A 43142-nucleotide genomic window follows, 5' to 3' on the forward strand; every position below is an offset into this window, starting at 1 on the left:
TTATTGCTTAATCTATATTTACATATATTGGCATTTCCATGCCTACCTACTTATTAAACACCTGTTACACCATCTCATGTCTAAAGTAACCCTATTTCTCTAAGCCGTTGTTGTAGGTAATCTTTGGCAGTAATCCCTTTAGATAATATGACATCAGAACGTGGATGCAAAAACAAAGGCATTGAGTATCGAGATTTTAAGGCTGCCTCTCCTACAGGATTGACGACACGGTGGGTGGTTGAAGGATAGTAGCCCTGACTGGCTAGTTGCAACATATCGCCAATATTCACAATCAGATCGCCTGCATGGCAAGGGACTGCCTGCCAGTTTCCCTGCCGATCGCAGATTTCTAGACCTGTAGCCGTCGCCGCAGGCAATAAAGTAATTAGATTGATATCTTCATGGGCAGCCGCCCGCACAGAGCCTTCTGGAGCAAACGTTAAAGGGGGATAGTGCAAAATCCGCAAAACGGTTGCTTGACTGTCGGCAATCATTTGGTGAAGGGGAACAACTTGCTCAGAACCTTGCAAAATCGGTGGTGAAGCGGCTTCAATCCAGCCTAATAACTCTGTGGCTAGCTCAACCAGCAAGTGAAATAACTGCCAGGTGCGATCGCTCATGCCTTCGGGCAACTGACTCCAGCCATAAAGGTGGTAAAACTCTTTGAGATCGGGGCGATCGCATCCTTTGGCTTGTTCTGAGCGAAAGGGGAAATAGCCAGACTGCACATTCGGCTCGAATGTATAGAGGTGTTTATCAGGTGTATTAAAAAAATGCGCCCATTCTTGATAGGTTTCAAAGATCGTATCGGCAGCGATCGAATGGTTGGTCAACACAGCAAACCCTGACTGATGTAAAGTCTCAGTAAACAGGGTAGAAGCTTGAGCATCTTGATAGTTAACTTTCAGAAAATCCATCACAAACAGACGATAAATTAGTGCGTATTTTTCGGTATCATAAGCTTCAGTAAGCAATTTAGAAAATTTTAATAAAGGGCAAATAGGCTGTGACTATTAGGGTAGCGATTAATGGATTTGGACGGATTGGGCGCAACTTCTTGAGATGTTGGGCAGGACGCAAGGAAACTGGTCTAGAAGTCGTTGGTATCAATGACACCTCAGATCCTCGTACCAACGCCCACTTGCTAAGATATGACTCCATGCTGGGCCGATTTGATGCTGACATCAGTGCTGATGACGACTCAATCACAGTCAATGGCCACAAAATTAAGACTGTTTCAGATCGCAATCCAGAAAACCTTCCTTGGAAGGACTGGGGCATCGATCTAATTATCGAAGCAACGGGTGTATTTATCGATCACGTCGGTGCTTCTAAGCATGTGAAAGCAGGTGCTAAGAAAGTTTTAATTACGGCTCCTGGCAAAAATGAAGATGGTACGTTCGTCATGGGTGTCAACCACGAACAATACGAACATAACAAACACCACATCATTAGTAATGCCAGTTGTACGACCAACTGCCTAGCCCCTGTTGCAAAAGTTCTGCACGAATCTTTTGGCATCGTCAAGGGTGTAATGACTACGACGCACAGTTATACAGGCGACCAACGTCTCCTTGATGCGAGTCACCGCGATCTGCGCCGTGCTAGAGCTGCTGCCCTCAATATTGTGCCAACCTCCACAGGTGCTGCAAAAGCGGTAGCTCTGGTTTTGCCCGATCTTGCTGGCAAGTTAAACGGGATTGCACTACGCGTCCCTACACCCAACGTTTCAGTTGTGGACTTTGTGTTCGAATCGGCAAAACCAACGATCGCTCAAGAAGTCAACGAAGCACTCAAAACAGCATCTGAGGGTACTTTAAAAGGCATTCTTGACTATAACGACTTGCCCTTAGTATCGGTTGACTATCGCGGTACTGACGCCTCTTCTATTGTGGACGCTCCTTTAACGATGGTCATGGGCGGCAACTTGGTTAAGGTTATCGCTTGGTATGACAACGAGTGGGGTTATAGCCAACGGGTTGTCGATTTAGCAGAACTCGTTGCTAAGAAATGGCAGTAAGATTTCGCTTGAATTCTGAAAACAGCCTATTGTTTTGAATTTCATATTGAATTCATATTGAATTAAGAGGGTCAAGGGCAAATATGCTAATGGCTCTCTTTTGTTTTGTGCTTTGTTTTTTTGGGGGGCTCCCGAGGTTTGCGCTATTTAGCCGTTGTCCTAGCGATCGCTTATATGTCAGCGTAACTCTTAGAGGCATTCCATACAATCGAGTTCAAATACTTCTCTTGCACTATGAAAATACATAAACATCTGCGCGGTTTAGGTAGTTTCTGCAAGCGGCACCATCAACATCTGGTCGGTACTCTAATTACATTTTCAGTGGCTTTGGGTGTGGTGGGGCTGCGAGGCATCGGCAGTTTTGAGCAGATCGAGCTAAAAACCTACGACTATCTGCTGCGATCGCGATCGCCCGAACCACCCGATAAACGGGTCGCGATCGTGGAAATTAGCGAAGATGATATCCAACGTAAAGGGGCTTGGCCATGGTCAGATCAAATGTTTGCCGATCTAATTTCCAGAATTGCGGCAGCAAAACCCGCAGCGATCGGCATTGATAAATACTTTGATATTCCCGTAGGGGATGCCAGTACGAGAGAGAAGGGTCGGCAAAGCCTGATCGCCGCGATGAAATCCGCAGGTAATGTCGTCAATGTCACCTATGTGTCAGTTAAGGAGGGGGCTAGGGGAGTTAATCTACCCGAAGATTTAGCCAAGGTCAGTGGGGCAGGGTTTGCCAATATTCCTACGGATGAGGGATCCATCGTGCGTCGAGCCCAGATTGCGGGTGATTATGGTTCTCTCGCCCTCGAACTTGCGAGTATTTTTCTAGAAAAAACTCCCGATAAACAGATCAAGTTCGATCCCAGTAAAAAACAGTTTTCGGCTGGCAATCAAGTTATTCCCCGCATCACGGACAACTATGGCGGCTATCGTCATGAAGGCAGTGGCGGTTATGAAACCCTAATCAATTTCAGAGGCAAAGAAAGATCGTTCGAGCACATCTCCGCTGTAGATGTTTTAGATGGTAAGGTCAACCCCGATCGCCTACGCGATCGCGTGATCTTAGTGGGAATTACATCGATCGCGCAAAAAGATAGCTTTCCTACTCCCTTTAGCACGGGTAAAGAAGAACTGATGTATGGGGTGGAAGTCCACGCCAATATCGTCAGTCAACTCCTCAGTGCAGCTCTCGATGGTAGACCGTTTTTGCGCGCCTTGCCCAATGATGCCGAATCGCTGTGGATTGTGTTCTGGACGCTTGTGGGCGGTACGCTCGCCACCTATGTGTTAAATGTGGGTAAAAATTTAACTGTACTGATAGTCATGGCGGCAGGACTATCAGGAGCAGTCTACTGGGCATTTTTACAAGCATTGTGGTTACCCTTCTTTCCTGCGTTCTTGGGTTTACTAACTGCAAATATCTTGGTAATTGCCTATCAGCTTGCGATTCAGCAATCGGAACGCAAAGTTTTAATGGGGATTTTCTCGCGCCATGTCTCTAAGGAACTCGTAAATATCATTTGGGAAAATCGCGAAAAGTTTCTGCAAGAAGGACGGATTACAGGTCAGGAAGTCTATGTGACCGTTCTCTTTACGGATATGCGGAACTTTAGCAGTGCCGCAGAGGCACAAAAACCGGGGGAAACCCTCGACTGGCTGAATGAATATCTCGGTGCGATCGCCAACGAAGTTCTAGCCCATGGCGGTATGGTGGATAAATATATTGGCGATGCTGTGATGGCTGTGTTTGGTGTGCCCATTCCCCATGGCAGTGAAGTAGAACGCGATCGCGATGCTCAAAATGCGGTGGCGGCGGCGATCGCGATCGCCCAAAAAGTAATCAAAATGAGTAATGACTGGGTTGAACAGGGTATCCCTCCAGTGGTGACGGGGATTGGCATTAACTCAGGTATTGTGATTGCAGGGAGCTTGGGTAGTGCAGAGCGTTTAGAGTATTCGGTTCTGGGAGATACGGTGAATGTTGCCTCGCGCTTGGAAAGTTTTAACAAAGAAGTTGATGGCGGCGAGTACCACATTCTGATCAGCGAAGATACGCACAAACGCCTTGACAACAAATTTAAAACCGAGTTTGTCTGTAACTACGCGCTCAAAGGACGACAGAAAGAAACCGAAATCCATCGCGTTGTTGGCTTCAATCAAGGGCAGGAAGATACCAAATCTTGAATTGTCTTCCATCGATTCGCTCCCCCTACCCGATAGGACTGCCAAAGGGAAATGTGTTCTCCCCCTTTTTGCAAGGGGGGCTGGGGGGGATCCTTGGGATGTATAGCGTTTCAGGTTTTCTTTTTCCAAACAGATGTTACGGGAGGTTCCAAATCCCAAATCTGTCGCAGTGTTGATTGAGTTGTTTAGATATTGAGAAGTCGTTATGCAGTACGTGTTGATTATTCATGAGGTTGAGAATTATGCAGCTTGGAAGAAAATCTTTGATGCGGCTTCAGGCATCAGAAAGCAGGCTGGCGAGCGTTCTTATCAGGTTTTGAAATATGAGAACGAACCCAATAAAATTGTCCATTTCTCGGAATGGACATCCATTGCGGCAGCAAAGGCATTTTTTGAGTCGCCCGAACTGGTTAAAATCAGAGCAGAGGCTGGTGTGAAGGCTCCTGAATTCGTTTATTTAGAGCAACTTGAGTCGGGTGTGTTGTGAAATTCTATAAATCAAATTTGAGTGGTGTGTTGTGCTTTGGGACTACAGACCCACACCTGTCGCCATCTAAAACTTAAGCGAAAAATTGTGTTCTATTGAGGGCGTAAGCGTGATAGATTTTGAGATGTGAGACATATTGCTCTAGGAGGATCGTGCGATGCGCTCTCGTCTGAAATTAATTGGTGTTAATGCGATCGCGTTATCCCTCTCCTTCTGCCAAGTCTCTACCCTCTATCCTCTAGAGCCTGCTTCTGCCCAGACGGCACAAGATCGCAAAGCGGAAGCAGATCGGCTGTTACAGCAGGGGATTCAGCAATATCGAACTAGCCAGTTTGAGGCAGCATTACAGTCATCTCAACAAGCATTACAAATTTACCGAGTGATCGGCAACCGTCAAGGGGAGGGACATGCGCTGGGAAACCTGGGAATCGCTTACAATGCTCTCGCTATGTATGACAAAGCAATTGAGTACCAAGAGCAAAGCTTATTAATCGCGCGGGAAATTAAAGACAGACTGGGCGAGGGCGCAGCGCTGGGAAATCTTGGAATTACTTACGATTCCCTCAGCAAGTACGACAAAGCAATTGAGTACCAAGAGCAAAGATTGGCAATCGTGCGGGAAATCAAAGACAGACTGGGCGAAGGCGAAACGCTGGGAAATCTGGGAAAAGCTTACTATTACCTCGGCAAATACGACAAAGCGATCCAGTACGACTTGCAATGGTTAGCGATCTCACGGGAAATCAAAGACAGACATGGTGAAGGCTATGCTCTGGTAAGTCTGGGAATCAATTACCGCGAACTTAGCAAGTACAACAAAGCGATCGAGTACTACTTGCAAAGCTTATTAATCGCGCGGGAAATTAAAGACAGACTGGGCGAGGGCGCAGCACTGAGAAATCTGGGAATTACTTACGATTCCCTCGGCAAGTACGACAAAGCAATTGAGTACCAAGAGCAATGGTTAGCGATCTCACGGGAAATCAAAGACAGACTGGGTGAAAGTCATGCGCTGGTAAATCTGGGAGACTCTTACTATTACCTCGGCAAGTACGACAAAGCAATCGAGTACGACTTGCAATGGTTAGCGATCTCACGGGAAATCAAAGACAGAGAGGGCGAAGGCGAAGCGCTCAACATTATCGGATTTGTGCTGGAAACTCAGAAACAACCAGATCTCGCCATTCTCTACTACAAACAATCCGTCAAGGTGACTGAGTCCATCCGCAAAGATATACGCAAACTCGATAAAGATATTCGAAAATCCTATTTAGATGCCGTCTCTTATCGCTATAAAAACCTTGCCAATCACCTCCTCAAACAAGGGCGAGTTACCGAAGCATTACAAGTCCTCGATTTGCTCAAAATCCAAGAACTCGAAGACTATCTCAAAAATGTCAAAGGTAACGATCGCACGGCAAAGGGAGTCGAACTTTTAGCGCCAGAGAGAGCTATCAGCGGTCAGCTATCAGCTCTCAGCTATGACAAAATCCCAGAACTCAACCGCCAACTAGCCAGCCAGATCCAGCAACTGCCAAAATCGGAAATCAACAAGGTTCCCGACTACCTGCAAAAGCTACCCAAAGGAGCTGTCCTACTCTATCCCCTGATTCTCGATGACCGTTTGGAACTGATCTTTTTCTCCGCCAATACTCTCCCCATCAACCGAACCATCCCCATCAAAAAAGCCGATCTAGAAAAGCTCGTTACAGATGTTCGCGCTGACATGCGAGACTACACTTCCCTAGACATCAAAAACTCTAGCCCGAAACTCTACGGCGTTCTGATCAAACCCATCGAAGCAGATCTCAAACAAGCCAACGCTACCACCATTCTCTACGCACCCGACGGCATCTTGCGCTACATTCCCCTTTCTGCACTTTACGATGGTAAACAATGGTTGGTAGAGAAATATCGCGTTAATAACCTAATTGCTTACAGTCTCTTCGATCCAGATAGCAAACCTCAATCCAACATTCGCATCTTTGCTGGTGCATTTGGTGGTAAAAAAGGAGAAAACCGATTTGGAGCGAACGGATTGCCTGCAACCATTCCCGAAGTCGAAAATATTCAAACTTCATTTCCAAATACGACAAAGCTTGTCGATCAAGACTTTACAGCCCAAGCCAGTAAAGCAAAAGTTTCTGGGAATGCGATCGTCCATTTCGCCACCCATGCCAAGTTTATATCGGGCAGTCCGTTAGATTCCTACGTGTTGTTTGGCGATGGCAGCAAAGTCACCCTAGCCGAGATTAACGAATGGCAGCTCAAAGATGCCGATTTAGTCGTTCTCAGTGCCTGTGAGACGGGTGTAGGCAGTTTGGGCAATGGTGCAGAAATCCTCGGGTTTGGCTATCAGGTGCAACGTGCGGGGGCAAAGGCTTCGATCGCCTCCCTCTGGACGGTATCTGATGGTGGCACGCAGTTGTTAATGGAAGCGCTGTATGGCAATTTGCAAAAGGGAAATACCAGCATGTCCACTTCGCTCAGAGAAGCACAGCTCAGCATGATTCGCAGATCGGTAAAGCAGGGAGAGATTAATTTCAACCATCCCTATTACTGGTCTGCTTTCGTCCTGATTGGGAATGGATTGTAGCTACCGTAACGGCAGTTCGGGGCCGAAAAACCTGAAACGCTTACATCCCAAGGATCCCCCCCACCCCCCCTTGAAAATAGAGGGGAGAATTCACTTGTCCCCTTTTGTAAGGGGGATGCCCGATAGGGCAGGGGGATCAAACCTCTCGGTTCCAGCAAGTCGGCTTGATTTGTATGGCTCCATCCTTTGTCTTCCACTTGCCAAGTAGGCGATCGCTCACTGAAGTACAGGAAGCAAGCAATACTATCAAAACCAAAGCAATAAAAAATTTTTCACGAAGAATCTTTGAAAAAGTAATAATCCCAATTTTAAGAGGAAATGCAAAAGGGCAGATTACAAAATTTTGAGGTGACTTTGAGCAATCAGCTCATTAGAGAAGAATTAAATGCAAACCACGATAAGCCTGTTTTCGCGAAGTGAGATAGCATTCATCTCTGTGTTCGGGCAATCGTCGCAGTCATCTTTGTTGCCGAACAAACTCAGATATCTCGGCAACGAGCCAGTCTAATTCCTTTTGATCGAGTAACTCGGAATCTAGGCGATGTTCTTGGGTTCCTTCCCAAATCGAACAATTGGTGGCTTTGCCATTTTCAGAGGACTCTTGGGTTTTGTTTGTAATCGCTGTGATATCAGCCACATAGCCTTGAGATTGGGTAAACTTGATGCCGAGAAAATATTTTTTGATGTGGAATGTATTCCGATCGATCGCGATATGTACCTTGCCAAAAATGGAGAAAAGCAACATGATCGGAGCGACAATCGCCATCAAAAACAGGGGTGAAGTTACAACACCAAGCAGAATCTTTAACCACCATTCGCCCGTCGAAAACCAAGGTAAAATCCATGTAAATAGAGCGAAGTAAACTAAGCCACCAAAAAAACCTGCTCCCCAAAGCGTATCGCTCTTAAGTTGAGGTGGAATATCAATGGTCAGGCGATCGCTGCTTTTCTCTAAGACAACGCGACTGTCTAGAGGTTTACGCGGTTTCGCGATCGCTGCGTCTAGAAGATTTTGTGGAGCGATGGAGCTGAGTGGCGATCGCTGGGATGATTCTACGTTACCTTCTTTACGCAAGGCAGCAAGGGCTACTTGGGCGGTCTGACATCGATCTTCGAGTACTGGTTCCAACAGGCGATCGAGCCAATTGGCGAATTGAGGTGATAATTGCAATTGGGAACGAAAATCGATCTTCATGCGCACTTGAGGTAGTTCGGCAGGCGATCGATGGGTCAGCAAGAAAGCAAGGGTTGCACCTAGGCTGTACAGATCAGAGGCACAGGTGGTCTGACCTTGAAATTGCTCAGGTGGCATATACCCATAGGTTCCAACAAAGGTTCCACTGCGAGTTGCTGTATTCCAGACATCTTGAACTGCACCAAAATCCACCAGAAACACCTGCCCATCGGGCCGACGAATAATATTTTGCGGCTTAAGATCGCGATGAATTACTGGAGGTAAAAGACCATGCAAGTAGCTGAGAACTTCTAAAATCTGTTCGGCAATTTGCTTGACTTCTGCTTCGGTGGCATGCCAGCCCTTTTGAACGAGTGCTGCTAGCGAGTCCCCTTCAATTAACTGCTGTACTAGATAAAAACGGCGATCGCTTTCCGTATCAATTTGAAAATAGTCTAGATATTTAGGAATGGCAGGATGATCGAGATTTGCCAGCACCTTTGCCTCTCGCTCAAACAGCTCCATGACTTTCCAGTCAGAGATTTGGCGCAGGGAGAGAACCTTGATCGCAATTTTTTGCTGGCTCAGAATATCCGTGGCAGCATAGGTGGTTCCCATGCCACCCTGTCCCAATAGATCGACGATTTGATACTGTTCCCGAAGAATGTCACCCAGTTGATGTAATGATTCCATACTGTTTCTATCCTTGGGTTTTGCAGAGACTCCTTTTGCGTGGAACCTTTAGCGCCGCAACCACAAAATCAAGGCATAAATAGCAACGGGGAGCGTAATTGCCGCGATCGCAATCCCATTCATCATGGATGTTGGCAGATCGTGGGCTGCGATCGATGAGAAAGCGGGAAGTAGAGGTAGCCCAAATTTAACGGCAGCACTGGCGATCGCCGAGAGTACCATTACTTTGAGGATAAGCGCGAACTGGGAGGTGAAAGGCGATCGCATGACTTACTAGGTTTTGAATTAGTTTACTGAAATTAGAAATTTGATAAGCCGTTGAGCTTCTCTGTTAGTTCTTTTTCCCGTCGGTTTTCGTATCTGTTTTACGATCTGGCTTCACGTCATTTTTGCGATCGGTTTTCGTATCCGTTTTACTGTCAGCGGGAATTTCACTCGGTACGGGGAACTGCTCGATTGGAACCCCAGCCATCGCTTTTTCCATAAATTGTCGCCAAATCGGTGCTACGTAGACACCGCCCGTAACACCATGAGCCATTGCAGAATAGTCATCATTACCGATCCAGATTGCCACTGCCAATTGCGGTACGTAACCCACAAACCAAGCATCGCGGAAATCAGAAGTTGTGCCCGTTTTGCCTGCGACGGGGCGACCATCGCTCAATTGGGCTTCCGTACCCGTACCATTCGTCACCACGCCTCTCAAAACGTCAGTAAGTTCTGACACAGCGATCGGATCGAGAATGAGTTCGGGCTTGGGTGTGTTATCCCAAATCACGTTGCCGTTGCGATCGGTAACTCTGGCGATCATTGTGGTTTTCGACTTATAACCACCGCTGGCAAATACAGCATAGGCTCCTGCAACTTCTAGGGGGGTGACATCGGCTGCCCCCAATGGCAAAGAAATTACGGGCAACATGGGACTGGTAATCCCCAACTTGCGGCATAGCGCCACCACATTGTCCATGCCAACATGCAAGCCCAGTCTGATTGCGGGAATGTTGCGCGATACCGCCACTGCCTGACGAATGGTAATCACACCTGAAAACTTGTTGTCATAGTTACGGGGTTGATAATTTTCGTCGCCATCGGGGATACTCATCGGCGTATCCTCAATGCTAGAGTCAGGTGCATAGTCGCCTGTGGCAAAGGCAGCATAGTAGACAAAAGGCTTAAAGGACGAACCAAGTTGTCGTCTTGCTAGCACCGCTCGATTGTATTGGTTTTTATCAAAAGGTCCAACTCCACCTACTAAAGCCTTGACAAAGCCCGTGCGGGGATCGACGGCAACCAAAGCTAACTGATTGGCATAGGCACCGCGATCGTTCAGATCTTTATGCGCTTGTTCGGCGACCTCTTCAGCAATGCGTTGTAGCCTTAAGTCAATGGTGGTCTGTACGCGCAGTCCCCCTTTAAGCACGACATCTTTGCCAAATTTTTCTTCTAGCTCTACGGTCACCGCTTGCGTGACATAGGGCACGCGGCTGGCTTCGTAGGAAATACCTTTGCCTAATTTAATTGGTTGTGCCTTGGCGGCTTTGACTTCGGCGGGAGTTGCCCAACCAATTTCCTGCATCCGATCTAGTACGAGTGCCTGTCGATGTTTTGCAGTTTTGTAATCATCTACAGGATTAAATGCCGAGGGTGCTTGAATTACCCCTGCCATCATTGCGGCTTCGGCGAGGGTCAGGTCGGCGGCGGATTTACCAAAATAGTTTTGTGCCGCAGTTTCAGCCCCATTCGTGTTTTGTCCCCAAAATACTTGGTTGAGGTACATTTCTAAAATTTGATCTTTGGTGAAAACCTGCTCGACGCGCATGGCTAACACAGCTTCAGCCACCTTACGGTTGATGCTTTTTTCGGAGGACAGGAATAAATTTTTCACCAATTGCTGCGTTAGGGTAGAGCCACCCTCTAGGGTGCTACCCGCATTAAAGTTGACCACGATCGCTCGGGCAACACCACTCGGATCGACTCCTTTATGGGTGTAAAAGTAGGCATCTTCGATCGCCAGTACAGCGCGTTTGAGGTGCGGAGAGATGCGATCGAGCGGTACGACCTCGCGGTTAATGTCGCCGTGCAGTCGGGCGATTAGTTCGCCGTTGATGTCGTATATATAAGTTGTCTCAGCAGGAACATACCCTTTTAAAACTCTAACATCGGGTAGATCGCGAAATGAGAGTGCTAAGCCTACCAAGCCACCTGCGACTCCGGCTCCGCCAATCATGACCACAGCAAGCAGTGTACCGCCAACAGCTTTGAGGGTTCCTCTCAAAATGCTGCCTGCTAAAGAACCAGACTGCTTTAAACTATTAGATGCCACAGTAGTTTGCCTTTTCAACGTTTGTTATTTGTTGTAGGAATGCCAGAAAGTTTAACCGACACCACCCCAAACTTGCCACAGTCTCATACAAATTTTTTGCTAGCGCGTGGCGTAGTTGAGATTTTTCCAGACAGCAGTTCTGAGAACTTGCTCAACAGGATAACAGAAGCTAACCGACCCCTGCGGATCAAGTTAGGCATCGATCCCACTCGCCCAGACTTACACCTCGGACATACGGTAGCCCTTCGCAAGTTGCGCCAGTTTCAGGATGCAGGTCATGTAGCAGTATTAATCATAGGTGATTTTACTGCACAGATTGGCGATCCCACAGGCAAATCTGAGGCACGTCCTCGTCTGACAGCGGTGGAAGTGCTGCACAATGCCGAAACCTATCTCGATCAAGCCCGTAAGATTTTGGACTTTCGCAGCGATCGCTTAGAGTTGCGCCACAACAGTGAATGGCTAGGTAAGTTAGACCTCCAAGAAATTATCGGCTTAATGGCAAGCATGACCGTAGGTCAAATGTTAGCCAAAGAGGGATTTTCGGGCAGATATGAGAAAGGTACGCCGATCTATCTGCATGAATTTCTCTATCCGCTGTTACAGGGCTATGACTCTGTAGCCATTCAATCGGATGTAGAGCTGGGCGGCACAGATCAAAAATTTAATATTTTGGTCGGGCGCGATCTGCAAATTCATCTCAATCAAACGGGCAAGGATAAGGTGGGGCAATTTGGTCTGTTGCTGCCCTTGCTCGTGGGCTTAGATGGCGTCCAAAAAATGTCTAAGTCGCTCGACAACTATGTGGGCTTGACCGAAGATCCGCTCTCGATGTACTCCAAACTAGAGAAAGTCCCCGATTCTCTGGTAAATCAATATTTTGAGCTACTTACAGATATTGACATTACCGCGTTACCCGAAAATCCTAGAGAAAGGCAAAAACAACTGGCAAGAGCGATCGTGGGGCAATATCACGGTGGGGACGCTGCCCTCCAAGCCCAACAAGATGCTGAAAAAATTGTGTTGTCGGGCGTCACTTCTGATTTAGGACAAATTCCTGAGTTTGCGCTTTCTGCGATCGCTTTTCCGACACCGCTTTACTACCTACTTAAGGCAAGTGGGTTATGCAAGAGCAACAACGAAGCCCAAAGTCAGATCAATAATGGGGCAGTGCGGATCGATGGCGAGAAAGTGCAAGATTTAACCTTTGCTACGGCAGACGAACTGACGGGTAAGGTGCTTCAGGTTGGCAAAAAGAAATTTTTGAGACTAATTTAACCTTAGGCAGGGGATCTGCTTTTGGGGGCGATCGGTGCGAATTCCCAATAGCCTATACAGACCGCAGAACCCAACTAGACCTGTTAAAAAGGCAACGCCTCCAAAAATGAGGAACCCAGTTCCCAGCGTTGAGTTGTTAAAGGGAACAAGCCCTAAATACAAAAAGATGGAAGATAGTAGTAAGCGGATCAGGCGATCGCTCACGCCTACATTTGTTTTCATCGTCCTAATCTCTTTTTTAATGCTTCTGTGTTGTGTCAAGCGCATATATTTACGATTGCGTTATCTTTATTATTATATTCCTATATAGTAATATTATCAAACTCAAAACTGCCAGTTCATACCAATTTCTCTTAAATTTGCAACAGAGCAAAACTGGTATAGGGTAATTTCTTAGGAAGATATAGACTGTCCGTTCAGTTTATCGGCGTAATACTTCCAATTGCTGAATTTGTTGAAGTTGCTGAGATTGTTCTTGCAAACGAGTTTCCAAGCTTTGACACACAAGTTCGCACAAATCAAAGATCAACGGGTCGGTAATGGCATAGTAAACGCTAACTCCCCGAGGTTGCCGCGTTACAATACCCGCTTGGGCGAGAATTTTCAGATGCTTGGAAACATTCGCTTGACCGAGTCCTGTAGCCTCCATAATTTCAGAGACATTTTTGGTTCCAAATTTGATGGCGCACAATACTTGCAGCCGACTGAGTTCCGACAGCACTTTGAAATATTCAGCCACTTGGGCAAGCGCAGAAACAGAAAGTTGGGACATAACACTCGATCGCTTCAAGACTAATTTGAATCAATGGTAATTGGTTTAATCATATTACTATATAGCAATATAGGATCCAAGCCTGAGGTGCAATATAAACTGGCATCTGTTGCGATCGCAGCCACCCTGAGGAATTCTTTAGCATTTTAATGAACCTTCAGAAGTTAGACCTCACAAAATCGGCAACTAACCTTGTCGATAGCGCGCAATTAAGTTGGGCAGGTGGTCAAAACCATCGACCCCGATTTGGGCAATCAATGGCGATCGCATCTGTTGTAAGAGATTAAAGAAATTCTCTGCACCCAGTTTGCCTTGCAAAATCACGATCAAAGCCGCAGATTGCTGCCATGCTTTACTATGCCGCTGCTCTAAAAGATACATTCCCAAACAGGCGTGATAAACTGCGTCCTCCAGTTGATGGAGCTGATAGAGTGCCTCGCCGAGGTAGGCATGACTGAGTGCCTGTAAATCGCGATCGCCGATCTGAAGGGTTAAAGCCAATCCTTGCTCCAGAGCCAACTGCGCTTGGCTTGGCTGCTGGAGTGCAACATAGGCAGTGCCGAGTCCAACCCAACAAAGTGCCTGATTTTGCCGATCGTTGAGCTTCTCAGAGAGTTTTTGTCCCCGCTCCAAATGACCGATCGCGGTTTCTAGGTCTTCGGGTGTTACGGATTCCTGTTGCCGCGCGAGCGTGACTTCGCTATAGCCCAAGTTGGCAAGAGCATTCGCTTCGCCTTGGCGATCGCCTGTTTGTCTCGCCAAAATCACGGCTCTCTGCGCGTGAGATTCACTCATATTGAAATCTTTTTGATACAGACAGATTCGGCTGAGATGATTGAGGTTAGCGATTTCACAGCGAAGATCGCCGACTTCACGCGCTAGATTCACTGCTTCTTGATGGAGCGAAATCGCTCGTTCGCGATCGCCCATCCAAGCTTGCGAATAGCCTAAAACAGTAAGAATTCTTGCTTTTTCCTGCGTGTTCTCAGATTCTTTGAGAGGGCGATCGAGGTAGTTGATCGTTTCTCGGAAGCTCTCGCCCGAAAAGGAAGCGAACACGCCACCATAGAGCGGAAAATTTTCGCGTTGGGCAAAGGTTCGCAAAATCTGTAGGCTAATTCGGAAACAAATTTTGGAGAGGGTTTGGCGATCGCGGGTAGATAGCTGCTGTGCCTGTTGGAAGCCTTGATTGAGTTCGCCCCAGATCATGGCAAAAGCAACGAAGGTTACACCCGCCATATGTAGACCGATCTGAGCGTTATAGGGCTGTCGATCGAACCATCGTACCAAACCATTTTGTAAGTATTGCAGGAGGATTAAAAGTTCAACCCAAGCACTGACATCGATACTCGGTTGTGCTTGGGCGATCGCTGCCGCTGATTGGTTGTTCGCCTGTCCCGCAAAGAGTTCTCTAGGCAGAGGGCTCGTAACCTGTTGCGACCAAGTCTGCCAAGGCCCAACAACTTTAGTCGGTTCAAACCCAACCTGTGCGGGAGCGCCATACAGCCAAGTTACGAGGGAACCTTCTAAGCGATCGAAGTCAGCCAAGCCACGGGTTAAACCTTGGGCAAACTGTCGCAGTTCAAAGGCTTCGGACTGTTCTGGTAAGGTTTCGGCTGATTTTTGCAACAATTGTGCCAGCAGTTGAAGATGTTGGCGTTCAAAGACTGGCGTATGATTGGGGTCGAGAACTTGAATTAACGTAGATAGACGTTCTTGAGGTTCTGCTTTAAGAATTGTCTGTAAACCTCTGACACAGGTATCTTGAACTTGATAGTTTTTTTGCCACAGCGACCAAGCATCTTTGAGGATTTTGAGAGCGCGAAGTTTGTGATTGACCTTGGCTTGCTTGACTTCATCAGTTTGAGCAGCCAACTGCGCCTGCAGCACATTTGTTTGTTCTTCAAGCGCACGCTCAAAGATTTCACCTGTTCCAGATTCTAGGCGATCGCTGAGAATGCGATAGACATGTTCCTTGGACAGCAATTTGCCCGTATTAATGTCGGTAATGGTTTGCTCGATAAAGGCAATGTAGCGATCGCGTGTTGTCGGTATTGGCGCATCATTTACAGAATCTGACATATTCGTTGTATCAGTGGAACTAGTGGGAATGGAATCGAGGAGTGGATATTCTAATTTTTGAAGGAGTGCCGTTGATGGCTTGTCCGATCGAACAACTATTCAGGATTTGAGAATATTCGCTGGGAAGTTGTCATGAAAGTTTTGACTGCCGCGATCGCGCTCTTTCTGCATTTTTAAGAACGGCTTCTACCAATTATGCTTAACTACTATATCGGAGTGGTAAGGTAACATGGCTGGCTTGATGGACTAAAGGAAAGCGATCTTGCCAGTTTGTGACAATGTTGAAGTAATTGGTTGCGTCTTCTAAACAATACTCATAAATATTGTTTAAGACCTGTTCGTGACCGATTTCTTTGCGCAAGACCTTAATGCCATTGCGATAGACATATTCCCCTTTAATCTTTTTATTAATTTGAATTCCTAAATGTTCAAATAAACTATTGAGCCCTTGATGCAGGTCTTTTTTTCTACTCTTTGTTTGCAAATCGAGGATTTTAATTTCTCTTACATGTAGGGGTAATCGCATATCAAATATTCTCTTTCTAAGGCAACTAATATCGCTGGTTGATATGCCATATCCTACAAAATATTTTCTCTGTAATAACTGAATATCGGCAAGAATATCTTCTAGAATTTGTTTCTCTTGTTGTCGCGATTCAATAAACTGAATTTTTATATATTGTTCGCTGCTACCTTCTAAAATTCGCGTGATGGTATAGCCAAAGATCATGTTATTCACTAACCCTTCTTTGCGGAAATCTCGACACCATTCCAAGTCCAAAAACACTAGATCGTGAATGGAGCCATCATAAAAATTGTTGATATAGTTTGTAGTAACTTGAAATTCTTGCTTATACATTCATCATTTATTGCATCATTTATTATTTATTTGATGATTTGTTCAGTGGTTTCGCCATCAGATTTTTCATCGTTTGGCTATTTTTAACCACTCAAAAACTTGCTCGGCTGTCAATTCTAAAGTAATTCCCTCCAATATTTGAAGCTGATGATTTCCTCTACAAACCTTAGGTTCTTGTTGTGGCGCAAAAATCAAAACAGAATAATCATCTGGATCGATCATCCATCCCAATTGACAACCATGCTTAATACAATGCAAGAGATTGTCAATTACACGACTTGCTTTTCGATCGGGTGAAAGGATTTCGATTGACCAGTCGGGTGCTTCAAGAAAATTATCCTCTGGCTCTCCTGCTTCATTGACTTGAATTCGATCCCAAGCAATGACTGCAACATCAGGAACAACCGATCTGCCAGCAAAAGTACATCGCAGTTCAGGTAAAGCTGTATAGGTTTCGCTATGACGATCGATCGCAGCCAATAATCGTTTCTGTAAAATAGCGTGTCGAGTTTTGGGCATTGGCTTTTGAGTCACAACCCCATCTGCATATTCCCACGCTGGGGATTCCTCTATGTATGATTGTTTGAGGAATTCTGCGATCGTAAGAATTTTGGGTAGAGGGGCTATCATAATTGATTGTCAGCGATTTACATCCACAGTGGGAACTAAATTCGGTCGGATGGAACAGCTTTATTGTAATGACGAAGTCACTAAAGCTTAATACACTTCGTCATGGCTGCCAATATCTACAAACACAGCCTTTTCATCTTCCGTAAAGTAAAACAAAACCCTCTCATCATAATCTACACTAAAACTCCAAAACTCCTTGAGTTTGCCCGATAGTTTGTGCGTTTTCAAACTTGGATCGAATGGGTCTAAGGTAAACTGCTCTAATTTCTGCCAAAATCTTGACTCTAAATCTAGGCTACCTTTGATGCGTTTTTTGAAAGCACGTTTAAATGAGGGGCTAAAACTGACTTCCACGATCAATCCTCTAGCTGTAACCTAAGTTCTTGGATATTAGAGGAAAATTTTAGCTCATCTCTTTGATGTGCGATTCTCGCTGCGCTGAAGTTTTCATATATCTCATCTCGACGTTCTTCACGGAGGTATTGCTTCAACAACAATTGAATTTCGTGCTTTTCCTCTGCAGAGAGTGTTTTGATCGCCTCAACTACATCACAAAAAGTCATTGCTTGCAATGCCTCGCTTTACTTACTAAACCAATATAACACGTTGCCGATTTCCCAGACACAAGCCATATTTAGCAGGACTTTAAAGCGAAACCACGATTTCGGAATTAGTCTTAGCGATCACCATTATTCTCTATCTCAAACTAAAAGCTGGGCTCTTGCGAGCTTTTAACTGCAATGACTAACGAACAAGACTTTGGATTGACCCACCACTCATTTCCATGGCAATCGAAGTGGTGGTGATAGCCAAACCATGTAGCATCATCAAAGTCAAACCAATCTGCAAAAATCTCTAACTTCTCTCATGTGTTTCAAGTTTCAACTTTTCGCGACTAATTTCCATTGAGTCTCTACTACATTTGACTGGTTAGCCAACCGAACGATTTCAATTTATTGCCGCTTCAAGTTTTTGGCGAATTGCAGCTTGAACTTTCTCATCAAAATTAGGATCGCTAGGACTTGTAATAATTCTAAGCGATCGCTGATTGAGTCTGTCTAAGTGTGCTTGAAATGCAGCGAGATCGCCGCGATGTTTGAGGAAATATTGTTTTAGCTCGGCATCAGACATGGCGTTGTAATTAACTTTGCTCATAAACAAACTCCCAATTGGGTAAGATTTGAAATTCAATCTCTTCGTCAGACTTCTTCCGAATCTATAGCTCAAATACTTTTGCGGTTGCTATATTGCCACATTGCTTGTTGGACAAAGTGTTTGACACTTTGCCTGTCTTGCACAGAAAGATGGTTATCATGTCCCCCACCTTGAACTACGATCAATTTTTTAAATTTAGGTGCAGCATTGTATAAATGCTCTCCCATTTCAATTGGAATTTGTAAATCCTCAGTACCAGTAACGATTAGGACAGGCATTCTGACAGATTTCATTTTCTCTAATGATTCAAATCGTTGTCTGAGTATTAATTCAACGGGAAGTAACCAATATAAACCAAAGCGCTTTGTCATATCTCGCATACTGGTAAACGAGCTTTGTACAATTAATGCTGCGGCTTCTGGATGCCTGGCAGCCAAGTCAATTGCGATCGCACCTCCAATTGAGTGACCGTAAATGACAATCTGATTTGGTAAGATTTTGCGCTCTTGGGTCAGGTAATTCCAAACTGCTTGAGCATCCTCATATACTTGAACTTCTGTGGGAAATGCCCCCTGACTCTGACCAAACCCCCGATAGTCAAATAAAAAGATTGAATATCCGAGTTGGTGGAACTGAAGTGCTTGACTTACGTTCGCGCCAATATTGATTGCATTGTGGTGAAAATACAGTATGACAGGCGCATTTGGCTGTTGAGCAGGAATCCACCAACCATGTAGTTTTTCAGTTCGTTCTCCTTGCGAAATAGAGATCCAAACGTCTTGATATTCCAGTTGATACAAAGAAGGAGTATGTTCGAGCGTACGACTAGGAAAAAACATCAGTCGCTCTTGCAGGGTGAAGAGAGCAAGGCAAACTAAACTGTAGCCAATTCCCAACCCTATTAAAATGCGCTGCCATCGGTTCCAAGCAAATTTCTTGTCAATCATAGCAGCAGCAATGCCTATCCTACTTTCTTAATAATTGATACGCATAGTGATAAAAGTCCTTGCTTTGAATATATCCAAGTGATTCGTAGAGAGATTGCGCCGCAAGATTAGAAACTTGAGTGGATAGAATGATGCGAATTGCGCCTGTTTCCCTTGCAAAATTCTCTGCTGCACTCATCAGTAACTTCGCAACTCCCTGCTTTCGATATGCTTCTTCCACAAATAAATCGTTCAAAATCCAAATACGTTTCATCGATACCGAGGAAAAGCTTGGATAAAGCTGAGTAAACCCAGCCATACGATCGCGATCGTATGCCACAAACACAGTAGAATCCATTTTCTGCAAACGATCTTTGAGAAACGCTCTGGCAGATTCTAGATCTGATGACTGGTTGTAGAACATACGATAGTGATCGAATAACTTCGATATTTCCTCAAGGTGTTCAAAATTAGCTAGAACGACTTCCATTCATTAAATCTGGAATTCAGTTTTAGCTTCTTCGATCGCCATGGCATGCATGATCTTGGCTAGTTCTGCGGCAACCTCGGGGCGAGAAAACTCAGGGGGAGGGCTTTCGCCACGTCGCAGCATTTCGCGAACCTTTGTGCCTGAGAGATGCACGCGTTCCTCTGGCAAACTGGGGCTGGTTTTGGTCGTCGCCATCGTCTTTGTGCGCAGACAGAAAAAGGCGTGCTCAAACATCAAAGGAATAATGCCGAGTTCGTGCGCCTCAAATTCTTCAAAAATATACTGGGCATCGTAGGTGCCGTAGTAATCACCAACGCCAGCATGATCGCGCCCCACAATAAAGTGAGTACAACCATAGTTTTTACGTAGCAATGCATGGAAAATTGCCTCGCGGGGGCCTGCATAGCGCATAGAAGCTGGATTAATCGCCAAAATTACCCGATCTTGAGGATAGTAATGTTCGAGCATGATCTCGTAGCATCGCATCCGCACATCAGCAGGCACATCATCGCTTTTGGTAGCTCCGACTAGAGGGTGCAAGAACAAACCATCAACAATTTCTAAGGCGCATTTTTGGATGTACTCATGGGCGCGGTGGATGGGGTTGCGGGTCTGAAAACCTACCACGGTGCGCCAGCCCTTTTGCAAAAATAATTCTCTTGACTCGGCTGGGTCAATTTGGTAGGTAGGAAAAAGACCGTGAGGGCGACGCTCTAACAGCCATACATCCCCAGCTAGATAAACATTTCCCTGCTGGTAGACCACCTTGACCCCTGGATGGCGATCTTCGTTGGTACGGTAAACATGTAAAGCCTCTTTGAGTTTGTCGTAGGTGTACTTCTCACTCAGCTCTAGTACGCCAATAAATTCGCCATTGGGGTCGTCTAGCCTTACCAATGTGCCAATATTCAAGGGCTCTGCAACGGCTTCAGTAACGGGCAATGTAATTGGAATTGACCAAGGCAGCCCATTGTCTAGGCGCATATTTAAGACTACCGACTGATAGTCTGCCTTGCCCATAAAACCTGTTAGGGGACTAAACCCACCGATCGCAATTAGTTCTAAATCTGACAGCGATCGCTCAGACAGTCTTACCTTGGGTAAAAAATCGGCCTTGCTGAGAAATTCTTCCCGTTGCCGATCTGATACGATGCGATTGACTAGTGTGCCGCCGTGAGGTGCGATTTGCTTAATTTGCCGGCTCATTAACGTTTATTTTTCCTGTTATACCAGTGCTTTTAAGGTAACTGAAGCAGAGCGGGTTACTGGCAATTCCCTGTTCGGTTTAGGGTGAGATCGCACATTCTGCATGAGTACCTTTACATAATGTTAAGGCTTTATTGCCCCTAGACGATGTTAGATATTAAGAAAATCTAAGTTGATCATGACTGCTATTCTTGCGACCGTCCCATCTGGAGCTTTACTCATTGAGGAGGTTTCTGCCCATTCTGTGCAGGAGCATTGCTATTTCTCACTGGTCATTCCTACGTTTAATGAAAGCAAGAATATTGAAAATATTGTCAGGATTTTAACGGACTTACTCGATCGCTTCATTCCCAATACCTACGAACTGATCGTGGTAGACGACAATAGCCCCGACCTCACTTGGAAGATTGCCCAGGAGCTTATCTCTGAGTTTCCGCATTTGCGGGTAATGCGCCGCGAACAGGAAAAAGGGCTTTCTACCGCTGTGATTCGGGGCTGGCAAATTGCGCGAGGGGATGTCTTGGGTGTGATTGATGGCGATTTGCAACATCCTCCTGAGATCTTGCAGAAGTTATTACAAGCGATCGAGCAAGGGGCAGATCTGGCAGTGGCAAGTCGGCATGTAGAAGGCGGTGGTGTCAGCGATTGGGGCTTTGTGCGCCGTCTGCTCTCGCGTGGGGCGCAGTTGTTGGGGTTAATTATTTTGCCGAGGGTGATTGGGCGCGTCTCTGACCCCATGAGTGGCTACTTTATGGTGCGTCGCAGTGCGATCGCAGGCTGTGAGATGAATCCCTTTGGTTACAAGATTTTGATTGAGGTGTTAGGGCGCGGTAAGGTTGGCGAAATTGCCGAAGTTGGCTATGTGTTTCAAGAACGCCAAGCGGGTGAGAGCAAAGTCACTTGGAAGCAATATGTGGAATATATTTTGCATTTATTGAAGCTGCGATCGCGCGGGCGAGTTACAAGATTTAGACAAAAATATGGCTTGCCCATCCAGCGTTTTTTGCGGTTTGGCTTGGTGGGTTTTAGCGGTGTGTTTGTCGATATGGCAATTTTTTATCTGCTCAGCGATCCAACCACATTGCATTGGGGCTTAACGCGTAGCAAAGTGATTGCGGCTGAGTTTGCGATTCTCAATAACTTTCTCTGGAATGACCTTTGGACGTTTCGAGATATTTCTAGCCATCAGACTGGCTGGAGTAAACGCCTCAAGCGCTTTATCAAATTTAACTTAGTCTGTCTTTTAGGCGTATTTCTAAATGTCGTAATCTTGAACTTTCTTTATAACTACCTCAAGATCAATCAATATTTGGCAAATCTGCTCGCGATCGCTCTGGTGACGATTTGGAATTTTTGGATTAATCTCAAACTTAGTTGGCGCGTTACACAAACGAAATAGAGCTAAGGAATCATTCAGCCTTTGCCGATTCCCGATGTATAGGTATAGGTAATTTGCTCAAATTCACAGCCTTTACCGTTAGATTGCCAGGGTGCGGGTAGAGCGGGAACCTCAATCCAGTCTTGAGGCGCTATCTCCGTTAGTTTAGGCAGTACCGAGCAAGCGATCGCCAAAAAACCACCCTTAATTAAGGCTGATTGACATAGGATGATGGGCACTTCAGGCATTTCAGGACAAATATGATGACCAAATAAAACTGGCACGATTAGGTCTTTATATTGCGTGATGCTATTGTTTTTTTGCTTTGTGACAGAAGCTTTTAGTAATACTTCTTGCACTCGGTTCACCGAAAAAGCTAGACAGAGGTTATCAGACTGAACTAACACCAGTTTTGCTGTGGCGTTCTCTGTAGCGGTGGTAGGTGGTGTATCTAAAGATTGAGACATTGGTTGTAACTTGAGGTCAGTAATTTCAAAATGACAGCGTTACAAGCTCACAATTACATTGACTAGCATGACATATTCAAGGGGGATTTGACATCTTCTCCTTTGCAAAATGCGACTAAAAATTCATGATTTAGGCATTAAACTTTTATAAACTCTGTGAAAAAGCATTACTACGCGTGCATAGGTAATTTTGCTAAAGTGTTCAGAACACCTATGCTATGTTGCATGGGTGCAATAAAGTTCGTGCACTTGCTTCGGAGGAAAAACATTTGACTGGTCGCTTCTTGTTTACATCGGAGTCTGTAACAGAAGGTCACCCTGATAAAATTTGTGACCAAATTTCAGACACTATTTTAGATGCCTTGCTAACTGCCGATCCTCGATCGCGTGTGGCAGCTGAGGTTGTTGTTAACACAGGTTTGGTTCTGATTACGGGTGAAATCACCAGTAAAGCCCATGTGAACTTTGTGGAGTTGGCACGTAAAAAGATTGCTGAAATTGGCTATACCCATGCCGAAAATGGATTCTCAGCCAATAGTTGTACGGTTTTACTTGCGATTGACGAGCAGTCCCCTGATATCGCCCAAGGGGTTAATGAAGCCATGGAAAAACGTGAGGGGCTGGATGATGATGCGGCTCTAGAAGCGATCGGTGCAGGTGACCAAGGTCTAATGTTTGGCTTTGCATGTAACGAAACCCCCGAGCTGATGCCCATGCCGATCGCGTTGTCCCATCGCATCGCACGTCAACTGGCGGTTGTTCGTAAAGATGGCACATTGCCCTACCTGCGCCCCGATGGCAAGACCCAAGTCACGATCGTCTATGAAAATGGTGTACCCGTTGCCATTGACACAATTTTGGTCTCGACCCAGCATACGGCAGCGATCGATGGCGTGACGGACGAAAAGGAAGTACAGGCACAAATCAAAGCCGATCTCTGGCAAAAAGTGATCCTGCCTGTGTTTGCAGAAGCCAAAGTTTTTCCCGATCAAGACACCCGATTTTTAGTCAATCCAACTGGCAAATTTGTGGTTGGTGGGCCTCAAGGGGACTCAGGTCTGACTGGACGCAAAATTATTGTCGATACCTATGGTGGTTACTCTCGGCATGGTGGCGGTGCATTTTCTGGCAAAGACCCCACCAAAGTCGATCGCAGTGCTGCCTATGCCTGTCGCTATGCTGCTAAAAACATTGTGGCGGCTGGTTTAGCCACAAAGTGCGAATTGCAAATTAGTTATGCGATCGGTGTGGCACGCCCCACAAGTTTGCACATTGATACGTTTGGCACAGGTAAGGTCTCCGATGAAACTCTGCTGCGACTGGTTAAAGATCATTTCGATCTGCGTCCTGCGGCGATTATTAAGAACTTCAATCTACAGAAATTGCCAGGCGAGCGTGGTGGGCGTTTTTATCAAGATGTTGCTGCCTACGGTCACTTAGGACGAACTGATTTAGATTTACCTTGGGAAAAAACTGACAAAGTAGATCTGCTGCAAAAATCTGTTTAAACCTAATTTTTTGACAGGCTCAGTCTATTGCTTTACAGTTCAGATGAGTCTGTCGAAGCCTCAAACTATCCAGTTTCGGTGGTTTTGGTTTCGCTCAACCCCTACGCTAAAGTCAAAACCTACAAGATTAAAAAGGCTAACCCTAAAAATTAGCCAGAGGCTGAGATAAGTCTATAGTTTGCACGCAACTTATTTCATTCTCAAATTTTTATTTGTTGCAAGTTCAATTGAAATTGGGATAACTTAAAAATTGATAGGAAATATTCGGCTTACTCTCAGCCCATGATTGCGCCCAAATGCATAGAATCTCTTTCCACAGTCTGAGCAGTAGTAGGGAAAAATCCAAAAATTGGAAATGTAGTTATCCCAAAATCGTCGTCTAACTCGATATACATTTTCCCCTTCGCACTGAGGGCATCTGAGACAGTTTGCCATATTGCTTTCTGTATAAATCGGAATTTTGAGAAGAAACCAAGTAACGTTCATTATTCCAACCACTTCAATGTAAAGAAACCAGAAAATGCCATTGCTTTTGCCATAATTTCGGCAATTTGGTCATCATCGAGCTGCTGAATCGCGATCGCCTTATTCCCAGACACTTCATCGGTTGCATTATTTCTCTAGCTCGTTTATAGTCTATTCATTCAATAAAATCGAACTATTGAACAAAGCTAGCAGGAATAAAAAAACATGCCACACTTATTTGATCCCTATCAACTTAAAGACATTACCCTGCGCAACCGTATTGGGGTTTCCCCAATGTGTCAGTACAGTTCTCAAGAGGGAATGGCAAACGATTGGCATCTCGTTCACCTAGGGGCGAGGGCATCAGGTGGTGCAGGACTAGTAATTGCGGAAGCTACAGCGGTAGAACCACGCGGACGGATCACGCCAGGAGATGCAGGCATTTGGTCAGATCGCCATATTGAGCCTTTACAACGGATTAATCAGTTTTTAAAATCTCAGGGTGCGATCGCGGGTATTCAAATAGCCCATGCTGGTCGCAAAGCCAGTGCTCAACGCCCTTGGGAGGGAGATGGCTCACTCGCTGATCGAGAAGGCGGTTGGGAAACCCTAGCACCGAGCCCACTCGCTTTTGGCGATAAACTGTGGCGAGTTCCTAAGGAAATGACTCTTGAGGATATTCAAACAGTCAAAGATGCCTTTCGGGCAGCGGCGATTCGGAGTTTAGCAGCGGGCTATGAGTGGCTAGAACTCCATTTTGCTCACGGTTATTTGGCGCATAGCTTCTATTCCCCACTTACAAATCAACGTACTGATGCCTATGGTGGCAGTTTTGAGAACCGCATTCGCTTTGCCTTAGAAACAACGCGCTCAGTCAGAGAAGTATGGCCCGAACGGCTTCCTTTAGCAGCACGTTTGTCTTGTTCTGATTGGGTAGAAGGAGGCTGGACGATCGAAGATTCGGTGGAACTCTCGAAGCACCTCAAAGCTGAAGGCGTAGATTTAATCGACTGTAGTTCTGGGTTCAATTCATCTGACTATAAGCAATACCCATTTGGTGCGAGCTGGCAGATTCCGCTTTCAGAAAGAATTCGCAAGGAAGCTGGAATTGCCACAGCAGGGGTAGGCTATATCACAAATGCCATGCAGGCAGATGAAATCATTCGCAATCATCGAGCCGATATTATTCTTTTGGCGAGAGAATTTCTGCGAGATCCTTATTGGCCTTATCGCGCTGCCCAAGAACTCCATAAAAAGGATGTCAATACGTTGCCTATACAATATGCTTCTATGGTTTAAAGACATCAGATTAAGTACCAGAACACTGCTTCTTAACCTTCGCTATTTTGTTGGTTGGCAATCACTTAGACTTTCAAAAACTGTGAGAATTGTTTGAATCCGTTCCTCCAAGTCAGTTACTTGGCGTTCTAGGCAGTAAAACTGACAGGTAAGGCGTCGATCGCTGCATAATCCCAACACCAAGGTATGAATGTGTTCGATGTAGGCTTGGTTGAGCGCGGCTTTTCCTACCTCATATACGAGTGGAATCCCGGGTTGTACGATAAACAACTGCGAAAAAAACTGATTAGCGCTGACAAAACATCGCTGCATATAGGCTTCTAGCTCGACAAAATTTACTTCTGTGGTTCCCTGAATGTCGGCTAGGGTGTATGCCATCATGTCAATCGGCGTGCGATCGGTAATGAATGGGTTTGGCTCTGCTTGCCATACTTGTTCTGCGGCAAGTAACACCTGATGCTGCACGCGCAACCGCGTTGGGAAGTCCATCGGTTTGGCTGGATCTAGACCCATTTGTTGGAAAACCTGACTGGTGGTCGTGCCTACAAATGGTCGATCGATGCGAGCTGCGATCGCCTTGGCTAGGGTTGATTTTCCCGTGCGATGACCGCCACATAACCCAATATTCATACAGGTATTCATACAGGTTAAATTCCAAAAACCTGTTTGGCGCGATCGAGGTAATCTTGGCGATCTTCTAAACCGTTATAGCCGCCATTCACCAGTCTTGTAATTGTCATGATGTCGTCATTATCAGCATCGCCGTTGAGTTCCATTTTGCGCCAAAACCAACCTGCACTGCGACAAGCCAGATCGAAATCTCCTAGCCTTTGAGGATTGCTGACTAGATCGATGCCTAGAGCTTTGCCACATTCTGCATAATTGGCTCTGCCTGTCACTTGAATTAACCCTCTGCCTTTAAATCGAACGCCATCGCCAGGATTGACATTACCCAGATCGCCTCTTCCTTCATAGTCGGCTCCAGAGGCATATTCCTCATTGGTGTTGTACGCATCGCTCTCGTGGGCAGTTTGAGCGATAAAGTGGGCAATGCGAAGAGGGGTATTAATCGCATATTCCACCATGGTGGCATTGAGATAGGGTAGAAGTTTGGCAAGGCGAGCAGGATCGGAATAGGGGGCGATCGCGGTCAGTTGCGTCTGAGTGATGAGGGCTTTAGGTGGAGGTGTAACTACTGGTGGGGAACTTACTGTTGGGGAAGCTGCAAAAAGTCCAGCGTAGGGAGCTTGATTTGCAGGTCGCGATGGAAGTTTATTGAGAGTTCTAATCAGGTTATCCACTTGTACATCTACTGGGTTTGGATCGTTTTGCAGATTGGTGACCAAGTTTTTGAGACGCTCTCCTGCTTGTCTTCGCAAACTTGGTATATCTGTGCCTTGAAACAAACCTTCGTAGGGTTTGCGCAGGATCGGACGCAGGGGTAAGTTACTCATCGCCCTGATCAGATCGTCGATCGCCGTGTCATTGGGAATAAAGCTTTTACTGGTGATGCTAGGAATCGATGCACCTAAACTCGCTGCGGCTTGCTTTCTCCAAGTATCAACATTCGCAGGTGGGAACAACCCTGCATAGGGGGGACGACCCGCAGGGCGCGATGGCAGATTTTTGGTTGCTCGCACTAAATTATCGATCGCACCATCAAAGGAGCTGACATCTAGATTTTGAATTTTGGGAACTAGGGTCTGAACGATGGAGGCAGCACGATTTCTCCAAGAGAAAATATCAGCGCTGGGAAATAGCCCCGCATAGGGCTGGCGACCTTCGGGTCTTGCAGGAAGCTTGTTTAAAACTCTAAGTAGGTCATCAACCAAGCCATCTTGCGCCGTAGGTGCGTTGCCCTGAATTTTAGGGATCATAGAGGCTAAACTTTTAGCTGCTTGTTCTCGCCATATCTCAACTTGCCCCATTTGAATAACCTTCCTGATTTGTTGCCAAACCTAACCTCAGTCAGCAAAGATTTCCATATTCATTGTATTCAAGCTGAGATAACACAAACAAGGTGTTCGCATCGAAAAGATTCGCTTTGCTATACGCCCCGTTATTGCATTGACATAGCCAAAGAATGGCGATCTTTACTCTAACTAGGATAAGTTGGCTAACAAAAAGTTCCCCTAGGCCTACGGGAACTTTAACTTTCCATTCAATGTCCCTTACAGTATTAACAGGAGATCTCGTTTCTGCGTACATTTTCGAGACAAGGACTTGCCAAATTCTATTTAAAAATCTGGCGAATTACTTTTTTTTAACAGCAAGAATGAAAGCAAACATTCTCACATTAGAGATTAATGAAATTCACTGGACTCAACTAGCTCAATGGGCACGAAGCTTTCTTGAGGCAAAAGAATCAGTTGCGTGTAAACAAGTTTACCGCTCATGTCGGTTCGGTTGACCGCTACACCCAAAGGACGAGGTAGCTGAGTCGCATAGGAATCAACATAAAATCTGTAGACCTGCTTTGCAGCCCGTAGGATCACAGGATCGACGTTTTTGGCAATAGTATCCTGTTGACGGTCGGGGTATTCGACACGTTTGGCAGCATATGACACAGTAATATTTCCTCACACTTGCGGTTCGTCTAGCCGACAGTTTTGCTTAAACAAAAGGCTTAAACCAAGCAGATTTAAGCGCGATTATTAAGGTCAGGATTATACACTAATTGCCGTCAAAACTAGCAAGTTTTATTCTGAACAATTTACTATAAAAAATCTGGGGGAAATCAGCCGTGCCGCGATCGCGAATACTTGCAACGACATCAATTAAATAGCCCACAAATTCAATATTATTCATGGTGATTTCGTAGCTCATCTCGGCATCACCCTCAAACATAACGCGACATAATGTCAGGTCGGCTGGCAGATTAGAAACCCGCCAAGTTGCTAAAAATGAAATGGGGGGACTGCCTTCGATTTGCCGTTCTCCTGGGAGTTCTCCCTGCTTGTACAGAGAAATGGCATAGGGTAAAGCCTGTTTTTTATTAGGCTCCCTATAGTAGGGCATGTAGATTGAAACTTCTTGCGGTGGAGCCTGTTTTAGTTCGATCGCCATATTTTTCTAGCTTTTACCTAGTTTTTACAATCAAGGTTATTTTAAAGATTTGGTGGATTTTATCAGCAAAAGTTAAGGCGCTTTTCGTCCACCAAATCATGCTTGCCATCGGGAATAACTATGGTGAAACTTTGTCGATCACAGCAATTTTGCCGTCAGGTTTAACTTCCCAGACATCATAACTGCCTTTGACATCACCCCATTCGTCTAGATCGACATTGCCACTCGCACCTTGATAGTCAATATCTGTGCCAGCCTTAGCTAGTTTTAGGGCTTCGCAGACATCGGTTACTTCTTTGCCTGGTGGGTTGGCAACTTCACGCAATTTGCTCTTTATGCCATCACCTGTGCCGTCTTTTGCTGCCTCGGCAGCGATCGCTACCAGAGCCGCCGCATCATAGGAATGGGGAACGTAAGCGCCGATTTCTTGACTGGTTTTTTCTTTGAATCGCTTAGAAAACTCATCTAAAGATTTGCCATCGGCACCTGGAACTGTACCGAGTGCGCCTGCCAAAATTAACTTACCATCAGGCGAGTTACCCACCAGTTTGGGGAAGTCTTCGGTTTTGACGCCATCAGTCAGTAGAATCTTGACATTATTGGTCAAGCCCAGCTCGTAAGCCGCTTTAAGCACAGAGCCCCCTGTCTCAGGATAAAGCACGGCTGCCACGGCATCGGGTTTACCACCAAAGGCTCCCTTAGCTTCTGCTTCAAAGGTTGTGGCTTGAGGATCGTAGCGGGTAGGCTTGGCTTTGTTAATAATTTCGCCACCGAGTTTTTCAAAGGCTGTGACAAAAGCTTTCTCAAAGCCGACACCATAGTCATTGTTGATCACAAGGGTTGCCACGCGTTTCGCGCCGCGTTTGTAGGCTAGATTTGCTAGGGCTGAGGCTTGATAGGTATCTGGTGGGGCAGTGCGATTCCAATAGCCTTTAAATTCGCCTTTTTTAGCGCGCTCGGTAAATACGGGGCTAGTGCTACCGGGTGAAATCATTACGACTTTATTTGGTACGGCGATCGCGAGGGCTGCCGTAGACACGCTACTGGCAAAAGCCCCAACCACAGCGCCAACTTTGTCTACCTTAACCAATTTATTCATTGCTTCCACGCCAGCGGAGGGTTGGGTGCGATCGTCTTCTTTAAAAGCTTTAATCGGCTTGCCCAAAACGCCACCACAGGCATTCACGGTTTCTACTAGAAAATCAATCGATCTCACCATAGGTGCCCCAATCGAAGACAGATCGCCTGTGGCAGGTAACAACACACCCATTCTTAATTCATCTTTGACACCACCCCCACCTGTAGTACTGGATGATGTGTCAGGAATGGTTGGAGCGGTTGTAGTCGATTGAGGAGGAGTTGTGGTAGGCTGACAGGCTACGATCCAAATACTGGTGGCTACAGCCATAATGCCAAAAAGTAGCAACGAGATCAGACGTTTGGGCATAGTTTCAAGTTTGTTAAGCTTTACAAAGAACAGCATCCTCGCTTCATGCAAAGGATAGTTTATTGCAGTAATTCTACTTGGTTTTGACTCAATCGTAGAGCCTGTGCGAATGGGTTTTCTCCATCCTAATGTTGGTTTGTGCTATACAGTTTTTGGGTGTGGCTTCCCCATTGTTTAGATCCGTGTTTAGATCCGTTTTGTTATGGTTATTGTTTCGATCGCTCCCAGCAGGCAAAAAGAATTGTCTCAGTTACTCAACCGTATGGGGATTCATACCCTTGAACGGGTAAATTGGCGTTTGCTAGATCAAGCATTGGTGCATCCCAGTTTTTCCACCACGTATAACAACGATCGGCTGGAGTTTATGGGGGATACGATTTTGCGTCTCGCTGTCACCATGTTTTTACACGAACATTACGGAGATAGCTCTGTGGGACAGTTGGCGGCTTTCCGATCGCATCTTGTCAGCGATATTACCCTCGCCGCGATCGCCCAGAGTTATGACCTCGATCGGTTTATGGTGATGACCAATTCGGCACGCTCCGATCTCAAAGCGGTGCGATCGCGTTTGGCGGATGGGTTAGAAGCTTTACTGGCTGCTCTTTATCTAAGTACAGACGATTTAAGCCTCGTGCGGTTCTGGCTAGATGCCCATCTCCAAAATACAATTCAGGCTTTATCTGCGATTCCTGCTATGGGCAATTATAAAGTTGCCTTGCAAGAGTTGACCCAAGGTAAGTGGAAAGTTTTGCCTGAGTATCAAACGGTTGCAACCTCTACTGGAGGGAAAGGGACAAGCAATCTAGAAATTTTTGCGACCGAGGTATGGGTACAAGAACAATGTTGGGGAAAAGGGGAGGGCGCAAGCATTAAAGCATCTCAGCAAGCAGCGGCAGCAGTAGCGCTACAAGCGATTACAGAATATCTTCACCAAAACACATAATCTTACTCTTAGGCGAGGCAAAAATAAATCGACAGTAGTAATATTTGCTTAAATCTGAGATGGGGATAATAATTCTTTAGTAAAGATAAAATACCTGTCGTAAAGTACAACAAGCTATTTTGTCAGTTTTGCTGATTGGTTTTAAATCAGTGCCTTGTGTGGTAAGGAGTCTAGGGTCATTCTAATACTATTAACAATTCTCACCGTCCTAAACGGTGTAGCAGCCGGTTGGTTGCTGCTGTACGGAGTTAATGCTTATTGGCTTACTGCGGTTCGCAACCAGCGAAATGTCGCGCAGAAGCTATTGGAAGCTTCGATGAAAACCTCTGCCGCCTATGCGCCAGAGAGAGATAAAGAGTTAGTTGCAACGGCTCTGGGACGGTTGAGGTGGAACAAGCCCCAAATTTTGCCTGCGTTTAAAGGCGATCTTCACAGCCAAGAATTGCTCGAACAACGCGATCTGCCAGTCGTGACCGTGCAGTTGCCAATTTTTAACGAACGTTATGTCGCCCGTCGGCTGCTCGATGCGATTTGTTTGCTAGATTATCCGCGCGATCGCTTGTACATCCAAGTACTAGATGACTCTACCGATGACACGCAAACCCTGTTGCAAGAGACCGTACAGGAATATCAAAGTCAGGGGATTTGGGTCGATTACATTCATCGTACCAATCGTTCAGGGTTTAAAGCAGGTGCTTTACAAGCTGCAATGCCCCTAGTCCAGGGAGACTATATTGCTATTTTTGATGCTGATTTTGTGCCATCTCCTGATTGGCTCAGGCGCACGATTGTGCATTACTGCGAACATCCCAACGAGCGGATTGCCGTGGTGCAGACGCGTTGGGGACACTTGAACTCCGAATATTCTTTACTGACCAAGCTACAATCGGCTGGGATTGATGGTCACTTTGCGATCGAGCAACAGGCGCGCTGCCAGAATGGCTACTTTCTCAACTTTAACGGTACGGCAGGGATCTGGAGCAAACAGGCGATTCTCGACAGTGGCGGTTGGCATGCCGACACCCTCGCCGAAGATATGGATTTAAGCTATCGCGCTCAACTCAAAGGTTGGCGAGTTGTCTATGACAACGATATTGTTGCGCCTGCGGAACTACCCGTGGCAATGGCAGCATTTAAATTGCAGCAGTTTCGTTGGGCTAAGGGTAGCATTCAATGTGCCAAAAAACTGTTGATTCCGATTTGGAGCAGCGAGCATAGCCTTGCGATTAAATTTCAGTCAACCCTGCATCTCACGGGTTATTCAGTCCATCCGTTGATGTTGCTACTGATTTTGATCTCCGTGCCCCTGATGCTCGTTACGCCCCACAATTTACAAAACCTACGCAGCTTGATCGATGTGTTTTGGGCGACCTTTATGTTGCCAGCCACCTTTGGTCCTCCTTACCTCTACTTTGTGGCGCAGCGACAACTCTATCCTGCAACTTGGCAGCGACGGTTTGGGCGAATCTTGCTCTTAGCCATCTTGGGCACTGGCATATCATGGAGTAATACGCGGGCTGTGTTTGCAGGGTTATCAAATACGGGTGCGAATTTTCGCCGTACTCCTAAATTTGACATCAAGTACCGCAGCGATCGCTGGGATAACAAAGCCTACAAGGTTCCCCTCGATACTTCAGCGGTGATCGAACTCAGCCTCTGTGCCTATAGCTTTTTAGCAGTAGTCATTTCGGCGAGTCATGGTTTCTATATCACCCTGCCGTTTATGGTGCTGTACACCCTCAGTTATGGCTATGTGGGTGGCTTAACCCTCTGGCAAACATGGCAACAAAATCACCAAATAAAACGCTAAATTCATGTGGTCAATTGTCATCCCAACCTACAATCGCTTACCGATCTTACAAAAATGCCTGACGGCAATGGAGCAACAACAATTCGATCGCCCCTATGAGATTTTGGTGGTGGATGACGGTTCTACAGACGACACCGTAAATTTTTTGCAAACCCATCCGACGCAGTTTCCCCATGTCAGGCTGTTACAGCAGGATCATGGTGGGGCAGCGGCAGCACGCAATGCTGGCATTGATGCGGCAGAGGGAGATACGATCGTCTTTATTGATAGCGATTTGGTGGTCACATCTCAATTTTTGTCTGCTCACGCCAAGGCTTTGGCGGGGCAAGAGCGGGCTTTTACCTATGGGCGTGTCATCAACACCTGTAATTTTGACGAACCGACCTCTGAGCCGTTAAAAGTGACGGATTTGTCAGCGGCCTATTTTGCCACGGGCAATGTGGCGATCGCACGGCATTGGCTGCTCGAGGCAGGCAAGTTTGATACCAGTTTCCGTCAATATGGCTGGGAGGATTTAGAACTGGGTGTGAGGCTCAAGAAATTGGGTCTCAAAATCATTCAATGTCCTGATGCCGTTGGCTATCACTGGCATCCTCCCTTTAGTCTGGCGCAGCTTCCTCACTTGATTGATGTGGAGCAACAGCGCGGTCGTATGGGTGTGGTGTTTTATCAAAAGCATCCGACTTGGGAAGTACGGATGATGATTCAAATGACTTGGATTCATCGCCTGTTGTGGGGTCTACTGTCGCTGGGCGGCTTGGTGAACGAGCGATCGCTAAAACCACTCTTACAATGGCTGATCGATCGCGGTAAACCACAGTTGGCTTTAGAAGTGGCTCGAATTTTTCTCAACTGGTACAACGTTTTAGGCGTTTACGCCGCCTATCGCGATTCCTTATCCAAAAGCAGTTAACGGTAAAATTGAGGAACGGTTTTTATTGCCACTACGACGATCTTCTGTCGGGTTGCTCCAACCTGTGTTATAGCTCGATCGCTTCTCCGCATTAGAACTCGTTTTGAAAAAGGTTCTGAAATGGTTGGTTGTTCTTCCAGCGATAGGTATTAAAATCTCGATAATCGACAGACAGAATCCGCCCGTGCCCGAGTTCTTCGGCAAGGATGACAAGGGAGGCATCGGCTAAGTCCATTGGGAGATTGGCATATTGTTGCATGAGTTGAGCTATCCTTTGGGCATGATGAGCTTGAATGTCAAACAACTCAAATGCCCCGTTTGAGATTGAGTTAATAAACGCAGCCTGAGCAAGTACGCCTTTCCGTTTCAGCAACATATAGCAGGTTTCTGTAACTACACACCACGTTGTAATCAACGGTTCATCTATCTTTTGTAGCGTGCTTTTGGATGACCCATGATAAATATCTTGCCGATCGGCTAATGCCAACCAGAAGCCTGTATCAACGATTACCATATTTTGTCTCAAGTTCCGTTGCTAGAACTTCTTTGTAGTTGATGGATAAATCGCTTTCTACAGAACAACATCCGATAAAGCCTGATTCTTCGAGCACTTCAAAGGGTGTTTTTTTCTTGCCATGTTTTAGCTTTTGATAGTAATCATCGATGGCAGCCCGAAGGATATCAGACAGAGCTTGATTTGTTAGCTGCTGAATATATGCAAGTTTGTCTGTGGTTTCGAGATCGATCTGAGCGTTGATCTGTGACATTTGAGGTTTTCCTAAAGCGATCGCAACTTTGTGAATAAAGTCAGTATTCTTTTTCCATGTCAATTACAACTATTTTCCCATAATAGTCCCTCTCAACCTATCGCAATTGAGGCTTATAAATTTCATGTCTGCGCCGCGAAATTTCTCTTTGCTTTAGCGGGATTGAGTTTCAATCTCGATCGCCACTATTTTACCGTGATTACCATTATATTCTATCCACTTCAATCGCTACTCCCAAACTCTGCGCTCGACTCGCTTTCGCCTTTCAGCCACGGCACGATTTCTTTTGCGATTAATCGCATTACTTCTGCTGCGCCAACTTCGTATGCTATCTGGTCAAGCGTTCCTGCGCCGCTCGTACATCCGCTTCCGGGTTCGCATCCTGCATAACCAAGTTCCTTGACCGCATAGCAACCTTCACCTGTGCCGAATGGATAAGAATTTGTTGCTGCGCGGAAGTAGCGATCGCTTGTTGCCTCCGTTGGCGCTAAGCAGTATGCCTCCGCTGCTTGTAACGTCTTCGCGACTGGATGGTTACTCAGATATGCTCGTTTCTCGATCAATTCCTTTCCTGCTGCAATTACTCCCCGCGTTAGGATTTGCCTCGGCAGCGAATCAAGTGGCTCCTCGCTACACACGAGATCGAGCCAACGGATGAATTCATGGAGTGCCTCTTGTGATGGCATAAGTGAGAGCTTTTCTAGTGCAATCTGCTTGATATTGTTTTCCTCGTCTTAGCTATCCTACATTTTGTCGTGGAATCTACTAAACATTGACAGCGCTTTTGTCAGCGATAGCACTATACTTTACTCGTTTGAAAACCGCTCCGCTATAGGTCATTAAGTTGTTTAGGGTTTCCTTCGTCAACCTAATCTACTCAATCAGTGATCGCACTCAAGGGGTGCATGTTAGTCAACGTCATCTACCACAGCACTTCTTATACTTCTTACCACTACCACATGGGCATGGTAAGTTACGATCCCTCCCTTTCATCTTTCCAGGCTGTATATACGTTTTTTTGCCTCTCAACGGTAGTTCTGGATACTCCTGTATACGCGTTGCATATCCTTTTAGATCCTGAAAAAGATTCAGGTCTTGTTGAAGATCTAACGCATCTGCTTGATCTTCTTCTGTCCAATGTCGTGCGTCAAAATAGATGGCATCCTCCGATCGTTTTGACTTCATACCAACTTCTGTTGCAATGCCCATAATATCTAGCGCATCGGGATATTTAACCTTGAGCACTCTACAACATGCCTCGAGAAATCTACGCCTCACCTCGCGGTAATTTTCGTAATCGACATTTGGCGGATGTGGTAGAAGTAGAAATACATAATACGGATCTCCCTCATGTGACGGCAGAATTATCCTCGTATAACGAGCATCTGGTGGAATCCTTTTTCCAATAATTTCTAACAAAGCAGAGGCGAGCAACCGACGCCTTGTCCGTGACTCGCGTGCTAAGAAACGAATCGATTTCTCTCCGTTACTCACACCTACATGTGAAGCGAAATACTGAGTGCCTGCAATAATATGAGTACTAAAAACCTCGATTAAGGCATCCCAAGCGTAACTAACTTTATTTGCTTCTAATTGGGCAAGGCGTTGTGAGTGCTGAGTAAATTTTTCCCAGTGACCTTGGTCTATAAACAACTGAGTAACGTTATGTGGCACGATGAAGTCATGTTCGTCTTTCTGGTTAACCTTGGTCAAATAGCAAGCTAGTAAATCTTCTTCACCTGCTGCCCAACCTAGCTTGCCGCTAAGTATGAAACTTTCCTTCTTTGTGAGGTACTCCACAAAATCAGTAATAGTATCGAGCGTTTGTAAAACAATGTCTAGTGAAGTATTATCGAGAACATGAACAAAACCCTTTTTCGGATTGATTTGACCAATCGTAAAGGGGTTAATGGTGCTATTTTGGGGCTCATAGTGTTTCGAGCCGATAACATGAGGATCGATCATGAGACTGCCACTACCCCTCAAAACTTGTTTTGAGCGAGTAGCAGAGCCATGAGCAACTACGATACGATGAAACTGAGCTGTCGTAAGCTCTGGCAACTCAATGGGAAACTTTTGTTTACAGGCTCGATCAAGGAAAAGTCGATCTGGATAAGACTTGATCCATCGTTCAGCTCCCCATACTTGCTCTGCTGATTCTAGAATGGCACGACGAAACCACCTACTCCAGTCAAGGTCAAGATTACCAGTATCGGGAAAAGCGCAATCCTTGTCAGAAAAGATAATGATGTGATCTTGAAACACAACCAAGAGATCACAAACCTCTTTACCTTCACCTGCTTTTCCATTGCCTTGATCTCGGTAAACACCTGAATAACTCCACAGTGACAAAAATGTATGCTCACAAAGTTTTTTCAGATATCGCTCTGATTCTGTTATGCCTTCGGCACGGTAAATTGCTCTTGGCGGTTTGTTGTCGCCAACCATGGAACTCTCAATAATAAACTTTTACAGGGGTAAATCGGAAATATGTATGCTGTATCTGAACTATATCATAGCTATAGGAATAAGAAGTTCAGGCTTTCTATGAGGTGCAGTGGATTCAATTTACTTTATTCTGCTTCGCAACTGGGTCTTGCTACGAGACCTTGATAAGGTTCTGCGGCAAAGGCGCGATTGGGTTCGCTTAGCAAAAAGCGATCGCAGATGCCAAACAGTTCCGCTTCGCTACGGGCGCGGCGCATTTCGTTTAAAAAAGCCCCTGCCGCATCCACACCCTGACCGATGAAATTGAGATATTTTTTCATATTATCGACCCGCGATCGCTCGGGGACTTCTGGGGCTGTGACCGTGTTGTGTAAGCGATCGATGTAGGTTCTCACTTCATTTAAAGTCACGGTAGTAATGGGTTCACCGCTCAAAGCTTGGCGAATTTGCTGAAAGATCCAAGGGTTGCGAATTGCGGCACGCCCGACCATCACACCTGCCGCACCTGTCTCTGCCAAAATCGCTAAAGCATTCGCCGCCGAGGAGACATTTCCATTCGCTAGGACGGGGCATTTCACCCGCCGAACGGCATGGGCAATTTGGTCGTAATGTACCTCACTGCGATACATTTCCCTAACCGTGCGACCGTGCAGGCTGAGCAGATCGATATCATGCTTATTAATCAAATCGAGAATGCGATCGAAGTTCGCCGTATCTTCAAACCCAATTCGCATTTTGACTGTAAATGGAATCGCGATCGCCGATCGCAGTGCCCCTAAGATTTGGTCGATTTTGTCAGGATCGCGCAGCAACCCACCCCCAACATTTTTGCGATAGATTCTAGGCGCTGGACAACCCATGTTTAGATCGATGCCTGCGATCGCATAGCGGCATAACTCTTGGGCAGAACGCACGAGATCGGGAATGCTCTCCCCAATCAACTGAGCGAAGATGGGGCGACCCGTCGTATTTTCTGTAATGGAACGCAGAATATATCGCTCTGGACGAGAATTCGCATAAACGCGAAAGTATTCCGTAAAGAAGTAATCGGGACTGCCGTAAGCAGCGATCGCACGCATAAAGGGCAAATCCGTGACATCTTGCATGGGCGCAAGGGCTGTCAGGGCTAATCCTGCTTGCAGGGGAGGAGGAAGGCGATCGTTTGCCATTGTAATCGTGATGTGCTTACAGAGTCTGGAAACTTACTATACAATGCAAGTCGGCTAGGACTGTCATAAAATAATTAAATCGCTTACGCTCAAATAGATGTTATCAAAACTACGAGTTCAGCACTACAAGAGTCTCTTTGATACCACCGTTGACTTAGAGCCACTCACGGTATTCATTGGCCCCAACGGCTCTGGTAAATCGAACATTTGTGAAGCTCTAGCCGTCTTATCAAATTTTTTGCAAAGAGTTTTAGCTACCACATCTGGTTATTCGGAAATAATCCCATTTTTTGCTGAGTCGCTTCAGGCTATAAGTACGAACCAACAGAATCTAGAATCCAAATTTTGGCATGGCAAATTTGATCATCTTTCTTTTGAATTTAGTACTATTCCAGAAGTAGGAAATCAGCTTTCTAGAAATTCGGATATTGAGCTACATGTAAGTCTTGCGTATCCACAAAAAACTCTCTCATTACGGGCTGGAACACATAATCTTAATTTTGATGTTAGGAACACAAACGATTTAAGAGATATTTTGGTTTCTAAAACATATCCATATTTAGATTATCCGATCGCCGATGATTTAAGGAAAGTAAGTGTTTACGACTTTTCACCAACTTCTCTTTCTAATAATTTCAATCCATCAGCAAATACTATGGATAGGACAGGACAGGGAATTGCCTATGCTTTAGTGGATATTTTGCACGATAATCGTGAAGGTTTCGATCAGTTAGAAGAACGCTTTACAAAACTGGTTCCAAATATCAAAAGGATTTCCTTGCCTCGTGGCATTAATCAAACATTCTCCTTAGAATTGATTGATAAATTTTCAGAGCATCATATCCCTGCTTCTGATATATCAGATGGCACGCTGAGGATTTTGGCGTTTTTAACGGCGTTATATCAAAAAGATACGCCAAGCATTATTTGTTTTGAAGAAATAGAAAATGGCGTTCATCCTTGGCTGTTACACAAAATGATGGAGTTATTAAAAATCGTTTCGACTGAAGGGATTAATGGTAAGCCAGTGCAGGTGTTAATCACAACTCATTCTCCTGTGTTGTTAAATTATGTCGAACCGCACCAAGTTCGGGCTGTGGAGCTAGATAACGAGGGGAAAACACAAGTTCATGCTTTGCCTACAGATTCTGTACGTTTTCAAAAAGCACTGGAAGCCTATGATGGTTCGCTAGGTGAACTTTGGTTTACAAACGTATTTGGAGGTAACCCAGCATGAGCCGTCCGATACGAATTGGACTAATTGCTGAAGGTGATACAGAGCTTGGGGCAAGTATTCCATACATCAAGCCAGAAGATGGTGGAAAAGTCTTAGAGAGGGGGAAAGAAGGAGCACTGCACAGGTTAATTCGGCGAGAACTTAATGAGATCGGATTACCTGATTGTAGTTTTGTCCAGAGACATCCAACAATCAAAGAGAGTGGAGTTTATAAAGTAGCGAAAGTACGCACAGGACACTCAATTTTAGATCCGAGATATTTAGCAGAAGTGACGATCGCATGGAAACCCGAAGAAGTCGATATGATTGCGATCGTAGTTGATGCAGATGATATCAAGCCTCAGAGAGAGAAAGCCTTAGAACTTGCCTTGAGTAAGATTCGCAATTTTCACTTAGATATTAATGAGGAGCCGATCCCCGATCGCAGTGCGGGTGGGTTAGCGATTAGAAATTTTGAAACATGGTTATTGGCTGACATTCAAACCGTCTCAACGATTTTAGGTGTGGAAATGGAAAAGCTGGGAAATTTAGAGGATGAAGCTAAAACAAAGGAAATATTGGAGAATGCGATTGCTCAATCAACATACCTTGCCGAAGATACAAGCAATCAACGACCACTTCAGATTCGTTGGAACCTAGCCGAACAGATTGATTTGACAATGCTTAAAGTTGCCTGTCCAATGGGATATGCAGTTTTTGTTCAAGATTTAACCAAAGCTGCAAAAGTAGCCACTGCAATGATTATAAGTCTTTGACAACTGCATAATATTCTAAGCATCAGACTGAAGGATTCGACAGATTGAGAGTGTGTCGCACATCTTGGTGATTTGATTGCAAATTTTCTCAAACTGTCTGCGATCTGTAATATCAATACTGAGATCGATCATGGCAGACGAACCAGGGCGGGTTTTTACACTGGCTTGGCGCACGTTAACTTTATTGTCAGACAAGCGCGTCAGAATATCCTTGAGCACCCCAACCCGATCGATGGTTTCCACCCGAATATCTACAGGATAGGTCATCGGTCGCTCTAGTTCTTTTTCTTGGTTCCATCGTACGGGAATTAAGCGATCGCCAGGGATATGACTGACATTACTGCAGTCCTGACAATGGATAGAAATACTACGGTTGCCGCCCATGGTAACAACGCCGATGATTGGTTCGCCGGGTAAAGGTTTACAGCATCCAGCGATATTGTAAATCATACCCTCTATGCCCAAAATCGGAGACTTAGAAGGAGCAGGACTAGATGGGAATGAAGGTAGAGGCTCAGATTTTAACTCAGACTTGTTACTCCGTCCATCTTGCTGACCTTCACGCAGTTTGTTGACTAGCATGTTGAGCGAAATCTCACCGTAGCCTAAAGCTGCCAGCAGATCGTCAACGCTGTGGTAGTTACATCGTTCTGCAAGTTTGAACATCTGATCGGACTTGAGCAGCGTATCTAAGCCACTTTTGCCGAGTTCCTTTTCTAAGAGACTGCGCCCAACTGTGAGATTTTCATCCCGACGCGATCGCTTAAACCACTGTCTTATGCGATTCCTAGCAGCTCCAGTGGAAACAAAGTTAATCCAATCCAAACTAGGGTGGGCGTTATTTTGGGTGAGAATGGCAACAATATCACCATTCTTGAGCTGGCGATGCAGAGGAACCATGACATGATTGATTAAAGCTCCTGCGCAGTGATTTCCTACTTCTGTGTGGACGCGATAGGCAAAATCCACAGGCGTGGAACCACGCGGCAGACAATAGACATCGCCTTTGGGACTAAAGACATAGACTTCGCTCTCAAACAGATCTTCCTTGAGGCTATCGATGTATTCCTGCGGATCTTTGAGTTCTCTTTGCCACTCGACCAGTTGACGCAACCAAGTGAACTTCTCTTCGTCTCCCTTGGCAACGACAACGCTGGAAGAGTTCGCTTCCTTATATTTCCAATGGGCGGCAATCCCATATTCTGCAATGTGGTGCATTTCCCACGTGCGAATTTGCACCTCTACGGGTTGACCGTAGGGGCCAATTACCGCAGTGTGTAGGGACTGATAGCGGTTGGGTTTGGGCAAGCCCACATAGTCTTTAAACCGTCCTGGAATGGGGCGAAAAATATCATGGGCGATCGCGAGAACGCGATAACACTCTTCATTCGTATTGACGATTACCCGCACCGCTAATACATCGTAAATTTCGTCATATTGCTTTTGCTGGCGTTCCATTTTTTTATAGATGCCATACAAATGCTTGGGTCTACCACTGATGTCAAAGTTGGTTAAACCAATTTTGGTAAGCCGCGATCGCAACGCTCCCAACACTTCTTGAATTTGGGCTTCGCGGCTGCTGCGAGTTTCGGTGACTAGATTTTTGACATACTGATACTTATCGGGTTCCGTGTACTTAAAGGATAAATCTTCAAGTTCCCACTTCATCTGCCAAATTCCGAGACGATTGGCAAGGGGGGCAAAGATTTCCTTCGTTTCCCGCGCAATCAGTTCCTGCTTTTCTGGACGCAAATGCTGCAAGGTTCGCATATTATGCAGGCGATCGGCCAACTTCACCACAATCACGCGAATATCCTGCGCCATCGCCAAAAACATGCGGCGAAAATTTTCTGCCTGCCGCTCTGTTTTACTCTCAAAGTTAAATTTTGACAACTTGGTTACCCCTTCAACCAGTTGTCTGACCTCAAGACCAAATTCTGCTTCAATTTGCTCGCAACTTACGGTGGTATCCTCAACCACATCATGCAAAAAGCCTGCGGCAATCATTGCCTGGTCGCCACCGAGATTGCGTAAAATCGTTGCCACCTCCACAGGATGCACGATATAGGGCTCACCTGATGCGCGACATTGTCCTGTATGGAGCTGATAAGCAAATCGAAAGGCGCGGCAGACTAGATCGGTATCTTCGCGATCGCCACTTTGAAGCCTATCCCAGCAATCTTGCAACCAATTGGGAATCCACGTTTCAACCTCGGACGTACAGTCGCTTGAGGTTTCAGTCAGTAAGGTAATTGGTGTCATGTGTTGAGCGGCCCACGACAAGTGTAATGTTTAGCGTTCCCATAATCGTAGCTTAACTATCTATGAAAATCATCAATTTAAAATCATAAAGTGATTGAAATCACAAAATGCTTCGTAACTGCTGAAATATCTGGGAAAAAAGCGTTTGAATTACGAATATCTAACGAGTCGATGGCTAAAGAATGGTTGGCAGGCTGAACTTGTCAATGTGCTTGCACAAGCTTAATTTATGTTCTGTATAGCTCCAGTGCACTTGGTCGAAAATTTGATGCAAGATATAGAACCCATTTGAGATCTTAAGAAGTGGCTGCAAGTCTCTTCAGCATTAGC

40 protein-coding genes are annotated in these 43142 nt (G+C 45.7%); 13 read left to right on the top strand and 27 right to left on the bottom strand.

All coding sequences use genetic code 11. The annotated features are described in order from the left end of the window. Window positions 1-80 precede the first annotated feature (80 nt). Window positions 81-917 (bottom strand): isopenicillin N synthase family dioxygenase, encoded by an 837-nt coding sequence (locus V2H45_RS11265; protein ID WP_330483746.1) that lies wholly within the window; start codon window positions 915-917, stop codon window positions 81-83. An 89-nt stretch (window positions 918-1006) separates the two neighbouring features. Here V2H45_RS11265 and V2H45_RS11270 point away from each other — a divergent pair, with 89 nt between their 5' ends. The 4 genes from V2H45_RS11270 to V2H45_RS11285 all read left to right on the top strand — a co-directional run bounded on the left by V2H45_RS11270 (window position 1007) and on the right by V2H45_RS11285 (window position 7290). Beyond that, complete coding sequence (locus V2H45_RS11270) at window positions 1007-2020, top strand: type I glyceraldehyde-3-phosphate dehydrogenase (protein WP_330483747.1); 1014 nt, start codon at window positions 1007-1009, stop codon at window positions 2018-2020. 234 nt (window positions 2021-2254) lie between these two features. Beyond that, window positions 2255-4207, top strand: coding sequence for a CHASE2 domain-containing protein (locus tag V2H45_RS11275; protein WP_330483748.1), 1953 nt, complete (start codon window positions 2255-2257; stop codon window positions 4205-4207). 205 nt (window positions 4208-4412) lie between these two features. Beyond that, window positions 4413-4694 carry an antibiotic biosynthesis monooxygenase gene (locus V2H45_RS11280; protein WP_330483749.1) on the top strand — a complete coding sequence of 94 codons (282 nt, stop codon included), beginning with the start codon at window positions 4413-4415 and terminating at the stop codon, window positions 4692-4694. A gap of 157 nt (window positions 4695-4851) precedes the next feature. Further along, on the top strand, window positions 4852-7290 hold the full coding sequence (locus tag V2H45_RS11285) for a CHAT domain-containing protein (protein ID WP_330483750.1): 2439 nt from the start codon (window positions 4852-4854) through the stop codon (window positions 7288-7290). A 457-nt stretch (window positions 7291-7747) separates the two neighbouring features. Here the strand turns inward: V2H45_RS11285 and V2H45_RS11290 are convergent, their stop codons facing one another. From V2H45_RS11290 to V2H45_RS11300, 3 genes are all read right to left on the bottom strand, one after another. Beyond that, entirely contained in the window at window positions 7748-9157 is a 1410-nt protein-coding gene (locus tag V2H45_RS11290; protein ID WP_330483751.1) for a serine/threonine protein kinase, read from the bottom strand. A 48-nt stretch (window positions 9158-9205) separates the two neighbouring features. Then, on the bottom strand, window positions 9206-9424 hold the full coding sequence (locus V2H45_RS11295) for a hypothetical protein (protein WP_330483752.1): 219 nt from the start codon (window positions 9422-9424) through the stop codon (window positions 9206-9208). Between the two features lie 64 nt (window positions 9425-9488). Further along, window positions 9489-11480, bottom strand: a complete 1992-nt coding sequence (locus V2H45_RS11300; RefSeq protein WP_330483753.1) for a transglycosylase domain-containing protein — start codon at window positions 11478-11480, stop codon at window positions 9489-9491. A gap of 39 nt (window positions 11481-11519) precedes the next feature. Between V2H45_RS11300 and tyrS the strand changes: the two genes are divergently transcribed. Continuing rightward, on the top strand, window positions 11520-12758 hold the full coding sequence (gene tyrS / locus V2H45_RS11305) for a tyrosine--tRNA ligase (RefSeq protein ID WP_330483754.1): 1239 nt from the start codon (window positions 11520-11522) through the stop codon (window positions 12756-12758). Here the strand turns inward: tyrS and V2H45_RS11310 are convergent. The 11 genes from V2H45_RS11310 to sat all read right to left on the bottom strand — a co-directional run bounded on the left by V2H45_RS11310 (window position 12750) and on the right by sat (window position 20878). Continuing rightward, window positions 12750-12980, bottom strand: coding sequence for a YgaP family membrane protein (locus V2H45_RS11310; protein WP_330483755.1), 231 nt, complete (start codon window positions 12978-12980; stop codon window positions 12750-12752). The two genes, tyrS and V2H45_RS11310, sit on opposite strands and share 9 nt — an antisense overlap. Before the next feature lie 199 nt (window positions 12981-13179). After that, window positions 13180-13530 (bottom strand): ArsR/SmtB family transcription factor, encoded by a 351-nt coding sequence (locus V2H45_RS11315; RefSeq protein ID WP_330483756.1) that lies wholly within the window; start codon window positions 13528-13530, stop codon window positions 13180-13182. A 186-nt stretch (window positions 13531-13716) separates the two neighbouring features. Beyond that, window positions 13717-15612 carry a tetratricopeptide repeat protein gene (locus V2H45_RS11320; RefSeq protein WP_330483757.1) on the bottom strand — a complete coding sequence of 632 codons (1896 nt, stop codon included), beginning with the start codon at window positions 15610-15612 and terminating at the stop codon, window positions 13717-13719. A gap of 199 nt (window positions 15613-15811) precedes the next feature. Further along, window positions 15812-16471 (bottom strand): ribonuclease H-like domain-containing protein, encoded by a 660-nt coding sequence (locus V2H45_RS11325; RefSeq protein ID WP_330483758.1) that lies wholly within the window; start codon window positions 16469-16471, stop codon window positions 15812-15814. Between the two features lie 66 nt (window positions 16472-16537). Further along, window positions 16538-17101, bottom strand: a complete 564-nt coding sequence (locus V2H45_RS11330; RefSeq protein WP_330483759.1) for a Uma2 family endonuclease — start codon at window positions 17099-17101, stop codon at window positions 16538-16540. Between the two features lie 87 nt (window positions 17102-17188). Then, on the bottom strand, window positions 17189-17455 hold the full coding sequence (locus V2H45_RS11335) for a type II toxin-antitoxin system RelE/ParE family toxin (RefSeq protein WP_330483760.1): 267 nt from the start codon (window positions 17453-17455) through the stop codon (window positions 17189-17191). A 2-nt stretch (window positions 17456-17457) separates the two neighbouring features. After that, the gene (locus tag V2H45_RS25610; RefSeq protein WP_408648770.1) at window positions 17458-17664 is read right to left on the bottom strand and encodes a hypothetical protein; all 207 of its coding nucleotides are present in this window, start codon (window positions 17662-17664) and stop codon (window positions 17458-17460) included. A 385-nt stretch (window positions 17665-18049) separates the two neighbouring features. Beyond that, window positions 18050-18256, bottom strand: coding sequence for a DUF6887 family protein (locus V2H45_RS11340; RefSeq protein ID WP_330483761.1), 207 nt, complete (start codon window positions 18254-18256; stop codon window positions 18050-18052). Between the two features lie 68 nt (window positions 18257-18324). Then, entirely contained in the window at window positions 18325-19203 is an 879-nt protein-coding gene (locus V2H45_RS11345) for an alpha/beta hydrolase (RefSeq protein WP_330483762.1), read from the bottom strand. Between the two features lie 19 nt (window positions 19204-19222). Further along, window positions 19223-19672 (bottom strand): GNAT family N-acetyltransferase, encoded by a 450-nt coding sequence (locus V2H45_RS11350; RefSeq protein WP_330483763.1) that lies wholly within the window; start codon window positions 19670-19672, stop codon window positions 19223-19225. A 3-nt stretch (window positions 19673-19675) separates the two neighbouring features. Continuing rightward, window positions 19676-20878, bottom strand: a complete 1203-nt coding sequence (gene sat / locus V2H45_RS11355; protein ID WP_330483764.1) for a sulfate adenylyltransferase — start codon at window positions 20876-20878, stop codon at window positions 19676-19678. 178 nt (window positions 20879-21056) lie between these two features. Between sat and V2H45_RS11360 the strand changes: the two genes are divergently transcribed. Next, entirely contained in the window at window positions 21057-22277 is a 1221-nt protein-coding gene (locus V2H45_RS11360; protein WP_330483765.1) for a glycosyltransferase, read from the top strand. A gap of 14 nt (window positions 22278-22291) precedes the next feature. On the opposite strand, the gene V2H45_RS11365 is transcribed toward V2H45_RS11360, so the two are convergent. Beyond that, window positions 22292-22723 (bottom strand): hypothetical protein, encoded by a 432-nt coding sequence (locus V2H45_RS11365; RefSeq protein ID WP_330483766.1) that lies wholly within the window; start codon window positions 22721-22723, stop codon window positions 22292-22294. 269 nt (window positions 22724-22992) lie between these two features. Between V2H45_RS11365 and metK the strand changes: the two genes are divergently transcribed. Next, entirely contained in the window at window positions 22993-24231 is a 1239-nt protein-coding gene (gene metK / locus V2H45_RS11370; protein ID WP_330483767.1) for a methionine adenosyltransferase, read from the top strand. A 690-nt stretch (window positions 24232-24921) separates the two neighbouring features. Further along, the gene (locus V2H45_RS11375; protein ID WP_330483768.1) at window positions 24922-25995 is read left to right on the top strand and encodes an NADH:flavin oxidoreductase/NADH oxidase; all 1074 of its coding nucleotides are present in this window, start codon (window positions 24922-24924) and stop codon (window positions 25993-25995) included. Window positions 25996-26037: 42 nt separating this feature from the next. Here the strand turns inward: V2H45_RS11375 and V2H45_RS11380 are convergent, their stop codons facing one another. The 5 genes from V2H45_RS11380 to V2H45_RS11400 all read right to left on the bottom strand — a co-directional run bounded on the left by V2H45_RS11380 (window position 26038) and on the right by V2H45_RS11400 (window position 30508). After that, window positions 26038-26637: an AAA family ATPase gene (locus V2H45_RS11380; protein WP_330483769.1), complete on the bottom strand. Its 600-nt coding sequence runs from the start codon at window positions 26635-26637 to the stop codon at window positions 26038-26040. 5 nt (window positions 26638-26642) lie between these two features. After that, entirely contained in the window at window positions 26643-27923 is a 1281-nt protein-coding gene (locus V2H45_RS11385; protein WP_330483770.1) for a glycoside hydrolase family 19 protein, read from the bottom strand. Between the two features lie 375 nt (window positions 27924-28298). After that, window positions 28299-28562, bottom strand: coding sequence for a hypothetical protein (locus V2H45_RS11390; protein ID WP_330483771.1), 264 nt, complete (start codon window positions 28560-28562; stop codon window positions 28299-28301). Window positions 28563-28668: 106 nt separating this feature from the next. Then, on the bottom strand, window positions 28669-29061 hold the full coding sequence (gene ebsA / locus V2H45_RS11395; RefSeq protein ID WP_330483772.1) for a type IV pilus biogenesis protein EbsA: 393 nt from the start codon (window positions 29059-29061) through the stop codon (window positions 28669-28671). 118 nt (window positions 29062-29179) lie between these two features. Continuing rightward, on the bottom strand, window positions 29180-30508 hold the full coding sequence (locus tag V2H45_RS11400) for an ABC transporter substrate-binding protein (RefSeq protein ID WP_330483773.1): 1329 nt from the start codon (window positions 30506-30508) through the stop codon (window positions 29180-29182). Window positions 30509-30710: 202 nt separating this feature from the next. Between V2H45_RS11400 and rnc the strand changes: the two genes are divergently transcribed. The 3 genes from rnc (at window position 30711) to V2H45_RS11415 (ending at window position 34174) form a co-directional block, all read left to right on the top strand. Continuing rightward, window positions 30711-31451 carry a ribonuclease III gene (gene rnc / locus V2H45_RS11405; RefSeq protein WP_330483774.1) on the top strand — a complete coding sequence of 247 codons (741 nt, stop codon included), beginning with the start codon at window positions 30711-30713 and terminating at the stop codon, window positions 31449-31451. A gap of 316 nt (window positions 31452-31767) precedes the next feature. Beyond that, the gene (locus V2H45_RS11410; protein WP_330483775.1) at window positions 31768-33261 is read left to right on the top strand and encodes a cellulose synthase family protein; all 1494 of its coding nucleotides are present in this window, start codon (window positions 31768-31770) and stop codon (window positions 33259-33261) included. 4 nt (window positions 33262-33265) lie between these two features. Further along, window positions 33266-34174 carry a glycosyltransferase family 2 protein gene (locus V2H45_RS11415; RefSeq protein ID WP_330483776.1) on the top strand — a complete coding sequence of 303 codons (909 nt, stop codon included), beginning with the start codon at window positions 33266-33268 and terminating at the stop codon, window positions 34172-34174. Between the two features lie 91 nt (window positions 34175-34265). On the opposite strand, the gene V2H45_RS11420 is transcribed toward V2H45_RS11415, so the two are convergent. The 5 genes from V2H45_RS11420 to V2H45_RS11440 all read right to left on the bottom strand — a co-directional run bounded on the left by V2H45_RS11420 (window position 34266) and on the right by V2H45_RS11440 (window position 38558). Then, the gene (locus V2H45_RS11420) at window positions 34266-34688 is read right to left on the bottom strand and encodes a type II toxin-antitoxin system VapC family toxin (protein ID WP_330483777.1); all 423 of its coding nucleotides are present in this window, start codon (window positions 34686-34688) and stop codon (window positions 34266-34268) included. Then, the gene (locus V2H45_RS11425; protein ID WP_330483778.1) at window positions 34675-35004 is read right to left on the bottom strand and encodes a CopG family transcriptional regulator; all 330 of its coding nucleotides are present in this window, start codon (window positions 35002-35004) and stop codon (window positions 34675-34677) included. The genes V2H45_RS11420 and V2H45_RS11425 overlap by 14 nt, the downstream gene beginning before the upstream one ends. A gap of 158 nt (window positions 35005-35162) precedes the next feature. Beyond that, a complete protein-coding gene (locus V2H45_RS11430; protein ID WP_330483779.1) occupies window positions 35163-35627 on the bottom strand; it encodes a hypothetical protein in 465 nt (154 codons plus the stop codon). 232 nt (window positions 35628-35859) lie between these two features. Next, on the bottom strand, window positions 35860-37389 hold the full coding sequence (locus V2H45_RS11435) for an SEC-C domain-containing protein (RefSeq protein ID WP_330483780.1): 1530 nt from the start codon (window positions 37387-37389) through the stop codon (window positions 35860-35862). 125 nt (window positions 37390-37514) lie between these two features. Beyond that, a complete protein-coding gene (locus V2H45_RS11440; protein ID WP_330483781.1) occupies window positions 37515-38558 on the bottom strand; it encodes a tRNA dihydrouridine synthase in 1044 nt (347 codons plus the stop codon). A gap of 97 nt (window positions 38559-38655) precedes the next feature. Here V2H45_RS11440 and V2H45_RS11445 point away from each other — a divergent pair, with 97 nt between their 5' ends. Further along, window positions 38656-39795, top strand: coding sequence for an AAA family ATPase (locus V2H45_RS11445; RefSeq protein ID WP_330483782.1), 1140 nt, complete (start codon window positions 38656-38658; stop codon window positions 39793-39795). Next, window positions 39792-40550, top strand: a complete 759-nt coding sequence (locus V2H45_RS11450; protein ID WP_330483783.1) for a hypothetical protein — start codon at window positions 39792-39794, stop codon at window positions 40548-40550. The genes V2H45_RS11445 and V2H45_RS11450 overlap by 4 nt, the downstream gene beginning before the upstream one ends. Before the next feature lie 15 nt (window positions 40551-40565). Here the strand turns inward: V2H45_RS11450 and V2H45_RS11455 are convergent, their stop codons facing one another. Continuing rightward, the gene (locus tag V2H45_RS11455; protein WP_330483784.1) at window positions 40566-42812 is read right to left on the bottom strand and encodes a RelA/SpoT family protein; all 2247 of its coding nucleotides are present in this window, start codon (window positions 42810-42812) and stop codon (window positions 40566-40568) included. Window positions 42813-43142: the final 330 nt, after the last annotated feature.

It is taken from the genome of Tumidithrix elongata BACA0141 (genome assembly GCF_036349135.1).
GTDB lineage: Bacteria > Cyanobacteriota > Cyanobacteriia > Pseudanabaenales > Pseudanabaenaceae > Tumidithrix > Tumidithrix elongata.

Excerpts from the sequence above, each read along its gene's own strand:
- V2H45_RS11440 (WP_330483781.1), bottom strand. The coding sequence starts at position 38,558 with ATGGCAAACGATCGCCTTCCTCCTCCCCTGCAAGCAGGATTAGCCCTG.
- V2H45_RS11290 (WP_330483751.1), bottom strand. The coding sequence starts at position 9,157 with ATGGAATCATTACATCAACTGGGTGACATTCTTCGGGAACAGTATCAA.
- V2H45_RS11435 (WP_330483780.1), bottom strand. The coding sequence starts at position 37,389 with ATGGTTGGCGACAACAAACCGCCAAGAGCAATTTACCGTGCCGAAGGC.
- V2H45_RS11295 (WP_330483752.1), bottom strand. The coding sequence starts at position 9,424 with ATGCGATCGCCTTTCACCTCCCAGTTCGCGCTTATCCTCAAAGTAATG.
- V2H45_RS11340 (WP_330483761.1), bottom strand. The coding sequence starts at position 18,256 with ATGAGCAAAGTTAATTACAACGCCATGTCTGATGCCGAGCTAAAACAA.
- V2H45_RS11345 (WP_330483762.1), bottom strand. The coding sequence starts at position 19,203 with ATGATTGACAAGAAATTTGCTTGGAACCGATGGCAGCGCATTTTAATA.
- V2H45_RS11360 (WP_330483765.1), top strand. The coding sequence starts at position 21,057 with ATGACTGCTATTCTTGCGACCGTCCCATCTGGAGCTTTACTCATTGAG.
- V2H45_RS11365 (WP_330483766.1), bottom strand. The coding sequence starts at position 22,723 with ATGTCTCAATCTTTAGATACACCACCTACCACCGCTACAGAGAACGCC.
- V2H45_RS11420 (WP_330483777.1), bottom strand. The coding sequence starts at position 34,688 with ATGGTAATCGTTGATACAGGCTTCTGGTTGGCATTAGCCGATCGGCAA.
- V2H45_RS11310 (WP_330483755.1), bottom strand. The coding sequence starts at position 12,980 with ATGAAAACAAATGTAGGCGTGAGCGATCGCCTGATCCGCTTACTACTA.
- V2H45_RS11330 (WP_330483759.1), bottom strand. The coding sequence starts at position 17,101 with ATGATAGCCCCTCTACCCAAAATTCTTACGATCGCAGAATTCCTCAAA.
- V2H45_RS11410 (WP_330483775.1), top strand. The coding sequence starts at position 31,768 with ATGAAAACCTCTGCCGCCTATGCGCCAGAGAGAGATAAAGAGTTAGTT.
- tyrS (WP_330483754.1), top strand. The coding sequence starts at position 11,520 with ATGCCAGAAAGTTTAACCGACACCACCCCAAACTTGCCACAGTCTCAT.
- ebsA (WP_330483772.1), bottom strand. The coding sequence starts at position 29,061 with ATGGCGATCGAACTAAAACAGGCTCCACCGCAAGAAGTTTCAATCTAC.
- V2H45_RS25610 (WP_408648770.1), bottom strand. The coding sequence starts at position 17,664 with ATGACTTTTTGTGATGTAGTTGAGGCGATCAAAACACTCTCTGCAGAG.
- V2H45_RS11385 (WP_330483770.1), bottom strand. The coding sequence starts at position 27,923 with ATGGGGCAAGTTGAGATATGGCGAGAACAAGCAGCTAAAAGTTTAGCC.
- V2H45_RS11400 (WP_330483773.1), bottom strand. The coding sequence starts at position 30,508 with ATGCCCAAACGTCTGATCTCGTTGCTACTTTTTGGCATTATGGCTGTA.
- V2H45_RS11445 (WP_330483782.1), top strand. The coding sequence starts at position 38,656 with ATGTTATCAAAACTACGAGTTCAGCACTACAAGAGTCTCTTTGATACC.
- V2H45_RS11285 (WP_330483750.1), top strand. The coding sequence starts at position 4,852 with ATGCGCTCTCGTCTGAAATTAATTGGTGTTAATGCGATCGCGTTATCC.
- V2H45_RS11275 (WP_330483748.1), top strand. The coding sequence starts at position 2,255 with ATGAAAATACATAAACATCTGCGCGGTTTAGGTAGTTTCTGCAAGCGG.
- V2H45_RS11415 (WP_330483776.1), top strand. The coding sequence starts at position 33,266 with ATGTGGTCAATTGTCATCCCAACCTACAATCGCTTACCGATCTTACAA.
- V2H45_RS11315 (WP_330483756.1), bottom strand. The coding sequence starts at position 13,530 with ATGTCCCAACTTTCTGTTTCTGCGCTTGCCCAAGTGGCTGAATATTTC.
- rnc (WP_330483774.1), top strand. The coding sequence starts at position 30,711 with ATGGTTATTGTTTCGATCGCTCCCAGCAGGCAAAAAGAATTGTCTCAG.
- V2H45_RS11375 (WP_330483768.1), top strand. The coding sequence starts at position 24,922 with ATGCCACACTTATTTGATCCCTATCAACTTAAAGACATTACCCTGCGC.
- V2H45_RS11455 (WP_330483784.1), bottom strand. The coding sequence starts at position 42,812 with ATGACACCAATTACCTTACTGACTGAAACCTCAAGCGACTGTACGTCC.
- V2H45_RS11265 (WP_330483746.1), bottom strand. The coding sequence starts at position 917 with ATGGATTTTCTGAAAGTTAACTATCAAGATGCTCAAGCTTCTACCCTG.
- V2H45_RS11380 (WP_330483769.1), bottom strand. The coding sequence starts at position 26,637 with ATGAATACCTGTATGAATATTGGGTTATGTGGCGGTCATCGCACGGGA.
- V2H45_RS11350 (WP_330483763.1), bottom strand. The coding sequence starts at position 19,672 with ATGGAAGTCGTTCTAGCTAATTTTGAACACCTTGAGGAAATATCGAAG.
- V2H45_RS11320 (WP_330483757.1), bottom strand. The coding sequence starts at position 15,612 with ATGTCAGATTCTGTAAATGATGCGCCAATACCGACAACACGCGATCGC.
- sat (WP_330483764.1), bottom strand. The coding sequence starts at position 20,878 with ATGAGCCGGCAAATTAAGCAAATCGCACCTCACGGCGGCACACTAGTC.
- V2H45_RS11450 (WP_330483783.1), top strand. The coding sequence starts at position 39,792 with ATGAGCCGTCCGATACGAATTGGACTAATTGCTGAAGGTGATACAGAG.
- V2H45_RS11280 (WP_330483749.1), top strand. The coding sequence starts at position 4,413 with ATGCAGTACGTGTTGATTATTCATGAGGTTGAGAATTATGCAGCTTGG.
- V2H45_RS11430 (WP_330483779.1), bottom strand. The coding sequence starts at position 35,627 with ATGCCATCACAAGAGGCACTCCATGAATTCATCCGTTGGCTCGATCTC.
- V2H45_RS11325 (WP_330483758.1), bottom strand. The coding sequence starts at position 16,471 with ATGTATAAGCAAGAATTTCAAGTTACTACAAACTATATCAACAATTTT.